General features: G+C 42.8%; 52 protein-coding genes, 1 rRNA gene and 1 riboswitch (1 of these 54 running past the window's edge). Of the genes, 16 read left to right on the top strand and 37 right to left on the bottom strand.

Annotated elements, in window-relative coordinates; all coding sequences use genetic code 11:
• The 4 genes from BLR65_RS18160 to BLR65_RS18170 all read right to left on the bottom strand — a co-directional run.
• A 16S ribosomal RNA gene (locus tag BLR65_RS18160) occupies positions 1 to 265 on the bottom strand; the annotation flags it as partial.
• Between the two features lie 587 nt (positions 266 to 852).
• Positions 853 to 1,008, bottom strand: coding sequence for a hypothetical protein (locus tag BLR65_RS29890; protein WP_169716981.1), 156 nt, complete (start codon positions 1,006 to 1,008; stop codon positions 853 to 855).
• A 121-nt stretch (positions 1,009 to 1,129) separates the two neighbouring features.
• Positions 1,130 to 2,083 carry a tRNA modification radical SAM protein MnmL/YtqA gene (gene mnmL, locus BLR65_RS18165; RefSeq protein ID WP_093795661.1) on the bottom strand — a complete coding sequence of 318 codons (954 nt, stop codon included), beginning with the start codon at positions 2,081 to 2,083 and terminating at the stop codon, positions 1,130 to 1,132.
• Positions 2,061 to 3,830: a B12-binding domain-containing radical SAM protein gene (locus BLR65_RS18170; RefSeq protein ID WP_093795597.1), complete on the bottom strand. Its 1,770-nt coding sequence runs from the start codon at positions 3,828 to 3,830 to the stop codon at positions 2,061 to 2,063. The genes mnmL and BLR65_RS18170 overlap by 23 nt, the downstream gene beginning before the upstream one ends.
• A 168-nt stretch (positions 3,831 to 3,998) precedes the next feature.
• On the opposite strand from BLR65_RS18170, the gene BLR65_RS18175 reads away from it, so the two are divergent.
• The 6 genes from BLR65_RS18175 (at position 3,999) to ligD (BLR65_RS18200) (ending at position 10,167) form a co-directional block, all read left to right on the top strand.
• On the top strand, positions 3,999 to 4,793 hold the full coding sequence (locus tag BLR65_RS18175) for an N-acetylmuramoyl-L-alanine amidase family protein (RefSeq protein WP_245692897.1): 795 nt from the start codon (positions 3,999 to 4,001) through the stop codon (positions 4,791 to 4,793).
• 101 nt (positions 4,794 to 4,894) lie between these two features.
• A complete protein-coding gene (pepF, locus tag BLR65_RS18180) occupies positions 4,895 to 6,706 on the top strand; it encodes an oligoendopeptidase F (protein WP_093795599.1) in 1,812 nt (603 codons plus the stop codon).
• Positions 6,707 to 6,838: 132 nt separating this feature from the next.
• Complete coding sequence (locus tag BLR65_RS18185; RefSeq protein ID WP_093795600.1) at positions 6,839 to 7,126, top strand: zinc-ribbon domain containing protein; 288 nt, start codon at positions 6,839 to 6,841, stop codon at positions 7,124 to 7,126.
• A 266-nt stretch (positions 7,127 to 7,392) separates the two neighbouring features.
• Positions 7,393 to 8,379 (top strand): non-homologous end-joining DNA ligase, encoded by a 987-nt coding sequence (ligD, locus tag BLR65_RS18190; protein WP_093795601.1) that lies wholly within the window; start codon positions 7,393 to 7,395, stop codon positions 8,377 to 8,379.
• A gap of 20 nt (positions 8,380 to 8,399) precedes the next feature.
• Entirely contained in the window at positions 8,400 to 9,251 is an 852-nt protein-coding gene (ku, locus tag BLR65_RS18195; RefSeq protein WP_093795602.1) for a non-homologous end joining protein Ku, read from the top strand.
• Positions 9,244 to 10,167, top strand: a complete 924-nt coding sequence (ligD, locus tag BLR65_RS18200) for a non-homologous end-joining DNA ligase (RefSeq protein WP_093795603.1) — start codon at positions 9,244 to 9,246, stop codon at positions 10,165 to 10,167. Before ku ends, ligD (BLR65_RS18200) begins: the two co-directional genes overlap by 8 nt.
• A gap of 72 nt (positions 10,168 to 10,239) precedes the next feature.
• Here ligD (BLR65_RS18200) and pckA read toward each other — a convergent pair whose 3' ends face one another.
• From pckA to BLR65_RS18230, 6 genes are all read right to left on the bottom strand, one after another.
• Entirely contained in the window at positions 10,240 to 11,775 is a 1,536-nt protein-coding gene (gene pckA / locus BLR65_RS18205) for a phosphoenolpyruvate carboxykinase (ATP) (protein WP_093795604.1), read from the bottom strand.
• Between the two features lie 13 nt (positions 11,776 to 11,788).
• The gene (thrC, locus tag BLR65_RS18210; RefSeq protein ID WP_093795605.1) at positions 11,789 to 13,291 is read right to left on the bottom strand and encodes a threonine synthase; all 1,503 of its coding nucleotides are present in this window, start codon (positions 13,289 to 13,291) and stop codon (positions 11,789 to 11,791) included.
• 33 nt (positions 13,292 to 13,324) lie between these two features.
• On the bottom strand, positions 13,325 to 14,002 hold the full coding sequence (locus BLR65_RS18215; RefSeq protein WP_093795606.1) for a B3/B4 domain-containing protein: 678 nt from the start codon (positions 14,000 to 14,002) through the stop codon (positions 13,325 to 13,327).
• Between the two features lie 32 nt (positions 14,003 to 14,034).
• A complete protein-coding gene (ybaK, locus tag BLR65_RS18220) occupies positions 14,035 to 14,514 on the bottom strand; it encodes a Cys-tRNA(Pro) deacylase (protein WP_093795607.1) in 480 nt (159 codons plus the stop codon).
• 78 nt (positions 14,515 to 14,592) lie between these two features.
• The gene (locus BLR65_RS18225) at positions 14,593 to 15,666 is read right to left on the bottom strand and encodes a DUF362 domain-containing protein (protein ID WP_093795608.1); all 1,074 of its coding nucleotides are present in this window, start codon (positions 15,664 to 15,666) and stop codon (positions 14,593 to 14,595) included.
• 155 nt (positions 15,667 to 15,821) lie between these two features.
• Positions 15,822 to 16,082: a CPF_0552 family protein gene (locus tag BLR65_RS18230; RefSeq protein ID WP_093795609.1), complete on the bottom strand. Its 261-nt coding sequence runs from the start codon at positions 16,080 to 16,082 to the stop codon at positions 15,822 to 15,824.
• A 234-nt stretch (positions 16,083 to 16,316) separates the two neighbouring features.
• On the opposite strand from BLR65_RS18230, the gene BLR65_RS18235 reads away from it, so the two are divergent.
• The gene (locus tag BLR65_RS18235; protein WP_093795610.1) at positions 16,317 to 17,390 is read left to right on the top strand and encodes an HD-GYP domain-containing protein; all 1,074 of its coding nucleotides are present in this window, start codon (positions 16,317 to 16,319) and stop codon (positions 17,388 to 17,390) included.
• Positions 17,391 to 17,566: 176 nt separating this feature from the next.
• A complete protein-coding gene (gene nadE, locus BLR65_RS18240; protein WP_093795611.1) occupies positions 17,567 to 19,456 on the top strand; it encodes an NAD(+) synthase in 1,890 nt (629 codons plus the stop codon).
• Between the two features lie 101 nt (positions 19,457 to 19,557).
• Here the strand turns inward: nadE and BLR65_RS18245 are convergent, their stop codons facing one another.
• The gene (locus BLR65_RS18245) at positions 19,558 to 19,917 is read right to left on the bottom strand and encodes a hypothetical protein (RefSeq protein ID WP_093795612.1); all 360 of its coding nucleotides are present in this window, start codon (positions 19,915 to 19,917) and stop codon (positions 19,558 to 19,560) included.
• A gap of 18 nt (positions 19,918 to 19,935) precedes the next feature.
• A complete protein-coding gene (locus BLR65_RS18250; protein ID WP_143122611.1) occupies positions 19,936 to 21,483 on the bottom strand; it encodes a hypothetical protein in 1,548 nt (515 codons plus the stop codon).
• A gap of 180 nt (positions 21,484 to 21,663) precedes the next feature.
• Here BLR65_RS18250 and BLR65_RS18255 point away from each other — a divergent pair, with 180 nt between their 5' ends.
• The 3 genes from BLR65_RS18255 to BLR65_RS18265 all read left to right on the top strand — a co-directional run bounded on the left by BLR65_RS18255 (position 21,664) and on the right by BLR65_RS18265 (position 24,550).
• Positions 21,664 to 23,364, top strand: coding sequence for a sensor histidine kinase (locus BLR65_RS18255; protein WP_093795614.1), 1,701 nt, complete (start codon positions 21,664 to 21,666; stop codon positions 23,362 to 23,364).
• Complete coding sequence (locus tag BLR65_RS18260) at positions 23,351 to 24,124, top strand: LytR/AlgR family response regulator transcription factor (RefSeq protein WP_093795615.1); 774 nt, start codon at positions 23,351 to 23,353, stop codon at positions 24,122 to 24,124. Before BLR65_RS18255 ends, BLR65_RS18260 begins: the two co-directional genes overlap by 14 nt.
• Before the next feature lie 228 nt (positions 24,125 to 24,352).
• Positions 24,353 to 24,550, top strand: coding sequence for a hypothetical protein (locus BLR65_RS18265; protein WP_245692899.1), 198 nt, complete (start codon positions 24,353 to 24,355; stop codon positions 24,548 to 24,550).
• Positions 24,551 to 24,625: 75 nt separating this feature from the next.
• Here the strand turns inward: BLR65_RS18265 and BLR65_RS18270 are convergent, their stop codons facing one another.
• The 5 genes from BLR65_RS18270 to BLR65_RS18290 are packed head-to-tail and all read right to left on the bottom strand — an operon-like array spanning position 24,626 to position 29,117.
• The gene (locus BLR65_RS18270) at positions 24,626 to 25,750 is read right to left on the bottom strand and encodes an ABC transporter permease (RefSeq protein ID WP_093795617.1); all 1,125 of its coding nucleotides are present in this window, start codon (positions 25,748 to 25,750) and stop codon (positions 24,626 to 24,628) included.
• The gene (locus BLR65_RS18275) at positions 25,747 to 26,655 is read right to left on the bottom strand and encodes an ABC transporter ATP-binding protein (protein WP_093795618.1); all 909 of its coding nucleotides are present in this window, start codon (positions 26,653 to 26,655) and stop codon (positions 25,747 to 25,749) included. Before BLR65_RS18275 ends, BLR65_RS18270 begins: the two co-directional genes overlap by 4 nt.
• Positions 26,652 to 27,554, bottom strand: coding sequence for an ABC transporter ATP-binding protein (locus BLR65_RS18280; RefSeq protein ID WP_093795619.1), 903 nt, complete (start codon positions 27,552 to 27,554; stop codon positions 26,652 to 26,654). Before BLR65_RS18280 ends, BLR65_RS18275 begins: the two co-directional genes overlap by 4 nt.
• Entirely contained in the window at positions 27,551 to 28,528 is a 978-nt protein-coding gene (locus BLR65_RS18285) for an HlyD family secretion protein (RefSeq protein WP_245692901.1), read from the bottom strand. The genes BLR65_RS18280 and BLR65_RS18285 overlap by 4 nt, the downstream gene beginning before the upstream one ends.
• Positions 28,515 to 29,117 (bottom strand): TetR/AcrR family transcriptional regulator, encoded by a 603-nt coding sequence (locus BLR65_RS18290; protein WP_093795620.1) that lies wholly within the window; start codon positions 29,115 to 29,117, stop codon positions 28,515 to 28,517. The genes BLR65_RS18285 and BLR65_RS18290 overlap by 14 nt, the downstream gene beginning before the upstream one ends.
• Before the next feature lie 497 nt (positions 29,118 to 29,614).
• On the opposite strand from BLR65_RS18290, the gene BLR65_RS18295 reads away from it, so the two are divergent.
• Entirely contained in the window at positions 29,615 to 31,399 is a 1,785-nt protein-coding gene (locus BLR65_RS18295) for a sigma-54 interaction domain-containing protein (RefSeq protein WP_169716979.1), read from the top strand.
• 228 nt (positions 31,400 to 31,627) lie between these two features.
• On the opposite strand, the gene BLR65_RS18300 is transcribed toward BLR65_RS18295, so the two are convergent.
• The 8 genes from BLR65_RS18300 to BLR65_RS18330 all read right to left on the bottom strand — a co-directional run bounded on the left by BLR65_RS18300 (position 31,628) and on the right by BLR65_RS18330 (position 41,497).
• Complete coding sequence (locus BLR65_RS18300) at positions 31,628 to 33,601, bottom strand: methyl-accepting chemotaxis protein (protein WP_169716978.1); 1,974 nt, start codon at positions 33,599 to 33,601, stop codon at positions 31,628 to 31,630.
• Between the two features lie 213 nt (positions 33,602 to 33,814).
• Positions 33,815 to 35,200 (bottom strand): SLC13 family permease, encoded by a 1,386-nt coding sequence (locus BLR65_RS18305; RefSeq protein ID WP_169716977.1) that lies wholly within the window; start codon positions 35,198 to 35,200, stop codon positions 33,815 to 33,817.
• Between the two features lie 294 nt (positions 35,201 to 35,494).
• The gene (locus BLR65_RS18310; protein WP_093795624.1) at positions 35,495 to 35,824 is read right to left on the bottom strand and encodes a 4Fe-4S dicluster domain-containing protein; all 330 of its coding nucleotides are present in this window, start codon (positions 35,822 to 35,824) and stop codon (positions 35,495 to 35,497) included.
• Positions 35,824 to 38,145, bottom strand: coding sequence for a molybdopterin-containing oxidoreductase family protein (locus BLR65_RS18315; protein ID WP_093795625.1), 2,322 nt, complete (start codon positions 38,143 to 38,145; stop codon positions 35,824 to 35,826). Before BLR65_RS18315 ends, BLR65_RS18310 begins: the two co-directional genes overlap by 1 nt.
• 444 nt (positions 38,146 to 38,589) lie before the next feature.
• The gene (locus BLR65_RS29160; protein WP_143122612.1) at positions 38,590 to 38,817 is read right to left on the bottom strand and encodes a hypothetical protein; all 228 of its coding nucleotides are present in this window, start codon (positions 38,815 to 38,817) and stop codon (positions 38,590 to 38,592) included.
• Positions 38,787 to 39,155, bottom strand: a complete 369-nt coding sequence (locus tag BLR65_RS18320; RefSeq protein WP_093795626.1) for a DUF362 domain-containing protein — start codon at positions 39,153 to 39,155, stop codon at positions 38,787 to 38,789. Before BLR65_RS18320 ends, BLR65_RS29160 begins: the two co-directional genes overlap by 31 nt.
• Positions 39,156 to 39,165: 10 nt before the next feature.
• Complete coding sequence (locus BLR65_RS29895; RefSeq protein WP_093795627.1) at positions 39,166 to 39,402, bottom strand: hypothetical protein; 237 nt, start codon at positions 39,400 to 39,402, stop codon at positions 39,166 to 39,168.
• Positions 39,403 to 39,448: 46 nt separating this feature from the next.
• Positions 39,449 to 41,497, bottom strand: a complete 2,049-nt coding sequence (locus tag BLR65_RS18330; protein WP_093795628.1) for a sigma-54 interaction domain-containing protein — start codon at positions 41,495 to 41,497, stop codon at positions 39,449 to 39,451.
• Positions 41,498 to 42,191: 694 nt separating this feature from the next.
• Here BLR65_RS18330 and BLR65_RS18335 point away from each other — a divergent pair.
• Positions 42,192 to 43,508: an MFS transporter gene (locus BLR65_RS18335; RefSeq protein WP_093795629.1), complete on the top strand. Its 1,317-nt coding sequence runs from the start codon at positions 42,192 to 42,194 to the stop codon at positions 43,506 to 43,508.
• A gap of 177 nt (positions 43,509 to 43,685) precedes the next feature.
• Here BLR65_RS18335 and BLR65_RS18340 read toward each other — a convergent pair whose 3' ends face one another.
• Positions 43,686 to 44,396, bottom strand: a complete 711-nt coding sequence (locus BLR65_RS18340; RefSeq protein WP_093795630.1) for an ATP-binding protein — start codon at positions 44,394 to 44,396, stop codon at positions 43,686 to 43,688.
• Positions 44,397 to 44,578: 182 nt separating this feature from the next.
• Between BLR65_RS18340 and BLR65_RS18345 the strand changes: the two genes are divergently transcribed.
• Complete coding sequence (locus tag BLR65_RS18345) at positions 44,579 to 45,730, top strand: efflux RND transporter periplasmic adaptor subunit (RefSeq protein WP_093795631.1); 1,152 nt, start codon at positions 44,579 to 44,581, stop codon at positions 45,728 to 45,730.
• Positions 45,731 to 45,917: 187 nt separating this feature from the next.
• Here the strand turns inward: BLR65_RS18345 and hydG are convergent, their stop codons facing one another.
• Positions 45,918 to 47,336, bottom strand: a complete 1,419-nt coding sequence (hydG, locus tag BLR65_RS18350) for a [FeFe] hydrogenase H-cluster radical SAM maturase HydG (RefSeq protein ID WP_093795632.1) — start codon at positions 47,334 to 47,336, stop codon at positions 45,918 to 45,920.
• Between the two features lie 48 nt (positions 47,337 to 47,384).
• Positions 47,385 to 47,639, bottom strand: a complete 255-nt coding sequence (locus tag BLR65_RS18355) for a TM1266 family iron-only hydrogenase system putative regulator (protein ID WP_093795633.1) — start codon at positions 47,637 to 47,639, stop codon at positions 47,385 to 47,387.
• A 425-nt stretch (positions 47,640 to 48,064) separates the two neighbouring features.
• Here BLR65_RS18355 and BLR65_RS18360 point away from each other — a divergent pair, with 425 nt between their 5' ends.
• Complete coding sequence (locus tag BLR65_RS18360) at positions 48,065 to 49,876, top strand: carbon starvation CstA family protein (RefSeq protein ID WP_093795634.1); 1,812 nt, start codon at positions 48,065 to 48,067, stop codon at positions 49,874 to 49,876.
• 217 nt (positions 49,877 to 50,093) lie between these two features.
• Here BLR65_RS18360 and BLR65_RS18365 read toward each other — a convergent pair whose 3' ends face one another.
• Complete coding sequence (locus BLR65_RS18365; RefSeq protein WP_093795635.1) at positions 50,094 to 50,708, bottom strand: glucosaminidase domain-containing protein; 615 nt, start codon at positions 50,706 to 50,708, stop codon at positions 50,094 to 50,096.
• A gap of 152 nt (positions 50,709 to 50,860) precedes the next feature.
• Positions 50,861 to 51,223: a hypothetical protein gene (locus BLR65_RS18370; protein WP_093795636.1), complete on the bottom strand. Its 363-nt coding sequence runs from the start codon at positions 51,221 to 51,223 to the stop codon at positions 50,861 to 50,863.
• 155 nt (positions 51,224 to 51,378) lie between these two features.
• Positions 51,379 to 51,496, bottom strand: a riboswitch (molybdenum cofactor riboswitch).
• Positions 51,497 to 51,731: 235 nt separating this feature from the next.
• On the opposite strand from BLR65_RS18370, the gene BLR65_RS18375 reads away from it, so the two are divergent.
• Positions 51,732 to 52,430: a TraR/DksA C4-type zinc finger protein gene (locus tag BLR65_RS18375; RefSeq protein WP_093795637.1), complete on the top strand. Its 699-nt coding sequence runs from the start codon at positions 51,732 to 51,734 to the stop codon at positions 52,428 to 52,430.
• A 165-nt stretch (positions 52,431 to 52,595) separates the two neighbouring features.
• Here the strand turns inward: BLR65_RS18375 and BLR65_RS18380 are convergent, their stop codons facing one another.
• The 7 genes from BLR65_RS18380 to BLR65_RS18410 all read right to left on the bottom strand — a co-directional run.
• The gene (locus BLR65_RS18380; protein ID WP_093795638.1) at positions 52,596 to 53,162 is read right to left on the bottom strand and encodes a DUF2238 domain-containing protein; all 567 of its coding nucleotides are present in this window, start codon (positions 53,160 to 53,162) and stop codon (positions 52,596 to 52,598) included.
• Positions 53,163 to 53,346: 184 nt separating this feature from the next.
• Positions 53,347 to 55,209 (bottom strand): ASKHA domain-containing protein, encoded by a 1,863-nt coding sequence (locus BLR65_RS18385; protein ID WP_093795639.1) that lies wholly within the window; start codon positions 55,207 to 55,209, stop codon positions 53,347 to 53,349.
• A gap of 138 nt (positions 55,210 to 55,347) precedes the next feature.
• Positions 55,348 to 55,803 carry a hypothetical protein gene (locus BLR65_RS18390; RefSeq protein ID WP_093795640.1) on the bottom strand — a complete coding sequence of 152 codons (456 nt, stop codon included), beginning with the start codon at positions 55,801 to 55,803 and terminating at the stop codon, positions 55,348 to 55,350.
• Positions 55,796 to 56,389 (bottom strand): GTP-binding protein, encoded by a 594-nt coding sequence (locus BLR65_RS18395; RefSeq protein ID WP_093795641.1) that lies wholly within the window; start codon positions 56,387 to 56,389, stop codon positions 55,796 to 55,798. The genes BLR65_RS18390 and BLR65_RS18395 overlap by 8 nt, the downstream gene beginning before the upstream one ends.
• 177 nt (positions 56,390 to 56,566) lie before the next feature.
• A complete protein-coding gene (locus BLR65_RS18400; RefSeq protein ID WP_093795642.1) occupies positions 56,567 to 56,797 on the bottom strand; it encodes a hypothetical protein in 231 nt (76 codons plus the stop codon).
• A 71-nt stretch (positions 56,798 to 56,868) separates the two neighbouring features.
• Entirely contained in the window at positions 56,869 to 57,498 is a 630-nt protein-coding gene (locus BLR65_RS18405; RefSeq protein WP_093795643.1) for a cobalamin B12-binding domain-containing protein, read from the bottom strand.
• 66 nt (positions 57,499 to 57,564) lie between these two features.
• Positions 57,565 to 57,671 carry the end of a methyltetrahydrofolate cobalamin methyltransferase gene (locus BLR65_RS18410; protein WP_093795644.1) on the bottom strand. 697 nt of this gene lie beyond the right edge of the window, so 107 of the gene's 804 nt are visible here — the last part of the coding sequence; its start codon lies beyond the right edge, outside the window; the stop codon is at positions 57,565 to 57,567.

Here is a 57,671-nt window from a genome sequence, read left to right on the forward strand (position 1 = left end):
CGGTATTAGCACCACTTTCGCGGTGTTGTCCCCAGCTTAGAGGCAGGTTGTCTACGCGTTACTCACCCGTTCGCCACTGAATTCGCTAGTTCGAGGTTCGATTGCTCGAAGTTCGATTTTAATGTTAGCAATTGATCTATCAATTGCTTCATCATACTTCGATCCTCGAATTCTCGAACCTCGAACCCGCGAAATTCCGTTCGACTTGCATGTGTTAGGCACGCCGCCAGCGTTCGTCCTGAGCCAGGATCAAACTCTCCAATAAAGTGCATGCCGTCTATATAACATATAACTTTTTACCGCCACTTTCATAATAGAGTAAACAAGTCACTTTATCAGAAGAGACAGGCAAAAGTTCAAAGTCATAATTGACTACATATTATTGAAGCCATTTGTTGGCTCTCAAATCAAAAAATTATTTATTGACGTTGAATTATCACAAATGATAATTCAACCGCACATCTGGCTTTTGATGCATTACTTACATTGTTCAGTTTTCAGGGAACGCATCACCGCATTGCGGCAACAGCTTTTATATAATAGCATAGTGCCTTTTGTTGTGTCAATACCGGTTTTAGTGGTAATTTTTACTTTTCAAACCGCAATCAACTTTATATATATTATCACGCACACTACAGGGTGTCAATATTACTATTTGTCGAAATTTATCATGAAACTTCGTGATAAATGACTTGGTTATATTATCATATTGATTATTAGTGTCTATAGACATAAGAAAAGACTTGGTTTGTGCCAAGTCTTTCAGGACGCCGGCAGAAGCCGCCGTTCTTACTTATTAACAGAAAGGTTATACTTTCTGTTAATGTAAAAAACATCGTATATAAACGATGTTTAGCAATAGCATTCAATGTACTCTTCCGTCAATCTGTCAAGTTTTTGCTGCATTTCCCTGATTGTTCCTGCTGTAAAATTAAATTCCTGTAAATCATCACTATGGAGCAGAGATGAAAGTTTATCTATCTGCTTTAATAATTGAAGCTTTTTCATTAGTATTACTACACTCTCCCTTAATTTTTGAACTGAATATAATATTAACAACTCTTGTTATCGTTGTAAATAAGTTTAAATAATCACAGAAGAGTAAGTTTATTCTAATAAATCAGCATGTTTATAAAAATTTCTTTAAAGCTGCACCATTAAGATAATTACATTGCTTTCCCTGCCAAGTATCACGTGTCAGCATCTCTTCTTCAATTGCTTCACGAATCTTCCACCAGCCAGTTTGCCAATTAGTAAAGAGCGTATTGGTCTCCGGCGCTCGCCCAATAAGTCGTTGAATAACAATATCGGGGTGAAGATATTCAAGAAATGCCACTACTCTCTCAACATATTCTTCCTTACTAATCAGTGCAATCTCACCTTTTTGATACCAATCAGCCATTACCGTATTTTTGACAATATATAACGCATGCAGTTTAACTTGGTCAACCCCAATTGCTGAAAGGATCTTTGCACTTTCTATTGTATCACTCATATCATCCCAAGGAAGATTGAGGATTAGATGTGCACATACATCCATCGACCAACGTTTAACGCGCAGCGCAGCATCAATAAATTCGGCAAGAGTATGACCACGATTTATTTTTACGAGAGTATGATAATTTACCGTCTGCAACCCTAGTTCAATACTTATATCAATGTTATGCTTTTCCTTGATTGTCGCCAGCATCTCCAAATAGTTGTCATTAATGCAATCAGGCCTGGTTGCCAACGCAATAGCAACAATATCTTCCTGGCAGGCTTCCAGTACATGTTGTTTTAATTGTTCAACCGGCAAATACGTATTGCTAAAATTTTGGAAATAGGGGATGAATTTTTTAGCTTTATATTTAGGCGCAATATGGGCTTTGTTTGCAGCCAATTGATCACGGACAGTTAGTGAGGCTGGCAAATTTTCGTAGCCGGCACCAATTTCACCGCAAAATACACATCCTTGCCGGCCGCACTGCCCATCGCGGTTTGGACATGTTACCGGTAAACTCACGGGTAATTTGTATACTTTTTCGCCATACTTTTGGCGCAGATAGTCAGAATACCTGTTATATCTGGTTCCAGAAGTCATCATAATTGATCACCTGATAAGATGTTTTTAAATTTTGATAAGAGAAAAGTACCGCAACCTCGCGTTTGTCCAATTTTTCAGCACCTTGTAAATACGCGGGAATGTCCACACGAAATACTTCTATATGATAAGTTCTTTTTATATCCCGCCAGGAAGTAAAGGTAAAATCAGGCAAATATCGCCGAACACAATCACTATTTCGCCAAAAGGCAGTTTTATAGTCAGCCCATTTATCGTTTGCCGCCTGATTTACTTGGTTCCATGGTAAAAATTCAGGACGAACTGTTCCGTGCTCACTCATAAGTGCATCAAATTTCAAAAGTTCATCATAGGTCTGTCTGGCACTCGGATAAAACTCAGTACAAAATTCAGCCATATACCGATATAGATTCTTAGCGCTATGAGCAACAAGCTGATACCCATGCCGTTCCCAATAACCAGCCACTTGACTGTAAAAGGCAAACGCTCCGCCGCCGCTAAGCTGAATAAGCCAGGGCAAACTATAGCGAAAACGCCCGCTATTATATATCTGTTCAAAGACTTCCTCTAAAATCTTAAGATGTCTGATCACCGTATAATCCATATAGTTGTTTGCCAAAACTTCGTACGGGGCAGTAGCCATGGCTATATAACCATGGCTGGCGGCATTCTGCCTGATGCCTGAGCCTTTAAGCAATTTTAAAAATCCGATTTGCAGCATATCTGGCTGAAGGCCGTAAACATCGTTAAAGGATTGGGCAAAAGCTGTACTATTTTCATAGGGCAAACCCACAATTAAATCCAAATGCAAGTGAATGTTGCCATATCTCCTGATTTGACCAACATAATTTACGATTTTCGTCCAGTTGTTATGTCTTTTTATAGCCGCAAGAGTTTGTTCATTTGTCGATTGAATACCAATTTCAAATTGAAATCTCCCCGCCGGCACCTGCTCAAGAAACTCCACCACTTCCTGATCCCAAATGTCGGCTGCAATCTCAAAATGAAAATTAGTCCGGCATGTTTGCCGCGCCAAAAATTGCAATATAGGAAAATAATGCTCTTTACGGGCATTAAACGTGCGATCAACAAATTTAACCTGCTTTACGTTATGTTCAATAAAGAACCTTAGATCACGCAGTACCTTCTCCAAGCTAACATACCGCACACCGGCAGTTATGCTCGATAAACAGTACTGGCAGCCAAAAGGACAGCCGCGCGAGCTTTCATAATACAGTATTTTGTCTTTAAGATCCTCCATATCTGCGTGCATATAAGGAAAGGGAATGTCATCAAGTCTGGCAACTATTTGCGGTTTACCGGCAATAACGGTTCCCGCTTGCCGATAGGCTAAGCCAGGAAGGTTGCCCGTTCGCTGTCCTGCACGCAACGTTGCCAGCAGGGTATCCAAGGTTTCCTCACCTTCACCTAATACGATATAATCAATAGCCGTATACTTCCGTAATAGTTCTTCAGGTTGATAAGATACCTCCGGCCCCCCCAGAACGATAATCGTTTTCGGCTGTACTTTTTTTATGAGGTCGGCAAGCTGCAAAGTTGCCTCTATGTTCCAGATATAGCAAGCTAAGCCGATGACATCAGCCTGGTAGGAAAAAAGGTCGCTAACTATCGCCAGCAACCCATTATTGACCGTGTATTCGCGAACAACTATGTTCCGGCCCGGGGCTTGGCAAAAGGACGCTAAATAACGCAATGCCAATGATGAATGAATATATTTGGCATTCAATGTTGCCAGTGCAATGTTCATAATCATTCTCCCATCCACAATCTCCCTGCAAGTATAGTGGTTTCGGACTAACTTGTCAAATCTAGTGCCTTGACCGGATTAGATATAGTGCTATTCACCAATAAAATGAGCTCTGCATAAAATAAATTAAGGTAAACATTATCTTAAAGCTCACTATACTGCGTAAGGATGGTGAAAACGATGCGCATTATGCTTGACGGGCGCTATCTACCTGGTAATGCCCGCGTCAACCGTGATTTATTAATAACGCTTCGCAACATAGCGAAAGCATTAAAATTTGGAATTCGTTATGACGCCCAACGGGAACTTGTTCTAATAAACTCCAAAGATTCCTCCATACCGCCACTGCCAAGCGAACATCTTGCAGACGAAAGAACCGAAGATGAAAACGCCCGCCTTGCAGGCAAAGTTATTTGTCTTGACCCCGGACATGGCGGCAGTGACCCGGGTGCACTTGGGCCAACCGGTACAACGGAAAAAGACAATACCCTGGCGATTGCTTTATCACTGAAGGAAAAACTGGAAAAAAACGGTGCCACAGTGGTTATGACCAGGGATAGCGATAGCGAAGTAGTTTCCGCAGAAACCAGCGCTGCGGAAGATCTCAGCACACGGGTAGATATTGCCAATCAGTCGGAAGTAGATTTATTCATTAGCATCCATAATGATGCATTCTCCAGCCAGACAGCCGCCGGCACAACCACTTTCCACTACGGCGACAAAGATTCTATTAAATTAGCCAATCTTGTCCAACAGGGACTCTGTGAAAAACTCGGTACTAAAAATAGAGGGGCTCGCTTTGCCAGCCTGTATGTATTGCGGTATACGAATATGCCTTCTATTTTAATTGAAATCGCTTTTATCTCCAACATGGTAGAAGAAATGCTATTATCCAGTGTAGATGGCCGGGATAATGCAGCTGAAAGCATTTGTGACAGTATATTAAAATATTATAAAGTATAGGAATTATTTTATTTAGGGCATGCTATACCCAGGAAATACCACCCTATCTGACTAATATAATATATATTATATAATGTAAACTCTCAAAAGGAAGTGTTTTCATGCCAGAACCATCTACCACATTGCCCTCCCGTGACCAAATAAAACCTGAGTATAAATGGAAAATGGAAGATATCTATGCCACAGAAGATCTATGGCAAGCTGATTTTGACACTCTCAAGGGATATTTACCAAGAATTATGGAATATAGAGAAACCCTATCGCAATCAGCCGCCAGACTTGCTGACTGTTTAAAACTGCGGGATGAAATCAGTATTATGGCCGGCAAATTGTTTGCCTATGCACGCTTGCACCGTGATGAAAATACCGCCAATGCCAAATACCAATCACTTGTTGGCAAAGCCGAAGGATTGCTGGCGGACTTAGGTGCAGCCAGTTCATTTATTGAACCGGAAATACTCGCTCTGCCTGATGCCACATTAGCACAATTCCGCAACAATGAGCATTTGGCTGATTATACCTTCTACTTTGATAATCTGGCCCGTCAAAAACAACACGTACTATCCCCGGCAGAGGAAGAAATCCTAGCCAGAGCAGCCGAAGCAACCCAGGCAGCAGAAAATATTTTTAACATGCTGGCACATGCAGATATGACCTTCCCTGACATTACTGACGAAAACGGAAAAACGCTCACCCTGAGCGAAGGCCGTTACCGTTCCTTAATTATGTCGCCTGACCGCCGGGTTCGTAAAGATGCCTTTCTCGGGTTATTTGGCGCGTATAATGCCCTGCGTAATAGTTTTGCTGCCATACTGACAGGCAATGTAAAGAAAAACATTTTTTACGGTCGCACCCGTAGATTCACTTCCACTTTAGAATCTGCTTTGTCTGATGGCAATATTCCGGTAAACGTTTACAATAATCTGCTGACCACCGTCAACAACAACCTAGAACCCCTACACCGTTACGTTGCTCTCAAGAAAAAAGCGTTGAAACTAGACAATATCCATATGTATGATTTGTATACGCCGGTGGCTCCCAATACAAAATTTAATATACCTTACCCGGATGGCCTGCAGCTAGTCCGTGACGGGCTTGCCCCGCTAGGTCCCGAATATGCAGCAGTTTTAAATAAAGGACTGACCTCCGGCTGGATAGACGTCTATGAAAATAAAGGGAAACAAACCGGCGCTTACAGCTGGGGGGTGTATGATGTTCATCCTTTTGTTCTTTTAAATTATAATAAACGTCTGGAAGATGTCAGTACCCTCGCCCATGAAATGGGGCACGCTATCCATAGTTATTACAGTCAGGCTTCCCAACCCTATGCGACTGCTGAATATACGATATTTACAGCCGAAGTAGCCTCGACCACCAATGAAATTCTCCTCAATAACCACCTTTTAAAAACAACGGCCGACAAACTAAAAAAACTATATTTAGTAAACCAATACCTCGAAATGGTGCGTACCACTGTTTACCGGCAAACTCTGTTTGCTGAATTCGAGAAATCCATCTATGAAAAGGCGGAAGAAGGTGAAACTCTTACTGCAGACTTACTGGATGAAATGTGGCATGCGCTTAACGCCAAATATTATGGTTCTGAAATAGTAATTGATCCCGAAATTAACACAGAATGGGCGAGAATCCCGCATTTCTACTGGAATTTCTACGTTTACCAATATGTTACCGGTTATGCTGCAGCAACCACCCTGGCAGAAAAAATGCTTACAGAGGATGCCGCAGCCCAACAGCGGTATATTAACTTTCTTAAAAGCGGCGGCGCCGACTATCCTATTACTATTCTCAAAAACGCCGGTGTCGATATGTCTACCCCGCAGCCTGTTGAACTTACTCTGAATAAGTTTTCCAGCATGCTTGACGAGTTGGAAAATTTATTATCCAACTCTTGACAATTGGTCATATGGGGGTTATAGTGTTTATATGACAAAACATAATTGCTCTCGATGGCTAGCAACTTCATGTCTTGACCAACCGACAAGCAATTGTTTACGTCAAACACATATTACGGAGGTTGGTTAAACATGGAATTTCAAGACAAAGACCTTACCTGTAAAGAATGCGGTGCAACATTTACGTTTACCGCATCTGAACAAGCTTTTTATGCTGAGAAAGGTTTTCAAAATGATCCTTCTCGCTGCCCGGAATGCCGCTCAGCCAGAAAACGCCAAAACGGTGGCAATTCTCGTCCGCCACGCGAAATGTTTGATGCTGTCTGCAGCGCTTGTGGTTGTGAAACCCAGGTTCCTTTCCGTCCTACTGCCGGAAAACCTGTATACTGCCGCGAATGCTTTCAAGCAAATAGAAACTAGTTAATTCGCCAATTAGCAGGCCAGATTTATCTGGCCTGTTTTTTACATTACCAGAGAGGTTAGCCTTTCTGATAATAAGTAAGAACGACTAGGGCTTCTGCCGGCGTCCTGAGGGACTTGGCACAAGCCCAGTCTTTTTTTATGTCTGTAAATAAGATTGCTTTCCGCAGATTATTTATTTTTGTAATATATTTATCCTGCATGCAAAAACTATTACTAGCAAATGCGTTATCGCCCTGCCTATCCAAACATTAATTGAGGTTATTATGTCAAATATCAAACCCATGTTGGCTAAAACCGGGCAGTTGCCTGCCAGCCAAAGTGAATATAGTTTTGAGATTAAATGGGATGGGATTAGAGCTCTCTTTTATCTGCAAAAAGACGGCTACAAAGTAATGAGCCGTAATCTTAAAGATATCACTTTTCAATATCCTGAGCTTGCGAGTCTGGCAGCAACTGCCGGACGCTGCCAGAGCGAATTGATTCTCGATGGTGAAATTGTGGCTTTTGATAGCGCCGGACTTCCCTCCTTTTCCTTACTTCAACACCGGATGGGGGTAAAAGACAACGCGGTTATCGCTAAACTACAAGAAAAAGTACCCATAACCTATATAATTTTTGATATTTTATCTCTTGACAATTGCTCTCTCTTGAAAAAAAATTATCTTGAACGTCGCTTTCTATTGGAAAATCTCGCTTTACACGATATCCATTGGCAGACCCCGGCCTATAAAACGGGCGACGGTAAAGCAATTCTTACAGCCAGTCGCCAGCTAGGCTTAGAAGGGATTATCGCCAAGCGCCTGGACAGTCATTACGAAGCAGGTAAACGCAGCGGTGCCTGGCTCAAAATCAAAAACCAACGCCGCCAGGAACTCGTTATTGGCGGCTGGATCCCAGGGCAGGGTTCCCGTAAAGGAAAAATTGGTGCACTGCTGCTCGGCTACTACGATAAAGCCATCCGGGACGTTAAATCTAGTGGTAATTCCCAGCAGTTATTATATGCGGGCAAAGTTGGCACCGGCTTTACTCAGTCAACACTCTCATCACTTGCCAAACTATTGTCTCCGTTAGAAAAAACGAGCAGTCCATTTACCCCAGACCCGGGAATTAAGGGCGCACAATTTGTTGATCCGGTTTTAGTCGGTGAGTTCGAATTTACTGAATGGACGCCCAATCATACCCTCCGTCATCCATCTTTTAAAGGATTAAGAAATGATAAAGATCCCCGCCAGGTTATTCGTGAAGACTAAAGAACTGGAGGTAATCGCCTATGCCCCGTCCTATGTGGAGTGGTTCAATCAGTTTTGGTCTTGTCAACATTCCTGTAAAACTTTACAATGCCGTCAGAAAGAAATCCATTAACTTTAATCAACTGCGGAAGTCAGACGGTTGCCGTATCCGCCTAAAAAAAGTCTGCCCGGCCGACGGTGCAGAAGTTCCTGCTGAGAATATTGTAAAAGGATATCAAATTTCTCCTGACCAATACGTAATTGTCACCAGCGAGGAACTGGAAGCGGTTCAGCCCAAAAACGCCCGGACAATTGCCATTGAAGATTTTGTTCAATTAGACCAAATTGATCCGTTATATTATGATAATTGTTATTACCTCACCCCCGATAAAGGGGCAGGCAAAGCCTATTCTTTATTATTAACAGCTATGCGGCACAGCGGAAAGATCGCTATTGCCCGGGTCGTCATGCGTAACAAAGAATATCTCACCGCCATCCGTCCTGCCGGCAAAGCACTGGCCCTTTCGACCATGCACTTTGCCGATGAAATCATTGCCGTTGACGAACTGGAAGATTTGCCAATAGACATTCCCGAACCGGATAAACGGGAATTGGCTATGGCCGAACAATTAATCAATTCCCTTTCAACCGGCTTTGAACCGGAAAAATACTATGATCAATATTATCAACAGGTAATGGCCATGCTGGAGAAAAAGGCTGAGGGGCAAATCGTAGTAAGTCAGCCTGAAGTAAAAGAAAAAGGCAAAGTAATTGACTTAATGGCAGCTCTTGAAGCCAGCATTTCGGCCATAAAAAACAAACCCGAAAATGGCAGGGAAAAGCAGATTAAAAATTCTGCTAGTAAAACCAGAAAGAAAAAAGCCCATGCCTAATAATAACAAAACGAAAACAAGTATTGAGGTAGCCGGACGCACACTAAAAATCGGCAACCTTGATAAAATATTTTATTCTGCCACAGGTTTTACCAAAGGCCAGATGCTTGACTACTACATTCGTATAGCCCCTGTTCTTTTACCCCACCTTGCCAATCACCCGTTGACTATGAAGCGCTATCCGCATGGTGCGCAGGGCAAATTTTTCTATCAAAAAGAATGTCCCTCTCCCCGTCCGGACTGGGTCAAAACCATACCGGTATGGAGTAGAGGTAATAACCGCAACATTAATTTTTGCAATGCCATTGATCTGCCAACCTTGGTATGGGCTGTCAACCTGGCTGCACTTGAATTGCATACTTCCCTGTCAGTAGCTCCGGCAATAAGCCGTCCCTCGCTGCTGGTGTTTGATCTTGACCCCGGTCCGCCGGCCACTATTATTGAATGCGCTCAAGTCAGCTTACTGTTAAAAGAATATTTTGACAGGCATAATCTGCAAAGCTTCCCAAAAACATCAGGCTCAAAAGGTCTGCAGGTTTATCTTCCACTAAATACACCGGTAAATTATGACACAACTAAAAATTTTGCCAGAGCTTTAGCAACTCGCTTTCAACAAAAATACCCTGACCAGATTGTTGCCAATATGAAGAAAATACTACGCACGGGCAAAGTATTTATTGATTGGAGTCAAAATGACGAACATAAAACAACCGTCTGCGTTTATTCGCTGCGTGCCAGGGAGCATCCAACCGTATCAACTCCGGTAACCTGGCAGGAAGTTACCCAGGCTCATAAACAAAGAAACCCCGATTTACTCACCTTTGAAGCAGCTCAGGTACTGGAACGTGTATCTCAGACGGGTGATTTATTTTCTCCAGTGCTAACTCTTAGGCAAAAACTGCCTGCCATACACTAAAAAGAGAGCCCGCCGCAGCAATAGCAAGAAAAAGGCCGCAGTTCACACTTACGCGAACTACGACCTTTTTTATTAAGACTTAGGGCCGGCAGCAATAATTTCAGAAGAAACATTATGTTTAAACTTGCTAAAGTTTTGAGCAAACAGCCGGGCAAGTTCCCTTGCTTTTTGCTCGTAAGCTGATTTATCTATCCAGGTATTTCGGGGAATCAAAACTTCACCCGGCACGCCTGGGCAGCTTTCCGGTATATAAATATTAAAAATGGGGTCCAACTGGTAAGAGACATCCTTCAACAATCCCTCAATTGCCGCAGTCACCATAGCCCTGGTATAAGCTAGTTTCATCCTTTTGCCAATACCATAGGGACCACCTGACCAACCGGTATTAATTAAAAACACACTGGTTTGATGGCGCGTGAGTTTTTCACCCAAAAGCTTTGCATACATATTGGCTGAAAGCGGTAAAAACGGCGCTCCAAAACAAGCTGAAAAAGTAGCCTGGGGTTCAGTAATGCCGCGTTCTGTACCGGCAAGTTTACTGGTATAGCCTGATAAAAAATGATACATTGCTTGTTCGGCATTGAGCTTGGCAATTGGCGGCAATACGCCAAAAGCATCTGCTGTTAAGAAAATGATCGTTTGCGGATGACCGGCCACTCCGGGAATCAAAGCATTGGGGATATATTCCACCGGATATGCAACTCTGGTATTTTCGGTAAATGAACCATCATCAAAATCCGGTTGGCGGGTTGCCTTGTCAATGGCTACATTTTCCAGGACGGCGCCAAACCGAATCGCCTCCCAGATCTGAGGCTCAGTCTCACGCTTTAGACCAATACATTTGGCGTAGCAGCCACCCTCAATATTAAAAATTCCCCGTTCACTCCACCCATGTTCATCATCACCAATTAATTGCCGGTCAGGATCTGCCGACAAGGTAGTTTTGCCGGTACCGCTTAATCCGAAAAACAGGGCTGCATCGCCTTTCATGCCAACATTAGCGGAACAATGCATGGAAAGCACGTTGCGTTCCGGTAAAATATAATTCATGACTGTAAATATTGATTTTTTCATTTCTCCGGCATAATGGGTCCCCCCAATAAGCACCAATCGTTTGTCAAAATTTAGAACGATGAAGGCTTCGGAGGCAGTACCATCAACAGTAGGAGCAGCCTTAAAATCCGGTAGACAAATTACGTTAAAATCGGGAGTCATGTCAGACTGATCTATCTCACTGCCAATAAACAGTTGATGCACAAATAAATTTTGCCAGGCAAATTCATTAGTAAACCGGACATGAATACGATTTTCCGGATCTGCTCCTGCGAAACCGTCAAAAACAAAGATTTCCCTTTTCTGCATATAGGCCTGCATTCTATGGTATAACTGGTCAAATTTCTCTGGGGAAAAAGGCTTATTTTCTCCCCAGGCAATCTTCTCATGCACTGCGGGTGAATCAACAATAAACTTGTCATGTGGTGAACGGCCGGTATATTTACCGGTAGTAACCTGAAGCGCACCACTAGCGGTCAGCTGACCTTCCCCTCTTAGAATGGCGGTCTCTACCAATTGCGCCGGACTTAAACCACGATGCACACTCCCTGTCATATTCTCTACTCCCTTATTTTATCTGTAATGTCGTTTTTACTACCGTTGGCATATCTTGTTTTTGGCATACCATTGTATGACGGATAGCTTTATGTTCGAGCGCGGCCAGCGCCGGCGGCACAGGCTTGTTAATCAGTTGAGACAACTGTTGTAAAACCGCAAATCCAGACTGTTCCGCAAAACTACCAGCTCCGGCTAGTGCGCTTAGCACTGTCTCGTTAAATTTAAACGGACTGGCGGTTGAAACAATAATCGTCGGCGTTGTATCACCGGTTTGACCGCGATAAGCATCTGCAACCTGCCAGGCAACAGCCGTATGCGGATCAAGAGCATATCCGTACTTTTTAAATACCCGGCCAATGGTTACTGTTGTTTGCGCATCATCCACCCAGCCGGCGGGAAACACCTCTTTAAGCGCCGCTAAATGATTATCGCCAATTTTATACTCACCGGTCGTATTAAGTTCTTCCAGCCAACGGCCGACCTGCTTGGCATCCTGCTCAGTAACATGATACAACAGCCGTTCCAAATTACTTGAGATAAGTATATCCATTGAAGGTGAGTATGTCTTATAAAACCTGCGGTTACGATTGTACACACCGGTCATAAGAAAATCGGTCAAAACATTATTACTATTTGATGCACAAATCAGTTTCTTAATAGGTAATCCCATTTGTTTCGCATAGAAACCGGCTAAAATATTGCCAAAGTTACCTGTTGGAACAACAAAATTAACATTATCCCCCTGAGCAATCTGCTGACTGTTAACCAAATCGGCGTAAGCACTAAAATAATACACAATCTGCGGCACTAGCCGCCCCCAGTTAATTGAGTTGGCTGACGAAAGTTTAAAGCCATTGGCCGCAAGTTCAGAGTTAAAAGTACTATCGTTAAATATCCGCTTTACACCGGTCTGCGCATCATCAAAGTTGCCTTGCACCGCAAAAACCTTGAGGTTTTTCCCTTCCTGGGTAACCATTTGCAGACGTTGAATTCGGCTTACTCCTTCTTCAGGATAAAAAACCATAACCTTTGTCTGTTCGACATCCTTGAACCCTTCCAGAGCTGCTTTTCCCGTATCCCCCGAAGTCGCAACCAGAATAACAATTTCGGTCTGTTCGCCAATCTTTTTGAGTGCACAAGTTAAAAGCCTGGGCAGCAATTGCAGCGCCATATCTTTAAAAGCACTGGTTGGCCCATGCCATAATTCTAAGACAAAAACTCCTTTGTCAATCTTGACGACAGGAGCCACCGCCGGATCGCTAAATTTACCATTTCCGTAAGCACCGGCTACGCAGCTTTTGAGTTCATCTTTCATATAATCAGTTAAAAATAATTGCAAGATAGTAGTTGCCCGCTCTTGATAACTAAGCGAACTTAACCCGGCAATAAACTGTTCGTCTACACTGGGAATCGCTGCCGGTACAAACAAGCCGCCATCAGGAGCTATCCCCCGGGCAATGGCTTGGGCTGCCGTCAGCTTCTCTACCTGGCCGCGTGTACTAGTAAAATACATACCAAAAACTCCTCCCGCTAAGAGCAATACTGCTTATGATTCCTTGGCATTAACGATATGTTTCTCGGACACATATCCGCCGTTATAACAAACAAACATGGCAGCGGCAAAATCAAGCACCTCATTTAATTCCGCAGCACCGACACTCTCGTCGGCATAAATAACAGCCAACAAATTTCGTGTTGCCAGATTAACGGCCGTACGACGCGAATCGGCCGTAGGATTGCCGAAAACGCCAATATTATCCGCCAAAAAAGGCTTATTATCAGTAGAAACTTCTTTACCTGCTATATTCGTATAGTACCCTTCTGTTGCCCGGACATAGGCAACATCACCAACGATTTTGCCCAAATCATACAGGCCGAAGGGCAGCAGAAACTTAATTGAACAATAATTATTAACATCCACTGCACTGTTAACATAGTATAAGTATTTTTTCTGCAGCACACGCCGCACCAAAGCCTCAGATGCCGGCCGGTAACGGGCCGGATCAAAGTTAAGCTTTTTATACATATTTCGCACTGAAAGAATCCGGGGAAGCTTTGGCAAAATATCCATGTCATAGGCTTTAGCCACTTCAATTTGCAATTTATCAAATTCCTGGTTTAACGCAGGCGGCGTTCCCCGTACAATAACGTCATTAATAATTAAATATCCTAAGTGGCAATTAGGAACAACATGACTAATACTCTCATGTATAGTAAGTTTCATAATAAAAAAACTCCTCCCCGGACAAAAGCTGACTAATCCTGACTACCGCGGGCGATTGGGCAAACCTGAGCGTTTACCGCCTGCACCAAATGGTCAGGCGACAGGATAATCTGACACCCTCGCACACCGGCACTAATGGCAATGACCTGCCAGTTTGTTGCGCTTATATCTAAAAAAACAGGATAGCGCTTTTTCGGCCCTAATGGTGAAACACCGCCGCGTACATACCCGGTAAGCGGCTGCACCTCCTTAAGTGCCACCATTTCCACTTTTTTATTACCACTGGCGGCTGCTAAAGCTTTTAAATCAAGTTCATCAGCCCCTGGTATGCAGGCCATAATGACTCCTGTCTTATCGCCTCTGGCTACCAGAGTTTTAAAAACCTGCTTATCCGGCATTCCCACTTTATTTGCCACATTTTGCGCGCTTAAATCATTCTCATCAACTTTATATTCACGCAGTTCGTAATTAAATTTGAGACCATCTAAGATTCTGGCAGCATTTGTTTTCATCTTACTATAAACTTCTCCTCCGATTCCTCCATCACGGCAATTCATTTATCACATAATCATTATACCGCAAAATTATCATCATTCAATCGTAATAAGCTGATAATCAAGTGATCCCATCCCGATTTTTGCCGCATGTTCCACCTGGATCATCGCATCATGATGGGCATAGGACATTTCTGCCAACGTTCTGCCATGCGCTTTGGCGGTAAGATCAAGCGTGGCTTTATCAATGGCCACCGGATCGTCAGAAGCCAGCAGGCCAATATCCGGAATCAGTTTAGTCTGGTTAACCGCAAAACAATCGCAGTCTTTCGTCATGTCAATGAGCACATTAAAATAGAAGCTCTTACCCGCTTTACCGATAACACTCCCATAGGCATGTTCAGCCATACTCCGTTGGATATAGCCTGACTCGGCATTCCAGTCATATTTTACGGCATCGAACCGGCAAACAGCCAGGCACTCTCCGCAGCCAATACACTTTTCAGTAACAATATGCGCTTTGCCGTCTTGCTCAATAATAGCATTCTGCGGGCACCATTTGATACATTTCTGACAATACTGGCAGGATTTGCGATTAATTTCCGGCATCATCGCGGAGTGTTGACGCATTTTCCCCATACGACTGGACAATCCCATCCCAATATTTTTGATGCATGCTCCCAGACCAGTCGCAGGATGGCCTGTTGGATGAGAAACTACCAGCAATGCATCGGCGCTGACAATTTCTCTGGCAACCTTGACCGTCTTATGCAGTTCACCGTTGATTTCAACTTCAAACTCTGTATTTCCAGTTAAGCCGTCAGCCATAATGAAAGGAGCACCGACATTTTCGATGCCAAACCCGTGTTTATGGGCATGTAAGATATGCTTTACCGCATTCTCCCGTTCCCCTTTATAGAGCGTAGACGTCTCGGTTAGAAAAGGCTGACCGCCCAACTTTCTGGTCTTTTCCACCAGTTCCTTAACTATTTCCGGTTTAATATGCGTTGTATTTTGCTTCTCACCAACATGAATTTTTATCGCCACAAAATCGTTGCCGCCAATTACCTGCGCCGCACCGGAAGCATCAAAAATCTTTGCCATAGCGTTAGCCTGTGCAGCGGGCGGCAAAGCATCCTTAACGGGAATAAAGTAAACTTTGGCAATCAAAATTATCCCTCCGCAGTTAATTTTTATCGATATCTCTTGTATTTTTCCACAGTATATTATTGTTTCCTCAATTTGTCAATCAATTACACTTCGCGTATAGAAATTAACGCCGCCGGCAGATAAACAGTTACGAGCGCGGTAAGCCGCGCCCGTAGTCACCAGTCCAGTGTCATGTATTTTACTTTTACATTAGGTATTTGTTTCAATTCTTCTTCAATTTGCTTTGTTGGTACATTCTCACCACATAGCTGCAAAAGAATAATACCCGTATTGGTACAAGAGTCTACGGCCGCATCGTGAAGACCCAGTCGCACGCGGATGTAGCAGCCATATCGTGTCAGCACATCCTGAACTTTGACAGCTGTTTCCACCCTGTTATCCTGGATAATGGCCATAATTGTCGAGCAGTTGGTCATGTAAGCAACACCTCCGCCATATTATTCCTGTCAAAACGCGTAAACTGCTAGGCACAGCACAAGACATGGTTCTTTATACTATTTTGCCATAAATAGTATAAAATCCTTCTTACTATTATGGCAAAATTAGATAATTTTAACACAAAGTTTCCAATATTTAAAGGATTTATCCATATTATGTTGAACTAGTAATTGTTATAAATACTACTATCATTCTGATATTGTGAGGTTTTTATGAACGAGCCAGACGAAAATCGGAAAATAATCGAACAATCCATTGAATATCTTGTTCCCGGAATGGAATTAGCCCGTGATGTCTGTTCAAGTGATGGTAAAGTATTATTTAGTCAAAATAGCATTCTTGCCCAACATAACATTCAAAAACTAATCAGTTGGCAAATTCCTAAAGTGTTTGTCTACGCGGAAGTTACCACCGCCAATCCGATTATCGACCCCAAATTGCAAAAATTCCTTAATACGTATAACCAATCGGTCACAGTCGTACAAAAAGCTTTCGACGATATCCGCTCTACCCAGGAAATCCCTATCGACACCCTTGCGGCAACCGCTGACGATATTGCCGCCGGTGTTGCCGAGACAGGCAATATCATTGACCGTCTGTATAATTTACCACCCTGCGACGATTATACCATGTATCATAGCGTCAATGTAAGTGCTATTTCCGCCCTTATTGCTATTTGGCTTAAGTATCCGCCGGAGTCTGTCAATGCCATTTCTTTAGCCGGTTTGCTGCATGATGTCGGCAAATCCTGCTTACCGACGGAACTTTTAAATAAACCCAACAAACTTCCGCCAAATCAATATGAAGAATATATGAAGCACGTTACCCTGGGATATGATTTGGTTAGAAAAACTCCCAACATATCGCAAAGCATTGCCACAGCCGTTTTCCAGCATCATGAAAGGCGGGATGGCAGCGGTTATCCAGGCGGCCTTACGGACTTCCATATCCATCCTTATGCAAAAATCATCGCGGTAGCGGATTTATATGATGAAGGGATGACCATTAACTGTGAAAACCCGCAGTCTAAATTAAGTCCCTATTTGAGCCTGCAAAAGCTGCGTGAGAATGTCCACCGCTTAAATCCCAAGGTTTGCATTATTTTCACTGATAATATGGTTAATTTTTTATCCGGTAATCAGGTAGCGCTCACAGACGGACGCCAGGGCCGCGTGGTATTTATTAATAAAGATCAGCCTGCGCGTTCCATGGTCCAATTGGATAATGGAACCGTTCTTGATTTGTCTGAACAAACCGAAGTCAGTATCCATTACATAATACGTTAATCTCAAACCGCCTTTTTAGGCGGTTTATTATATATTGTGTACTTTACCTTTTCCTATACGCATTATAGTATCTAATTAAGATTAAAATAAGGTAATATTAATAATTTAAGAAGGACAAGCACTCACCGGCAGCGAACAAAACATTGCATGGATTTATACGTAGGGGTGAATGGTATTTGCTAAAAATTGCTTTAGGCCAGATGGAGGTCCTGCCAGGCAGGCCGGACATAAATACGGATAAAATGTTATCCATGATTCAACATGCCCGCAACGAGCGAGCTGACTTAATTATCTTTCCGGAAATGGCTATCCCCGGTTATTTATTGGGAGATACCTGGGAACAACCGTCTTTTTTGCGTGATTGTGAAGCTTTTGGCCAGCAGATAATTGCTGCTTCCCGCGATATTTGCGTCATTTTTGGGAACGTTGCCGTAGACTGGGATAGGCACGGTGATGACGGCCGGGTTCGTAAACATAATGCCTGCTTTGTTGCGCAAGCTGGACGGCTTATTGGCACGTGCATTAAAACCTTGCAGCCAAACTACCGGGAATTCGATGATACCCGCCACTTTTTTAGCCTGCGAAAATTAGCTTTGGAACGCAACCAGAATATCGACAGCTTGCTGACACCGGTAACGGTAACGATAAGAAATGACAAATACCGTTTGGGCTGTATTATTTGCGAGGATGGCTGGAATGATGATTACAATATTGATCCCATTGCCATACTTCGCACGCAAGGCCCTCTTGATTTAATTATTAATATTTCCAGTTCTCCCTTTACTTTAGGCAAAAACAATAAACGCAACCGGGTATTTTCCAAACAGGCACAGGAAACCGGCGTACCGCTTATCTATCTCAATACTACGGGAATCCAGAATAATGGTAAGACAGTTTATACCTTTGACGGCTTTAGTACCGTATATAACCGCCTGGGAGAGATTATCGCCTATTGCCCCCCGTTTACAGAAACACTGGATTACCTTGATCTTCCCGTTAAAGCTGCAGGACAGGATCTTGCGCCAACCAGCGTACCTGATGACTCTACTATTGACAGCATATACCTAACACTCAGCTATGGCATCAAAAAGTTTCTACAGTCAATTGGTATGAACAAAGTTGTTATTGGCCTTTCCGGCGGCATTGATTCGGCAGTCAGCGCCGCACTCTTTGCCAGCATCTTACATCCGGAAAATATTTTATTGGTCAACATGCCCAGCAAGTTCAACTCTCAAACCACCAGGGATTTAGCCGCACAGCTGGCACAAAATCTCGGCTGCCTTTATACAGTAATGCCTATTGAACAATCAGTCGAATATACTGCCTCTCAAATTGCCGGTACACCCATAACCAATCTTGCTAATGGCCGTCAGTGCAACTTATTGGTTTCTTCTTTTGTACTTGAAAACATCCAGGCCCGCGATCGTTCCTCCCGGCTGCTGGCAGGTATTGCGGCTGCCTTTGGCGGCGGCTTCACGTGCAATGCCAATAAAAGCGAACTCACTGTAGGCTACTCGACCCTCTATGGCGACCAGGCCGGTTTTTTGGCAGCCCTTGCTGATTTATGGAAATATCAGGTTTATCAATTGGCCAACTACCTAAATGACAAAGTCTATGGACGGGAAGTGATTCCCCAGGCAATCATAGATTTAATGCCGAGTGCTGAACTTTCCTATGATCAGTCGGTTGACCAGGGCAAGGGCGATCCGATTATCTATGCCTATCATGATTACCTGTTCCGGGCTTTTATGGAACATTGGAACCGGGCAACTCCTGAAGATATTTTAAACTGGTACAGTCAGGGAACTGCTGTTCTTGAACAAAAATTAGGCTGCCAGGACGGCCTTATCAACAAATTATTTTCCAGTCCGCGTGAGTTTATTGAAGATCTTGAACGCTGGTGGCGTCTTTACACCGGCATGGCGGTAGCTAAACGGATTCAAGCTCCCCCCGTATTGGCTGTCAGTCGCCGGGTCTATGGGTTTGATCACCGTGAAGCCCAAAATCGTGTGTATTTTACCCAGGAATATCTAAGAATAAAAGACCGGTTATTATCTACCATGTAAGGGATTGGAAGAATTAACTGATCTTGCTCTTTATAAACGCAACCAACTACAGTGTATTCAAAAAGCGCGGAACATTTTGTTTCCGCGCTTTTCTTAATAAACTATTTTCTTAACATCCGCAATAACCAAATACCTATAACCGCAGCGCCAACAACCAATAAAATAAACATGAGTAAAGGAAGAAAAAAGAATAGTAATACAGCTAAAGCGGCAGCTACCATTAATTTACCGGTCCAGCCGTAACATCCAAAAGAAAGGTTGATTCGCTTGATCCGCGGCGCGCCAGTGAATTCATAGTTGCCGTACTGCCGGCGGTTATCATTAATGGTATCGTCCTCAATGGTTATGCCATTAAAATTATCACGTTCCTGATGACTTAGTACGGTTACTTCCAATTTTTGGCCACAGTGAGGACAGTCCACGCCTGGTTGTGCTTGCTCACCACAATTAGGGCATTGCATAGTTTCCCCTCCTGATGCTTATTGTAAATCATATAGCAACGAGACAATACCTTCTTCACTTAAGTATCTGGGATCATATTTTTCCAGCTTCAATGCCTCGAAAATCTTACTCCGATTGGCACTAATACTCGATTTGCCTACTGCCATTTCCTCGGCTAATGTATCCACCGGCAACTCGGACTCACCGTTATTAATCTGTGAATAAGCCTGAATAACAGCAGCCGCCCATACAGCCGGTTTGCGAATAGTAACGGTGGCAATTTTGGAGAAATCTCGCCAAAGTTTCTGTGCCAAAACAGCATCATGCCAGGAATAACCAAATTTAGGCATAAAGATTGCAATTGATTCTGTTACGGCTTTATTAACAGTTTTGTTATCATCTGTGGGTTGGGGAAAGTTGCGTTCAACCTGAGCATAGGAAGTCACATTGACCCTGGCCCAGGTAGCCAGCAAATCAATCGTATGTCTTACGGCATTAGCATGCCGCCCGACAAAATCATCCCAGGTAGCTCCGGTCTGCTGCAATTCCAGCATTGCTTTCTGCCGGTTTATCTCTTCCTTTATCCGCCGGCGTAAATTATTACTAATTTCAACGCTAGTGATAAAATTAATCATAACAAGTTCATGTTCTTCCTGCTGCAAAAAGACATGCCCATAAAACAACAATTTTTTGATAAGTTTATAATCGTAATTAGGATTAGGCAGGCGGAACTTTTCATCAGTCAGCAGATTGACACACTCAACCCAATCCTGGTTAATTACGCTTTCAACATAAAAGACGGTAAATTTTGCCCCCATAAGCTCATGCAATATCTTCCGTTCCTCATCGGTCAGCCGGTCTTTGTAATCGATACTAAACTGATTAATCGGCGTACGGTCATTTGTCAACAAGTGATAGTCAAATAAAAAATAATCCCAAAACTCCAACCAAAATTCATCGTCATTTTCATCTTCCGGCATTTGTCCAAGTGGTCCTAAATAGAGGACAAGCGCCCGGTCAAAATCCTCGATAAAATTTTCCTGTTGAAAATAGGAGCTAAATTTTAGCATTAACCGTTCTACCGCTTCTCCCACAATGCGGCCAATATCTTTTGGTAAGGTCAAAGAAGATTTTGTCTGTTGCTGGGTTTCCTCATCCCCTGATTCAATGAATCTTAGTCGCTTACTTCCAGTCATAAACTGTGCTGCCTGCTCAATTTCTGCGGTATCAAAAGTTATCTTTTTGGTAGTCAGGTAGTCGTAAAATTCCCGTAATATGGCAAAAAAATGACTTACCGTCTTGACGTTAGGCTTAAATTCTTCTATTTGAACAATCATCCATTCAACGGCTAAACTATATTCAGCCGCCGTCATCTCATCAATTGCCACATCGCCAGAATAGGCTAAATAGGATACGAACATTTGAAGATTGCGCCACAAATCCCGTAAATTTTCATCATCGGCTCCCTGCCACGCCTTCTGCCGCAAAAATCCTTCCACCCATTCCCTTTTTATTGCAGAATTCCATTCCAGTTCTTCGTCAAAAAAGATCTGGACTTCATCGTAAACATTTTTTATATTGGTCATGGTAAACATTTAACTCCTTTAAGCACTTTAACGAACCTTATTATACCACGATTACCCCCTCTAAACCAATAGTGTTACGGTGACTGTTTACGATATGCCAGAATATACTTACTTTTTCCCTTGCCAAATGATTGTCAGTTATTAAAAAAAATGTTATTCTGAGAAAATGGAGGGACCAATATGTCAGAACAGTTGCTGATTGAATTGATCGAGAGGATGAGCGTGGCGGCCACGCTTGCCTTTGTATTGTCTCAAACCAATATATTCAGACGCCTGATTAACCGCCGCAACACCCCTAAGGATGCCGTTCTTCTTACCATCTTCTTTGGTCTTATCGGTATTACAGGCACCTATGCGGGTATTCCTGTCAACGATGCCATTGCTAATTCCCGGGTTGTCGGCGTTATGGCAGCCGGACTTATTGGCGGTCCTTTTATGGGATTATCAGCCGGTCTGATAGCCGGCGGCCACCGCTATCTGTTAGGTGGATTTACCGCCTTTTCGTGTGCGCTAGCCAACGTGTGCGAAGGCCTGTTAGCCGGCATAATCCAGAAACGCTATCCTGGCCGGCCTATTCCGTGGTGGCTCGCTCTTTTGGCGGGTGTTTTGGGAGAAACCATGCAAATGGGCATCATTTTATTAACGGCACGACCCTACTACATGGCGGCCGAACTTGTCGGTGAAATTGCCGTGCCGATGATTGTTGCCAATTCCCTGGGGTTAGCCGTATTTATGCTGATGATTAAGACCGCTATGGTTTCTCAGGAGAGAATTGGTGCCGAACAATCCCATAAAGCGCTTGATATTGCCAATAAAACCTTACCTTATTTAAGACGCGGGCTAAATGCAGAGTCAGCTCACGCGACGGCTCATATCATTTTGGCCACTGCCGGCTATGATGCTGTTGCCATTACTGATACCGAGCGAATATTGGCTTTTATTGGGGCGGAGAGTTCCCATCATGCCCCTCCCGCTAATATCACGCTGACAACGGCCACCCGTCAAGTTCTCGCCACCGGACATATGCAACTTGCTCAGGACAAGACCGGTATTGGCTGTTCCCATACCGGTTGTCAGTTATTAAGCGCTATTATTGTCCCGCTAAAATGTGCCGATAGAGTGATCGGTGCATTAAAACTCTACTATACCCGCAAAAATGCCATCGGCCAGTCGGATCTTGTTTTCGCTACCGGCTTAGCTCACTTATTTTCTACGCAACTTGAACTTACTGAAATTGACCATCAGTCAAAAATGGCCGCCAAGGCCAGACTGAAAGCCCTGCACGCTCAGATCAATCCGCACTTTTTATTTAATACCTTAAACACGATAATTTCACTTGTCAGGACAAAGCCTGACCTGGCGCGGGATCTGCTCATTAAACTAAGCGCCATCTTCCGTTATACCTTGCATAAGACCGGACAAAACATTACTATTGACGAAGAATTAGCCCAAGTCCGAGCGTATCTTTCCATTGAGCAGGCCCGCCACGGCGAAAAACTTGTCATAAAAGAAACAATCGATCCCGGGCTTGGTCACTACCGGATTCCCTCACTTACCATCCAGCCGCTGGTTGAAAATGCTATCAAGCACGGCCTGCAGCCAAAACCTGCAGGCGGAACACTTACCCTTAAAGTTACCGATTGCGGACAAGCTATTGAAATTAACATTATAGATGACGGTATCGGCATGGATTTAGAGGCTCATAATCCGCTTGAGCACCCCAGCGGCGAAAGCATTGGCCTAATTAATGTACATGAACGACTCTATGGCCAGTACGGTGCCAGTTACGGCTTAACGCTTGCCAGTCAGCCTAATCAAGGTACCACAATTACACTGCGTTTTCCTAAAATTCTAACTGACGAGGTGGATGACTGTGCTTAAAGCCATTATTGTCGATGATGAACTGCCTGCCCGCGACGAACTAAAATTTTTATTGTCTCAGCTGTCAAGCATTAGCGTAATCGGCGAGGCGGATAACGGTCCAACAGCAGTCGGCCTCGCCGCCCAGCTTTGCCCTGACGTAGTTTTCCTGGACATTCAAATGCGCGGCATGAACGGAATTGAAACAGCGCTGGCGTTAAGAACCGCTTCACCGCAATCCCTTATTGTGTTTGCTACAGCCTATGATGAATATGCGATTAAAGCCTTTGAGATTGGCGCTGTCGACTATCTGTTAAAGCCTTTTGAAGGGGAGCGGGTAACTGCCACCGTACTGCGTTTGGAAAAATATCATCCTGAAGAATGGCAGCTGGCTGCCAACCGTCTGGACCAAACGTTAACTTCTGTCATTAAACAGCCGGTACACAAATTAGCCGTTGAAAAAAATGGAAAAATCGTATTAATTGATTATGATGATATCATCTATGTCCATACCCAAACCGGCTCAGTCAGTGTTGTAACCGAAAAGGGAGAATACACCTACACCGGCACACTGTCAGAACTACAGGAACGGTTGCGCGGGACGACTATTTTACGGGTACATCGAAGTTATCTCGTCCATATGGGCAAAGTCAAGGAGATAATTCCCTGGTTTAAAGGAACTTACTGGCTTAAGCTCCCGGTTCCCGGTACTAGCGACCTTGAAATTCCTGTCGGCAAGGGGCAAATTAAGAAACTTAAAGAATTATTAGGACTAAAATAAACTGTCCAAATTTAATACCTAACAGAAAATAATTCTTGACTGGAAGCATTCTATTTGCTATAGTATTAATGATTATTGTCATATGGGTATAGACCTCTATTTAGAAAAAGTAAATTTCGCCGAATCTTTCTTGTTCTAATTAGTAATTGGTAGTAGTCGAAGGTAATTGCGGCTGATTGCGTTCTCTGACGTAATAATTACCAATTTAGAATTAAGGAGGAATCGATAATGAAACAGATTACATCATTAATTAAACGCCTTTCATTTCTGGGTTATTGTACCTTTGAAATTAAAAGTATCATTAAAGAAGCTATTGGTATTGACATCATTAATGATTTAAGCGTTTCTCAGGAAATTGCCGTTATTCAGCAGCTTGAAATGTATGAACAATTAGGGCTGAATTATTTACAAACATATAGTAAATAAAAGTAATAAAGTGGAGACATGACTATGTCTTCACTTTATTTATTATATTATCTTTCTTATTGTTTCTTGAAATGATTAAGCGATTTTCTTTTGAAATTTTATAATACTGATCGACAAAGCTGCCAGGATATATACGACAAGAGCAAACACCTGCGACCACAGTAAGTTGAGGCCAATCCCTTTGAGAACAATACCACGTAGTATTTCCAAATAGAAAGTAAGCGGCAGTAACTGCCCCAAATAGTAGAAGATCTGTGGCATCGCTTCCCTGGGAAACATAAAACCGGATAACAGCACACTGGGCAAAAAGACAAAAAACGACATTTGCATCGCTTGCATTTGTGTCTTAGCGATCGTAGAGATGAGTACCCCTAAAGATAAAGAAGCAATAATAAATAGTGTCGTCAATCCATACAGCAGGCCAATACTTCCCCGCATCGGCACATCAAATACCAGTGCACCAACAATCAGGGCCAAAGTAGCCTGAACATAACCAACAAAAATATAAGGGATAATTTTCCCCAGCATTAATTCATGTGATTTCATTGGCGTCACAATCAACTGTTCCATTGTGCCCCGCTCCCGTTCCCGCACAATCGCCATAGAAGTAATCATTACCATGGTCATGGTCAGTACAACACCCAATATACCCGGCACCATATAAAACGCGGAGATAAAGTCAGGATTATACCAAGCGCGAATGCGAATATCTATGGGTGAAATCAACTGCTTTCCCAGCGATCCCTGCATCCGTTTTATTAGTATTTCCTGGGAACGGATCTGCCCAATTAATTGTGCCGACGAAATAGCTGAGGAAGCCGCCATAGAATCAGATGCGTCCACAATCACCTGCACGGCGGCGCTGCGCCCATGTTTCAGATTATCTGTGTAATCGGGTGGAATAATTACGCCGACCTTTGCCTTGCCACTCTCAACAGCCTCTGTCACTTCCTGATAATTTTTTGCCGCATAATTTATAGAAAAATATTCACTGGCTTGGAAGGCCGACAATAATTCGCGTCCTTCCTGCTGCAGCGACTGATCAAAGACAATGGTGGACAAATGCTTGACATCGGTATTAATGGCAAACCCAAACAATAGCAATTGTACAATTGGCAGACCTACCATCATAGCGAAGGTCAGTCGATCCCGCCGCATTTGGATAAACTCTTTAATCAGTAAGGCTCTCAGACGAATCATAAACCCCTCTCCTTCCGCTTAGCTTTAACATAATATACAAACACATCTTCCAGCGAGGGAGTGATTATTCGATACTCATAGGTTTGATAGTCTATTAACCGTTCCTCATGAATTAGCACATGGACGCTCGTTCCATAAGGATAGACATCCAAAACCTCCCGCTCAAACGCCATAAGATCATTAAGCAACCCCATGGGATCTTGTGTGGGAAGCTCCAGCAGCACTCCCGGCAAATCGCGTTTGAGGCTGGCTGGGGTATTATCGGCGATTAAGTTACCTTCATAAATAAACCCGATATAATCACAATGTTCAACCTCATCCATAAAATGAGTCGTAACCATAATGGTTGTACCTTTGTTTGCCAAATCATAGATAATGTCCCAAAACATACGGCGGGATTTGGGATCAACACCGCCGGTTGGTTCGTCCAAAAACAAAATGGATGGTTCATGCAAAATGGAACAGCCTAACGCCAATCGTTGTTTCCAGCCACCTGACAGATTGGCCGTCATTTCGTGCTGACGATCCTTCAGTCGAGCCATCTCCAGCATATTCTCGATCCGCTCCTGCCGCTGAACCGTCGTCAGACTGTACAAACCAGCGTAAAATTCAAGATTTTCCATCACCGTTAAATCATCATACAAACTAAATTTCTGCGACATATAACCAATTTTTTCTTTAATGGCTTCTCCCTGTTTGGTCAAATCCATCCCCAGAATATGGCCGCTTCCGCTTGAAGGCGCCAAAATTCCGCAAAGCATACGAATCGTTGTCGACTTTCCTGAGCCATTAGGTCCTAAAAATCCGTAAATGCTGCCTTGGGGAATTCTAAGATTCACTCGATTGACGGCAACAAAATCACCAAAAGTTCGAGTAAGTTCTTGGGTTTCAACAGCATATTTCATGCTTCTCCTCCCCCTGCCAGGTGAACAAAAATGTCCTCTAGCGTTGGTGGAATTTCCCGCAAGCCATATCCACTTATTCCGGCCGCCTTTAAGGCAGCTTCAATAGGCAGTTCGCCCTCTAAGTCAGGCGCCGTTACCAAATGATAATAACTGCCGAAAGCATTAATATCAAGTATAGGACACTTTGCCAGCAGCTTTTTTATTTGTTTACTCTCAGCTTTAAGCTCCAACAGGCGATAAGGATAAGCCGCCTTCAGGCGTTCAGGCGTATCACAGGCTACTACTTGACCTTGATTCATAAACGCTACCTGTGTACACAATTCTGCTTCGTCCATATAGGGAGTAGAAACAAAAATTGTCATTCCTTCTTTATTTAGGCGGTACAGCATCTGCCAGAACTCCCGGCGCGAAACAGGATCAACACCGGTTGTGGGTTCATCCAGGAAAAAAACTTTGGGCCGGTGCATAAGACCGGCAGCCAATGCCAGCTTTTGCTTCATGCCGCCGGAAAGGTTGTCGGTCAAACGGTCTTTGAACGGCAACAGATTGGTAAATGCCAATATTTCTGTGCCGAGCTCCTTGACCCGCCGTTCATCAGCCCCATACAGGGCGCCGATAACCCGGATATTTTCCATAACTGTAAGATCGCCATAAAGGCTGAACTTTTGCGGAACATAGCCGATTTGATCTTTAACCTGTTCAATCTGATCACTGCCTAACAAATTGATATGCCCTGCCGACAACTCCATTATCCCGACAATCATGCGAATTGTGGTAGTCTTACCGGCGCCGTCCGGCCCGACTAAACCAAAAATTTTACCGGCCTCAACCCGTAAATTGAGGTTATTTACGGCCGTTAATTTTCCAAATCGTTTCGTTACATTTGTCAAGGTGATCATTTAAGCACCACATCGGCAGGCATACCCGGCTTCAAAATTCCTTCTGAATTGTCAAGCTTTACCTTAACCGCAAATACCAGATTGGCCCGTTCACTCTGGGTAATACTTTGACGCGGCGTAAACTCGGCGTTTTGGTTAATTTCCTTAATTTCTCCCCGGAATATTCTGTCCGGAAAAGAATCCACTTTGACTTTAGCCTCTTGCCCTACAGAAATTAGTCCGAGTTGAGCTGACGAAATATAAATCTTGACCCAGCAATCACTCATATCGCCAACAGTTAAAATAGCCGCCCCGGGATTCACGTACTCGCCGTCTTCAAAATTTTTGGAAAGAATCAGTCCGCTAATCGGACTGATCACTTCCGTATCGGCTAACAATACTTTGCTGGCAGCCAACACAGCCTTGCTGCGCTCCAGTTCCTGGCGCTGAGCCTCAATAACTTCCGGGCGATTGCCTTCATTTCCAAGGCTTAACCGCTGATTGGCCGCTGCCATACTGCTATAGGCCACTTCCAGGCTAGAGCGGGCGGCATCCAGTTGCTGGGCAGAAATCGCACCTGCTGCATATAAATTTTGGTAACGCTGATAATCCTGCTTCGCCTTTTCATATACTGATTGCGCCGAATCAAGCGCAGCCTGCAACTCCTGCAATTCCTGACTGCGCGACCCTGCTTCCAGATCCCGCAGTTGAGCAGAGGCTTTGGCTAACACCGCTTCATCCCGAATAACCTGCGCTTCAAGGTCATTTCTGGTTATCTCGGCCACCTTTTGCCGGGCCTGGACAGTGTCCCCCACCTTTACCTTTAGTCCGGTCAGATAGCCGCTCACTTTAGGCATCACGTCCGCTCTCGTTACCTCAACAGTGCCGGTGGCCGTAATGCCGGTTTCCCCCGGTCGCAAATATTTATATCCTCCCACCGCCACTGCCAGTACAATAATCACAACACCAGCAATTATCTTTTTATTCATTGCCATAATTGGCCACCCCATTTAAAAATATCTCTACAGCTTTCATGACAAACTCTTTATCCTGTTCACTATCACCAGGTACAAAGCGCTGCGAAATAGGACGGGTAATAAAATAGAAATTCATCATACCGGCTAAAGCCAGCGCCGCCGTATTTACATCAATATTTTTGCGAAATTCGCCGCAGCGAATCCCTTCCCGCAACGTTTCAACCAAAAAATTATAGATCCGGTGAATATACTTTTGGATAAACGGTTCAAAGAAACGCGATGGGTTAATAATCTCGCCTATAAGAAATTTCGTAAGAAAAGGCACTGTTCCGTGCACTTTGGCGACACAGCGTGCATAGGTAAGAATTTTTTCAGTAGGTGAAATCTCTGTTCCCGAAACCGAGTCCAACAACGCATTGATTGGTGAAAACTGTTTTTCAAGAATGGCTGAATATAACCCTTCTTTGCTGCCAAAGTGGTAGGAAATTAGAGCGCTGTTCGCGCCTGCTTCCCTCGCGAGTTCACGGATAGAAACTCCTGACAAACCCTTTTCCGAAAACAATCTTTCCCCTGTCTCCATTAATTTTTCCCTCGTATCCTTTTCCACAGTACCCCTCCCGAAATTAAATTAATCGTTTGATTAAATAATAACGGAAACACCTCTAATTTGTCAATAATAGCCTGAATTATTTTTTAATTACCAGCCCATACGCAAATCGCAAAAAAGCTACCCTCAATTGTTTAAAATAAAAAATTTATTACACGTAAAGCAAAATAAGCTATAATATTAATAGTACGCAATTGCATTTTTAATTCGTTTAAAGGGGCTTTTGTCAAATGGATTATGGGTCATTGCATGAAATGCAAAAAAAACATTTCACATCACACACTCTATCGGAAATGTTATCTTTTTTTCATTATACGTCGAGTCAATACACAGAAATTCAAAATTACTATACAAATTTAATTAAATACAATCAACCTCCGTCTGAGAAATCAATTGTAAGAATACCTATAGTCAATTCCTGGATTCGCTCGAAAAATAATAATATCAAGCCTGATAGAGCACTGATTTTAAAACGAGTCAGCGACAGGCAAATTAAAATGCTGCTGAAAGATAATAAAATATTAATTGATTCGGCAATTCCTTTATTGACGAATTTATCTCATACGCTTCTAAATAAATCATCCGGATTATCTTTATATGATAAAAATGGTATTAATTTATTTGTGGCTAATAGTGCTTTAGATGGAATGGGCTTAGGCAATGATTTGTCCGAAGAATCCGTCGGCACTACTTCCCACTCGCTTTGCATTAATTTGGAAAAGCCTGTCTATGTTCTTTCACCGGAAAATTATCATCCGGATTTACGAAAGCCGAAAGTTACTTTTTCTGTCCCCATTTATGATCAAACCGATAGAATTATAGCCGCACTTACAATTCCATACTTTGGAGACCTTACATACACAGAAATAGAAAAGTCTCATTTTTTATGGATGCTCAATTTCCTGTTTATGCTGGAAAAAAACATCGAACAATCTATTGTATCACTGACTTATAAGCCCCAAATCCGGGTAGAAAATGTTTCGTTTGATACGGCGATGTCCTTAGTCGACGAATCTGTCATCGCTGTCGATTCGACAGGGAACATTTCCTACATAAATAACAACGGGGAAGCTTTATTGGGAACCCCCAAAGGCAACGTAATGGGAAAGCCCTATTCTGTTATTCTTGGCGTAATTCCGGAAATAGAAAGACTCCTCAAGAAAAAAATAAAGAATAACCATGTAATTGCGCAGTATACCTTTGTAAGTAATGATCAAAAATATCTCATTAAAATGAAATCCGCTTCCATGCCGCAAGATGAGCATTCTGTGTTACTCTGCATTTCTAATGTTACTGCCAACAGCAAAGCTCCAATAAGAGATGCAGCAGGCATAACCCATCCGGTAGATATAATTTTAGGCAACAGCGAGGAAATGTTAAAAGCTAAACAAATAACGAAAAAAGTAGCCAATACGATGAAAAGCATATTACTTATCGGCGAAAGCGGGACAGGTAAAGAACTATTTGCTCACGCAATTCATCAGGCATCACGACCGGAAGGGCCTTTTGTTGCTGTCAATTGTGCCGCTCTGCCAAAAGGTATTCTCGAAAGCGAACTTTTTGGCTATGAAGGCGGAGCTTTCACGGGCGCTGACAAAAACGGACGCGTAGGAAAGATTCAAATGGCACATGGCGGAACCCTATTTCTGGATGAAATAGGGGACATGCCGCTAGAATTGCAGGCCGTATTTCTTCGTGTTTTGGAAGATAAGCAGGTTATGCGTATTGGCGGAACGGAATCCAGCAAAGTTGATTTCCGTATCGTAGCGGCAACCAACCAAAATTTGCAGGAAATGATCGACAATAAGAGCTTCCGGGAAGATTTGTATTATCGTATTGCAACTTTCGAAATTTTGATTCCGCCGCTGCGGCAAAGGAAAAGCGACATTTTAAGACTGGCGCAACAGTTTATTGAAGATGAATGTTCAATGCAGACTGTGATACCGCAAATGGATGATGCAGTAAAACAAAAACTTTTGAAATATGAATGGCCTGGAAATGTACGGCAATTGAAAAATACCATTGATTATGCAGTCAGTATGTTAATCGGCGAAAAAATAACCTTAGACGATTTGCCCGAAAAAATAATAAGAAGTAAAAACCTGCCTCAGAAAGCCATTTCAGTTAAAACCATGGCGGAATTAGAAAGAGAAGCGATTGAAGATGCATTATTATCGGCAAACAATAGTGTCAAAGAGGCAGCCGACATTCTACAGATGAGTCGCACTACGTTATATAGAAGGATTAAGGAATATGGCATCTCCTGTATGGACTTAGACTAAATACTGCCTTTCAGGTTGTTTCTAAGCTTCTGCTACTTGTTTTTCTGCCAAAAAGTAAATAAATGAGTTGCTAATTATAAAACTTAATTCTATAATTAGCAACTCATTTTAATTTTTCAATATAATACTATATATTCCCCAACCCACCACCGCCTGCAAAACTGTAATGTGTTGTATATAGTATCCATAAAATTGATAACGAGGTTATTGGTAAAGCAGCGAGTTGGCTTACATCCTGAACTTATTGATTGTCGCCTGTAGTTCTTCTGCCAATTGTGCCAGGTGATGACTTGAAGATGCGATCTCCTCCATGGACGCCGATTGTTCCTCGGTTGCAGCAGAAATACTTTGTGTCTGACCGGCAATTTCACGGCAGATAATCTCAATTTCTTTCATTGATGCAAGAACCTGTGTACTGAAGCTGGCAAGTCGTTTCATTCCATCGGCGGCTTCCTGAGCGATGAACGCCATTTGTTTTATCTGTGTATCAATATCCATAAAGGACTTACCGGCCTGATTAACCACCTCGGAGCCAATCTTAACTTCCTGCGTGCCCGTATTCATCGCAGCTACCGCCCTATCTGTTTTACTCTGGATATTGCCAATGAGGGCTGCAATCTGCTTAGCCGCCTCCTGGGATTGCTCGGCCAATTTTCTAACTTCTTCAGCAACTACGGCAAACCCTCTTCCCTGTTCGCCTGCCCGTGCCGCCTCAATAGCGGCGTTTAATGCCAATAAATTGGTTTGTCCGGCTAAGCCGGAAATTGTTTCGACAATTTGTCCAATTTCTTGGGATTGTTGTCCAAGTTCAGAAACTACCTGTGCAGAATTATCTACCGTCTGCCTAATATTATTCATCTGCTGAATAGCGCTTTCCACTGCGCTATTTCCCGCTGCAGCCGCACTAACAGCTTTGGTGGCAATAGCAATGGAATTCTCCGTCTTAGCAGCCTCTTCCTGAGCACCAGACGTAATTTTTTCCACCATGCTTAATGCTTCCTCCACAGCTTTCACCTGACGCTCAACACTCTGAGCGGTATCAGTAATAGAGGAACTCACCTGGCCTGCAACCTGGGCTACCTGTTCGGAATTCGCAGTTAGCTCTTGCGAAGAGGCGGCAACCTGTTCAGAGGAACCATTAATATGCTGTACCAGACGTCGCAGATTAGCCGTCATTGTTTCAAAAGCACGGGCCACATGACCCATTTCATCCTGAGAATAAACGTTAATGTCGCTCAGCGTAAGATCCCCGTCAGCAATGCATCCGGCCGCACTCTCAAGCTTTTTCAACGGCTTAGCGAATTTGCTTGCTAACAGCAGCACAATAGCAGCAGCTATAATCAGCACAAGCAGACTGATACCAACTGATGTCCAGGTAAATGTGTTAAGTTTTGCTCTTACTTCATTCTCCGGCACATTTACACCTATCGACCAATTGCACCCCGCAATTGGCGCATAAGCAAGATATCTTTTACTTCCGAAATTTTCGTATCGTACAATGCCTTGTTCCCCTTTGATCATTTTTTCAGTAGCGGCCTTTAATGTTGGCGGTGCATTAGGATCAATAAGGCAGCTGATCGAATTGATCAATTCTTTATTGGGATGCATGATAATAGTTCCGTCACCCCGAATCATATAGGCATAGCCTGTTTCGCCTGACTTTACTTCAGAAACTAGTTTTTCCAGCTCCTCAATATGAATCAGAGCAGCAATCACGCCGATGATGCGGTTTTCAACCCGAATGGGAACCGAGATAACAGTAACTGACTTATTCGTTTCTTTAGACACAATAGGATCGGAAATATACGTTTCTCCCTTAATTGAGCGTTTAAAATACTCACGTTCTGCTAAATTTCTTGTGACTCCTTTATGGTCAAACGAATCGCCATTGCCAGCAATCCATATCAAACCTTCATAAATCTTAGCATCTTCCAGTTCAGAGGCTAGGTAAGGCATTATCGTGTCTTGCTTGCCGCTAGCAATAATAGGTGAGCGGGCAATTAATGCAATTTCATTCTTTTGGCTATTCAACCAGCCGCTGATTTGGAAGGCACTCCCTTGTGCTTTACTAGTAAGTTCTTGTTCTGTGTCCTGTACTATAATTTTTTGAGCCTGCCAATAATTCAATCCTGCCAGTAAACCTAATGCAAGTGCAACTAAGCTAAGAACAATTGCAGCAAATTTTATCTTGATACTCTTCATAAAAAAATTCACCCTCATACGCATTTTTTGTGCAATGTTTCTGACGAGTTGCCAATCATCCCTGTATTACCTGCAACTTTGCTTCCACATACCTATCGTATAAATTCTGTTTACTTTACTATGTAAAAAAACAAAAGGTTTAACCATGACATTGCCATTATTTTTTAATGAGCAATATCATAGTTAAAGTCGTCATACTCTAAGACTTTACAATTATAGGCCAATTAAAGAAACAATAAAGGGTACCACGACGGCTAAAGTCACAATCAACCCTATGGAAGGTAAAATCCCTGCTTTCAACGTGTCGGTCATTTTATAATAACCCTCATTATAAGTTAGCAGAAAAACCGGATTGATCGGCAATAGCCAGGTTGCCCCAAAACCGAATGCCAGCACAAATGCGATAATCACCGGCGAGAAGCCACCGGCATTGGCAACCGCTACCATCGGTGCAGTAAACATGGCAACTGCCGCCGGTCCAACCGGAAACACAGCATGCATACAAACAATAAGCAGTGAAAAGAATAGCAAAATAGGTAAAACGGCCATATTTTGCGTAGAGTGTATGAATAAATCAGCAATCCACTGGGCGGCTCCATGTTTTAAAACCGCAGCGGCAACAACATTTACACTACCAAATACAATGACAACGGCCCAGGGAACCCCCTTGCAGAACTCATCCCAGGTCATAAGTTCAATTTTAGGCAGAAACATGGCTACCAGTCCTACAATTGCCACGATAGTCGTATTCAGGGCCGGAATCCAGCTCCCGGCAATCCATAGCACAAACAAAGTGGTGATTGCAATAATAACCTTTTGTTCATAGGCATCAGACTGTCCCAGTTGACTTGCTTTACTTCGCACCTCTGCCAAAATTTCTTCGGTAATCGGCTCCGGCTTGAATATTTTAACAAGCGAAAACCAGGTTAAGGTTGTCATGATAAGGTACATCGGAACTCCTACATACATCCATTGTACAAAGGTTATCGCCGTACCTGTGGCTTGTTCAAAGAGACTCATGGCAAGAATATTGATATTGGTTCCCGCCGGTGTGCCAAAACCGCCGATCATTGCCGAGATAGGTATCCCGATCATTAAGCACTTGCCCAAATTGGAAGAACCCGGCTTGGCATTAACGGCTTTTAATATCGGGTAGGATAAGCCAAGAAACATTAAGGCATCAGGTGTATTTGACACAACCGTAGATAAAGTTGCCGTGCAAAACAAAAATCCAAACACCAATTTTTCAGGATTTGTTCCTGCCCAATTCATCATTCTAGCGACTATCTTTTCAGGAATTTTGGTTTTACGTAAAATTACTACAATGGAAAAAGAGGCAATGATAAAAAATACGGATATATTGCCAAAATTTTTAAACGCATTGGTCATATCCATGAGGTTAAATATCGGCACCAGTACCATCAACAGCAAGCCGGTGATTGCCGAAGGTAAAGTTTCACAAATCCATAAGGCAATGCCTGACGCCAATATACCCAAAGAAAGCAATCCTTGTTCTGAAAGCCCTGCCGGTGGGGACACAAGCTTCGCACCTATTAAAAATATAACCCCAAGGATAAGGCCAATAATTTTTTTTGTCAATGTAACACCCTCCCTACATATTTGAATGACAAAAAACAACCGCAAAATTTTCCGATGAAGTTTTCGAAATATACCAACATCCAAAAGCATGACATTGCCATCCTTGAAAATGACAATGCCATACTAAGCAAATTCAATTTAGCAATATTAATTCTTCGGTAATGGTTCTTTACATTTTTTGCAAACAGTACTTGTAGAAGGGTTTAAGGTTCCACATGAAGGACACTTTACCGGTTTTATTGCAGTTGGTGGACGAAAACACATACTAATTATTCCTCCCTTACGTTTAATTTTTTATTTTAATGAAAATAAAACCATTTTCTCGCGGTTGATTTTTTTTGCCAAATCAGTTACTTCACCGAATGACATACAACCGGCTTGACAGTGTTTTACACAACTCGGAACTTTGCCTTTTTCAACTCTATTTTGGCAATGATCACACAACGCCGTAGGTGTAGGTATAAAATCATATTGCCATTTCTGATTCTCGAGCTGAGTAGGACCAAGTGTTTTTATCTCAATTCCCAATGTTTTAGCATCATAGCCGTGCTCTTGTTGACACGCGACTTCACAAGTGTGGCAGCCACTGCAATATTGATAATCAATCAGTAAACCATGCGCCATTACTGATCGCTCCCTTCATATTTGGAAATTTTACATAACAATGATTTATAGGACGCGCCAATACCGGATTTCCCTGGTCTCATTGGAACCAGACAGTTAACATTGGACTCAAATACTCCGAATAAAGTACCATCTTCCGGATCTCTTTCCGGGAACCACCATGCATGGTCAGCCGATACCGTATCTTTACGGATGCTGATCGAAAGCTCTGCTTTTAATTTACACTTACCGAAGTTGTTTTCAACCTCTACCCAGTCATCATCCTTAATTCCATATTTGGCCGCAGTTTCCGGATGAATGATAATCATAGGCTCTGGATTTATCCGGCGCATAGATGGACTTTGCCGATGTTCTGAATGGAACAGCGCCCATCTTCTGGCACCGGTTGTTAAAACAAGTGGATATTCTTTAGCTAGTTCGGGAGTACTGACAGGGCTTTCCGGCGGTTCCGTATAAGAAGCCACTGAATCCAAATCAAACATTTCCATAAAATCACACTTGAATTCGTATTTTCCACTTGCTGTCTCAAATCCGGGCTCTCCGTCAGATCGTAGCAGACCTTTTTCATGTTTGTAATATTCAAACTCTGGATAAGCCCAAGTCCGTTTCCTCATATCTTCATACGTAATACCGGCATGCTCAAGGATTGTGTTATAGAACTCCTCGTCGTTATTCCATTCATTTCTATCCGGCCTAAAACGTTTACCGATTTCATAAATTATTTGTTGGTCGGATTTACATTCACCAACTGGCTCAACAGCTTTAACAATCGCCCCAAGATAATAAGGCTGATGTCCTGTTAATCCGATTCTCTCGGCAAAACCTGCGGCTGGCAACACCACATCGGCAGCAGCAAGTGCAGTCGGCGTCATAAACATATCTACAACAACATTGAATTCCATCTTCAGTAAGGCTTCCAGAATTCGTTTCGGATCTGCCCCCATGCAGGTAATCGGGTTATTCGTCTGCATCCAGGTAGCTTTGATCGGATAGGGCTCACCGGTAAGCATTGCTTTTAGTAACATATCCTGACTAATACAATTCATTGCTTGTAAGACAGGATAATCTGAATTCATTCTCTTTTGCGCTTGTTCTTCCGAAAGCATGGGTTTTTCTCCACCCCAGCGTCCCGACCAGGTTTGAGCTACGCCGAAGCAAGGACGAGCTGCAACCATAGAACCTGGCTTTTCAATATTACCTGTGAGAGCAAGCAAATCCATACATGCCATACCGGTTATAAAGCCTTCAGAGGTATGATCCATGGCGACGCCCCACTGCAGTGCTGTAGATCTTGCTTTTGCAAACGCACGTGCAGCCTCCCGTATTATGGAAGCGTCGATGCCACATATCTCAGCCGCCTTTTCCGGAGTATATTCTTTACAATGTTCAGCATACTCCTCAAAGCCATAAGTCCACTTTTCTACGAATTCTCTGTCATACAAGCCTTCCTCACAGATAACATTAGCAAATGCTAGCGCTAACGCGGCATCCGTTCCCGGTCTGACCTGCAAGAAGTACTCTGAACGTGATGCCAGCCATGTCATTTTAGGGTCAATTGTAATTAATTTACTGCCTCTTTTCATACATTCAACAATCCAGTGTCCTAACAAACCATCTGAATTCGACACAACCGGATTATTGCCCCAAATCAAAATATATTCGGGTATTTCATACCCCGGATGATCATAGCGGTCAGGGAAAAATTGAGAATAGTCCGCAACAACCAAAACACCCAGTTTTAATGCAGTACTGAAAACTCTCGGAACATAACAGGCATTACCGCTAAGAAACCCCATGCCATAATTGGGACTTCCCATGGATTGGGCGACTCTACCGCCATAGCCATTAATATCCCGGCCGGTTCCCTGCATGACATAAATGCTCTCCGGGCCATATTTTTCAAAAACCCCTTTTAATTTTTCCTCAATAAAATCATAGGCTTCATCCCAGGTAAGTCTTTCCCATTTATTTTCACCGCGCTTGCCAACACGTTTCATGGGATATTTGAGGCGATCCGGATGGTAAAGCATCTCTTTAACAGCTAGGCATCTAGGACAAAGCCGTCCTTGATTATAGGGATTTTCCGGATCTCCTTCAATCTTTTCTAATACACCGTCTTTAACATACATTAAAACCCCGCAGTTGTCGTGGCAGCCCGGACCTGTACGGGCATTGCCGCGAAAAACAGTATATCCGTCTTCTTCCCAGGTCCATTTGCGATCCCTCGGGTCGTCCTGGGTTTTAAATTCGTTAACCTCTACTATGGCATTGCCATATTTAATTGCGGCACTGCCTTCCGTGTTTAAGTTTTTCTCTTCCATTTTTTCCTCCTTGAATATCTATTTCGGATTCTCAATGCAGTCCTAACAATCCACCTCCTACGTTGAATCAGTAGTACGCAAAATTCATGCCATATTTACTTCGCACTTTACTAGTCCATCAGGATATGACGCTAAAATTAAACTTCAGATTATCCCTCTAAATCTAGCAAATTTAGTCATTTTTTTAATTAATAATGCAGGGAGAAATTTTTTTAATTTATCATTCGCCTATTGTTTCACTGTCATCATTTTCCGGATCAAATAGGTAGTCAAGCGCAAATTTTTTCAGATTGAACTAGCCGGCATCGTTTCTGTTTCAGATTGGTCTAAAAATTTAATCCTTTTATCTTGCAAGACATACCTTGGAATAAAAAAATTCTATAACTAGAAGCACGCCCATTGTCAACGACAGCAGATATTGTCTAACATTGTGTGTCCTTTTCATTAGTCAGTTACCTCAATTAACTCATACTCCATTGATCCCATGCCTATTTGGGCTGCGTGTTCAATTTGAATACAGGCATTTCTTTGTGGAAAAGCCAAGTGGCCTAATGTTTGTCCATAGGCAGCTCTTGTTAAATCCTGTGTTGCCTGGTCAATGGCTACCGGATCATTGGATGTCAGGATTCCAAGATCGGGTATTAGTTTCGCGTCCGGCTTCTTACAAGGCAATCGCAATTTTGCGTCATATTGATTAACACATTAAAATAAAAGCACTTTCCCGGCTTATCAATCACGGCACCGCAGGCGTGTTCAGCCATACTTTTCTGAAGATAGCCCTCATCTGCATTAAAATTGTATTTTACTGCATCGAACCGGCAGGTTGCGATACACTCGCCGCAGCCAATACATTTGTCGGCGACAATATACGCTTTGCCATTGTCCTGGATAATAGCATCAGCGGGACACCATTTCATACATTTTTTACAATAAGTACATTGTGAACTGTCAATGATGGGTAATACAGCCGAATGCTGGCGCCTCTTTCCTTTGCGGCTTGCCAGCCCCATACCGAGATTTTTAATGCATGCGCCGAGCCCTGTAGAGATTATGCCGTTCTCCTTTATATAATGTTGATGTTTCTGTTAAAAACGGAACAGCGTCTTCATGATTCACTCTTTTTACCAGTTCACGGATTAATTCCGGTCTAATGCGAGTATTATTGATTCCTTCGCCCTGGCTTACATTATCTGTATTGCACAATTCATGCCAATAATAAAAAAGACTTGGGTCACGGCAGGTCTTCCGACCAACCATAACCAAGTCTTTTTCGCTTTAGCCTCGCGTATTTTACAGTTTTTTATCAGTGTTCAACATGAATGCCGTATGCTTTAATTTTTCGATACAGAGTTGTACGGCCTAACCCCAGTATTATTGCCGTTTCTCCTAAACTATTCCCCGTATAGGCCAAGGCTTCTTCTATGGCCTCTTTTTCTAATTCGGTTAATGATCTTATTGTTTTTTGCTGATTTTTTTCCGCAATATCCAGTAGTTCCTCTGGCAAATCGCGTAAACGGATAGTTCCCTTTTCCCGCATATTAACCGCAAAACACATAGCATTCTTCAATTGCCGGATATTTCCCGGCCAATCATATTGCATAAGGCGTTTACAAACCGCCGCCTCCATTTCAGGTACCGGTCGGTTAAGGTCACTGCTTTGCTTGTGAATAAACAGGCGGGCCAATTCTAAAATATCCTTGCCTCTGCTTCGTAACGGCGGTATAGAAAGTTTAAAGGTCGCCAGGCGAAAATACAGGTCCTCCCGAAACTCCTTTTGTTGCACCGCCTGGTAGAGATTCTTATTTGTTGCGGCAATAACACGAAAATCAACTTTTATATAGGTTTCGCCGCCAATGCGCATAACACGTTTATCTTCCAGTACCCGTAATAACACAGCCTGTACCTCAAGCGGCATATCCCCAATTTCATCCAAAAATAAAGTTCCACCGTTGGCCATTTCTAACTTCCCGACTTTTCCTTTGCGCGCCGCTCCGGTAAAACTTCCTCCTTCATAGCCAAACAGTTCGCTTTCTATCAGGCTCTTAGGAATAGAAGCACAATTAATGGCAACAAAAGGACTTTGCGGGCGACAGGCATTATGAATGGCATGGGCAAACAGTTCCTTTCCCGTGCCGCTCTCGCCAATTAACAATATACTGCCGCCGGTACCGGCGATTTTTTGTGCCACTTGCTTTGCTCTGACCATGGCAATACTTTTTCCGTAAATATCATTAAACGTGTAGATGGCTTTAAATCGTTCTTTTTTTTCTGTACTGCCGGCGGCTTTTATTTCCTTTAAATGAATAACTGCGCCTTCCATGCAGTCTTGGCTATCCATGATCGACTTTACTTCGCATAAACAGTGTTTAAATTTCTTGCCGGTAATGATGTCTGCTGCAAAAGTGGCTTCCGTTATTTTTCCCTGTAATACATTGTCAATCATCGGTGAATTGCCAATAATATCAGAATAAGGTTTCCCTAAGATCTTGTTTTGGCCTATCCCCAGAATTTTTTCCCCGCCACTGCTTACATAAATAACCCTTCCCGAGCAGTTTACGCCAACCATCCCGTCTTCCAGCATGGACATCGCCGTAGACAAGAGACTAATATCAAAACTGTACATGTGTTTCTGACTAGCCATTTCCATAGCATTTTCAATTCTCTGAGCCATTGAAATTTGCCAGGCAATCCACCATACAAACAAAGTCTCTTCATCCTTACTTTGAGCAAGATCACGGTGATAAGAAAAGGTAAAGGAGGCGACAATGTTTTTTCTGGCGTCATGTATGGGAATTGCCGTTATAACTTTACTGCTTCTTTGCATAACTTCGTTATAATGTTCCGGTCCTATTAAATACATAGGCTTATCTAATTGTAGGCAGATAGCATGGGCAGATGTACCGACCGACTCTTCGGAAAGATTTAAGCCGGAACACTTTAACTGGTCAATATGGGAATTATATAAAAACAGCAGAATCCCGTTACGATCCGTCAACCCTACCCGGAAAGGTTTTGTCTTGTTTAAAAAGTGAACTTGCTTACTTAATAATGGCACTGCAACTTGCATAAGTTGTTCATTCTCTTTTAGCACTTTGTTAAATTGCGCTGAATCTAAGACTTTTCGCGTCAACGGCTGATTAGGAACTACACCATAATTTTTAGACCGGTGCCAGGAAGCCATAACTTCCGGACGAACAGCAGCAAAGGTTTCTGATTCTCCCGTATTTTTCAAAAAATTTTCTCTACACTTGCTGATTTTTTCCCATTGCTTGAATTGAGAACGAAAAAAGGCGGTAAGTTCTTTAATCTGTTTTTCCTCATTTTCTTCTAAAATAAACTGCCGGCCCTGCATTATCTAACCTCCTTTAGGCACTTCCAGCTAATAATGCTATGTAATGTGAAACAAAACTTTAAATATTTTGTATTATGTCATATTTAAAAATTCGACGCAAGAGATGATTTTCCTCATAGTTTAAAAATATAGAAAAAATTTTTTTAAAGTGGGTAATGAACTCAGACTACTTCTAAATTTTATCATTACATTAAAAATATTTATAAAAATTGTTCCATATCGATCGATTTAGCAATGTAACGATTATTTTTTTGTTTCATTTTGGAATATATTTTTCCGGTTATTATTTTATTAAACTCTAATTATTTGTTTTGCTATGCTCACTTCCAGGCCACCGGCACTAAGTATCCCTTTAGCATATTTTTACTATTCTCCTTTCGGTATTTTGTTCCGTTTTGAACCATTAGACACCGCCAACAAATTTTTGCATTGCATGGAATCTACAAATTCACTTATGCTATATTCTCGTCTGTAAAGCGCTAAGATCCAGTTCTGTTAGAATTTTGCCAATAGATAACATAGAGATCACAGGTGTAACAAAATAGCCTGGCACACAAATTGCATTGTTTTATCGATTGTCAGCCTGACTTCACTAACAAACAAGGAGGTTACCAAATTTTTGAGAATTATAAAGATGCTTACCAAATTTTTATGTAAATCTTAGACATATGCCTTTGGCAAGGGAGATTAGTTTATGAATACATTCGACGTTAAGAAGTTACTTGATGAGAGCTCTATACAGAAACATCATTGGCGATTATTTTTCTGTTGTTTAACAGCGCTTTCTTTTGATGGCTATGATCTTGTTGTATATGCTACAACAATCCCCCTGCTACTCGCCGAATGGAATATGAGCCCCGCTTATGCAGGACTCATTGGCAGTTATGCATTTGGTGCCGGTGTGTTTGGTGCTGTATTAGGTGGCGTTTTAGGAGATAAATGGGGAAGAAAAGCTACCATTATTACATCTGTGGTGATATTTACGGTAGGTACCTTTGCAACGGCATTGGCAAACAGCCCGCTGTTATTTGGTGTATTCCGCACAATTACCGGTTTGGGACTTGGCATGACATCGCCTAATGTCATGGCCTTAATTTCAGAATATTTTCCCAATAAATCAAAACAAGCAGCCGTTTCTGCGAGTGCCACCGGCATGCAAATAGGCGGAATCATGTCCGCCCTGGCCGGTATGTACTTACTGGCTCCTTTCGGCTGGAAGTCCGTTTTTTACTTTGGGTCAATCGTAATTTTTCTAGTGCCCCTTCTCTACTGGTACATGCCGGAAACGCCCTGGATACTGGTAGCTAAAAACAAAATTCCCCAGCTCAAACAAATATTGAACAAATTCAGGCCAGACATTACTGTACCTGATGATGCCCATTTTGAGTATCCTCATGCCAAAGAAAAGTCATCACTTACCAATGTTTTTGCCGAGAACAGGAGTTTAAGCACAGGTCTTTTTTGGTTAGTATATTTCATGAACATGTATATGATTTTTGGCACCAACACCTGGATACCAACATTGATGATGAATGCGGGCCATGAATTTGGATTGAGCTTATGGTTTTTTCTGTCCCTGTTCCTGGGTGCAGGTATAGGGAGCCTGGTTTGCGGATATTTGACCGAACATTTTGGAGCCAAACGAATTTTAGTGATTCTCTACTATGGCGCTTTTTTTTCCATCTCGCTATTAAGTGTCCCCATGAACATGTATTGGACGACAATTATTACCGCGCTTGTAGGTGCCTGTACTATGGGGGCTCAAAATGTCACCCACGGATATATTGCGCAATACTATCCACCTGCTGTACGGGCGACCATGATGGGATGGGGACTTGGCTTAGGCCGGTTTGGCGGTCTTCTTGGCCCTATCGTTGGCGGCATGTTGTTGTCCATGAAAGTCAGCCTGTTCCAGAATTTTCTTTGTTTTGCAATACCAGGCCTGATTGCCGGTACTTGTATTGCACTTATACAGGACAAATATAGTTACGCCAGCCGTCCCACGCCATAATCACTGAGCAGCCTCACATAGCAACATCAATAATACGTTACTACATTTAAAAACTTATAGTACAAAACTCCAAAAATATAAGAAGTTGTGTTGAATTTTGACGTCAACACAACTTCTTATGTTTTTCAAATAACTTACCAAGTCTAATCTATTTTCAGTCTCTTATTCAGATATAGCTTATTTTTGAATGTTACCCTCCGTACTGATGGTTACTACATTGCAGGGAATTGCTTTATGAGAATTAACCAACGCCGCTTGTACAGCGTTTACAATTCCCCCGCAACAGGGAACTTCCATTCTGATTACGGTAATGCTCTTTATGTCATGGAGCTGCAGGATGTCTGTTAATTTAGCGGCATAATCTGCTTTATCCAGCTTAGGGCAGCCAATAACTGTAATCCTGCCGCGCATAAATTCTGCATGCAGGTTCGCATAGGCATAGGCCGCACAATCGGCCGCAACAAGTAGATGGGCCTGATCAAAATAAGGAGCACCGGCCGGTACCAATTGCAACTGGCAGGGCCATTGCCGTAATTCCGATCTCAAATTTTCCTCTTTGCTGCTAGGATTAAATTCGGTTTTCTTCTTGATCTCCTTGGCCATGCTTCCGGGACAGCCGCAGGCCATTGGCTGAGAATCGCTCTGCACATTGAGTGCAATATGTTGTTGAACAGCGGCTTCATCAAAAGCAGGCGCTTCCCGTTCAATAATCGTAATAGCCCCTTGCGGGCAATCCGGCAAACAGGCTCCCAGGCCGTCACATAGGTGATCAGATACCAATTTTGCTTTGCCGTCAACTAATTGAAGAGCAGCTTCATGACATGCTCCGATACAAAGGCCGCAGCCATTACATTTTTCTTCGTTTATCTGTACAATTTTTCTTAACATATTATCTCCTCCATTTTTCGTTAACCAAACTATTGTCGCTACAAATAAGATAGCATAGTTTATACTACTTAGCCGTGATAAGAATCACATTTTCATAGCAAGTGGAGTTATCTCATGTCTTGACGAAAAAAGAAAAAAGTAGGACTATAGTATTATTACTATTTATCCGGAGATGATCACTTATGCAAAAGCTTCAGATACCGACAAAATTCAGGCCTGCCATACTATTAATTATTATGATCCTGGTAGTAGGCCTATTCATTGTTAGCCATAACGGTTTCGGGTTTGTACAAGGCTTCTCACCAAAGACGGTAAGCGTAACAACCGCCCCGGTCAGCATGATCAATAAACCGGTTGACATTATTGTTCCCGGCTCTGTCCAAAGCCGCCAGGCTGTTATTGTCAGTGCGGAAATTGCCGGCAAAATCAGTGAACTCAATATAGCAGAAGGACAGACGGTAAACGCCGGCCAACTGCTTGTTCACATCGAAGGTTCCGGAGGACAAACCATAGCAGAATCGCCGATCAGTCCCACTCTCGGCCAAAGCGGTGATTCGCAGCAGCAGGCCCAAGCTAACTATGACAAAATTTTAAAAGAATATGAACGTTACGAAAAATTGTACCAAGTCGGCGGTATTGCCCGCAAGCAATTTGAAAATGTGGCGGCGCGTTTGCAAGCGGCACGTCAAGCCCTCGATAGTGCTGCCGGAACCGAAGAAACTGCGTCGGCCGGTTCTGCCATAAGTACGCCGGCACGGCAACCAGGCTTTGCTAATATAACCGCCCCGATTAGCGGTAAAGTAACCGGGCTTGCTGCTGCCGCAGGGAATACAGTACAGGCCGGCCAGCGTTTAATGGTGCTGGATACCGGCGGTGAACTCCGTGTCGCCATCCATTTGGATCAGAAAGATTTATATCTAATTCAGACCGGAACCCAGGCGGAAATTGTAGGCGATGATTCTCCAAACCAACCCGTTATCGGCCAGGTAGAGGCCATTTATCCGGAAGTGGGAACCGGTACGCCAACGTTTCTTGCCCATATCAGGCTAGAAAATAATAATGGCCTTCTCAAACAAGACATTCCCGTAAAAGTTCATTTAAAAACCGGCCAGACAATACCGGCTTATGCAGTACCGACTGCGGCACTCTTTCAGGATCAAGCGGTTAACTATGTCTATTTGGCCGTTGATGGAAAAATTATGCGGCAGCAAGTAGACGTAGGCATAACGCTTGATAACCTAACAGAAATTACCTCTCCTTTGCCGGAACAAGCCGTTATTGTAACGAGTGGCATAAATAACGTAAAAGACGGTGATACGCTGTCTATCCAATAAATAAAAATTGTTAACCCTAGAAAAAAAACACCCCACCGCAAAAGGCAAGGTGCAAGAGGTCACGTCATAGGGATGCGTTCCTATGACATATGTATCTTATAATAAATTTATTTAAAAAGAATTAGAAAATGTAAAAATGACGCTCCTCATCCAGGCAGCGTCATTTTTATTAACTAAAGCCTTGCTGTTAAAAACGGAAATCCCGTTTCCCTTCTTTAAGTTCAGACAGATGCTCTATGGCAATTTTACGGACTTTTTCATTGGTAATGCGAGGGATTTCATTGGCAATTACCTTTTCGCCCTTAGCTTTGGTATCCGCCGAAGCATAATCCTCTAAATATTCCTTAAGGGTCATAAGCGCATTCGGCTGACAGCAGTTGGCTATTTGACCTGTTTTTACCAAGCTCATGAAACGGTCGCCGGTACGTCCTTCGCGATAGCAGGCAGTACAGAAGCTTGGAATATAACCTAATGCTAATAACCAATTTACAATTTCATCCAGCGTGCGTCGGTCATTTACATCAAACTGGGCTGAATTATCATCCTCAGCCTCCGGCTCAACATAACCACCGACACTGGTGCTGGAACCGCCGCTAATTTGAGAGATTCCCAATTCAAGCACACGCTGACGGGTTTTTTGTGATTCACGGGTAGATACGATCATGCCGGTGTAAGGAACCGCAATCCGCAGTACGGTTACAATTTTGGCAAAAATGTCATCCGAAATAGCATTGCTGAAGTTCTTGGGATCAATATCATCAGCCGGACGAATGCGCGGAACGCTAATGGTGTGCGGACCAACTCCCATAGCGGCTTCCAAATGTTCAGCATGCATCAGCAAGCCGACAAAATCATAACGATACATATTTAAGCCAAATAAAACACCCAAACCAACATCGTCAATGCCGCCTTCCATGGCACGGTCCATTGCTTCGGTATGATAAGCATAATCGCTCTTAGGACCGGTAGGATGCAGTTCTTCATAGGATTTTTTATTATAGGTTTCTTGGAATAAAATATAAGTACCAATTCCCGCTTCCTTCAATTTGCGATAGTTTTCCACTGTTGTTGCGGCAATATTAACGTTTACGCGGCGAATGGCGCCGTTTTTATGTTTGATGCTATATATGGTTTTAATACTTTCCAATACATATTCGATCGGATTGTTAACAGGATCCTCACCTGTTTCCAAAGCCAGCCGTTTATGCCCCATATCCTGCAAGGCAATGACCTCACGCACAATATCTTCCTGCGAAAGTTTTTTACGGGAAATGTGTTCATTGGTGCGATGATAGGGGCAGTATACGCAGCCGTTTATACAGTAATTGGAAAGATACAGCGGCGCAAACATGACAATGCGGTTGCCATAAAATTTTTGCTTAATTTCTTTGGCCAGGGACTTCATTTTATTGTTTTCTGCTTCTAAATCACACTCTAAAAGTACCGCTGCCTCACGATGCGTAAGGCCCTTGCAATCCTTGGCCCGTTCCAGAAGGCTGTCGATTAATTCACGGTTGCTTTTATTTTTCTGAGCATAGGCAAGTGTATCCAGAATTTCCTGATCATCAATAAATTCGGTGGCAATTTTTGACTTGCAATTATACATAATAAAACCTCTTTTCTTAAATTTTTTTACTAATGTAATTTACCATGCTTACTGACTAGGCAGCTTAGAATACACTGTTTTGGTGTTAACATGAGGAATCATGCCAAGCTTGCCGGAAAGAGCACTGATTATATCGTTAGGAGCATCAACTACAATACTGATTACGGAAACACTGCGTTTCGGATAAGGAATTCCCATCCGGCCGACGATATACTCCCCGTATTCGTGCAGAATATCATTAATTTTTTTTGCAGATTCTTTGTGTTCAACCACAATTCCAATTAACGCGATTCTTGTTTCCATAGAAAATTCCTTTCTAATCTAAATATAAAATCCTTGTACCCAAAAAGGCACAAGGATAGATATCAATAATCAGAAAAGCAAACTGCGTAACGTTACTTTTCTCCACTATTACTCTATTCTCTCGCCTTCTCATTGGGGGACAAACCCTCATGGTTTAGCACGATAACTTTTTCATTACAATACGCTATGGTTTACTCTAAGAAAAGAGATGTTGACTCTCTATCTTGTCAGCTCACCATTAAATCAGGTAAATTGTAACATATTTTCTGACAAAAAGCAATGCTCACTTTCTTCATTTCCATTTACCCTCTGTCTATTTACACCCATTGGTCAATTTATTCTGTTTACCGCTTTTCTATTTCCCTTACCAATAGGTTGCGTTATATTTATATTGTAAATAATTCTGAAAATAGGAGGGGTTCTTTGTGAACGGTATTTATCTTGTCATTATTGCCGCACTTTGGCTGATGTTTGCTTACCGTATTTATGGTTCCTTCATTGCAGCCAAAGTGCTCACTCTGGACGAAAACAGGACTACACCGGCAGTACGCCATAATGATGGCCGTGACTATGTTCCAACCAATAAATGGGTCACTTTTGGTCATCATTTTGCAGCAATCGCTGGTGCCGGTCCGCTGGTAGGTCCGGTCATTGCCGCTCAGTTCGGCTATCTGCCCGGTACATTATGGCTGCTGATCGGTGCTGTACTTGCCGGTGCTGTCCATGATATGGTCATTATGTTCGCATCAGTGCGTCATGACGGCTTGTCGGTAGCGGAAATCGCAAAACAGGAGGTTAGCAAGCTCTCCGGGTTCTGTACTTCTATCGCTGTACTGTTTTTGCTGATTATTACCCTTGCCGGTATGGCGGTTGTAGTAGCCAATGCCTTGTATAATAGTCCCTGGGGTGCCTTTACCGTGGGTGCTACCATTCCAATTGCTATTTTTATCGGTATTTACCTGCGTTGGCTGCGTCCTGGTAAAATTCAGGAAGCCACAGTTATCGGTGTAACACTGGTGCTGCTTGCTGTCTTTGTGGGTCCGTGGGTTCAACATTCCGCACTTGCTCCTTATTTTACATTTAGCATTAAGCAGCTATCGATAATGTTGGCAATTTATGGATTTTTCGCCGCCGCATTACCGGTATGGTTACTGCTGGCGCCACGTGATTACCTTAGCACTTATATGAAAATCGGTACCATCGCCGCCTTAACATTAGGTATCATCTTAGTTAGACCAGACATTCACATGCCTGCATTCAGTCAGTTTGTCAATGGCGGCGGCCCGGTTATCGGCGGTCCCGCATGGCCCTTTGTATTTATTACCATTGCCTGCGGCGCATTATCCGGGTTCCATTCTCTGATCAGCACAGGGACAACCCCCAAAATGCTGACAAACGAAAAAGAAATTCTTCCTATCGGTTTTGGTGCCATGCTGGTCGAAAGCTTTATTGCCTTAATGGCCTTGATTGCTGCTACCAGCCTGCAGCCTGCCGACTATTTTGCCATCAATGCCGCTCCGGCCGCATTTGCCAAATTAGGCCTACAGGTTCAAGAATTACCGGCCCTGGCGCATATGGTTGGCGAAGATATTGCCGGCAGACCAGGCGGTGCTGTTTCTCTTGCTGTTGGCATGGCCCATATTTTCTCGAAACTACCCGGTATGGAAGCTTTAATGTCCTTCTGGTATCACTTCTGCATTATGTTTGAGGCCCTGTTCATCCTGACACTGATTGACGCCGGCACCCGCGTTGGCCGTTATCTCCTCCAGGAAATGGGCGGCAAAATTTATAAACCGCTGCAAAACCCCAACTGGTGGCCTGGAATTATCTTTACCAGCGCGCTGATCTGCTGCGCCTGGGGCTATCTGGTTCTGCAAGGCAATATTTCCACGATTTGGCCGCTATTTGGCGTTTCTAATCAGTTGTTAGGAACTTTAACCCTGGCCATTGGCACAACGGTACTGTTCCGTATGGGACGCGGCCGTTATGCCTGGGTTACGATTATACCAATGATTTTTTTGGCAACAGTTACCTTTACCGCCGATTATATGAATATCTTCAACACTTATTTACCGGCAAAAAATTATCTTTTAGCCGGTGTGAGTGGAATCATGTTTGTCTTAGTCATTCTTGTTCTGGTTGACTCCATTCAGCACTGGTTTAAGTTAGCACGGACTATTCCACCTGATAATGCTAACGAAAAACAGTTAAAAGCCGCTGAGGTAACCAACCAATAATAAAAAAGCAATAAAACAAAAAACTAAGAGGAACTATGCCATGGCATAGTTCCTCTTAGTTTTTTGACCACGCGCAAACTATATACAACGTGCTAAAAATTTTTGCAGGCTGGCAGTGTGTTGGCAAAAGCGGAAGTCAAACGCCAGTGGTGGAGCGTTGTCAATACATCACCAGCCTGCGCCTGCAAACTTCTTTAATGCGGAATATATAGCAATGTTACGTTTTTTCCGCCATGATTTGTTCATGGATCTGCAATATTCTTTGACCGTAAGATGTTCCCGGTATGGCCCACTTGCCATTAAGCCCAATCCAGGTTTTTGCTCCGCCAAAATTTTTACTGTTTTTTAAATAGTTATAGCGAGGGTCAACAATTTCTTTTTTCGGTAAATCCGTGGAAGTGTAACCTAAAAGGTGCTGTATCTGAGCTCTGACACCAAGCTGCGCTGAGCTAAACCATGCGCCGCGCCCCCCGTCACCAGTTGTACCTAAACCGCAAAAATTATTTTGCAGCGGAACTACATCGCCGCCGTATTTAAAATAACCGGTCTCATACAGCGCCTGAGCAAAGGCAACATCAGGCCTGATACCTTCAGCCATCCCCTCGATATAAAAATAATTGACCAATTCATCCGCCGGTACAGTAAGCGCCGGCAAAGAATTTTTACTTAACAGGTGCTGCAAACATTGTTGCTGAGTCGCTAACGGCGGCCCCATAATGGATAAATCAAATACGGTATTCGTATCAAGTTCATCACCAGCCAACGATAATTCCGCGTTTGCCACCGGGATAAGAGCAAGGATAAAAACAACAGCTAGAACCAAAATGCGCATTACTTTTCCCCCAAAAGAAAACCAAAACCCAATTGTTATGCCAATACAATAGTTATGACTAAACTATTCTTCTCTAATAAAATGCTGAATTCCTTTGCTTTGCTCCACTTATTTCCATAAAAAAATTCGTCTCTTCAGACGAATTTTTTATTTTACCGCGTTTTTATTGTGCTGTACTCGACAAATTGGTTGATAAATGAGTTTGAAATAGCCGGGCCATCAGCTTCATGCTTAGCTTCCTCTATAGCTTTTTTAACGGCTAACAGAGAATCGGTAATGATTTTAAGGTTATTGGCCAGAGATGAAAGAACAGCCACATAACTTTCAAAAGAGAGATTATTCTTTTTCAACTTAGTCTCTTGAATGCCTCTATAAATATCTACAAGGAGTTCACGCAGTGCGTGTTCTAAATATTGTAGGTCAGTTAGCGTGTAACAGCCGGGATCACTGTCGACATATAACATAATTTTTCCATTTTCTAAAATATCACTATTGGCATTGACTCGCGCAAACATAGGTTTTCCTCCCTCATCAATCAAATATAAGAACTATCCTGATTTTATGTAAATCCACAGGCCATCTGTTAAAATAAAACAAGCCTTCCCATTTTGGAAAGGCTTGCTAGCAGATTCAAGCAACATGGAGCATCACTAATAAGCGCATAGTATTGCGCTGCCTGAAAATTGCTCCTTTCCAAAAGGGAGACATAGCCGTTTCCAGCTATACCGATCGGCTGAACACCATACCATGCTGGGTTAGGCAATTCAGCTAGGGAGCCAGTATTTACTTTAACTACCCATTAATCATAACTAACATTAACAAATATAAACAAACTATTTCTTTCTGTATAATACTATTATATTTCCTTTAGTTAGATAAAGCAAGAGGATTCCGCTTTATTCTTAATCTTATAATTTAAAAATTTCATAAACTGGTACATATTGAATACTCCGTTAACGCATTTAATTAACCGTAGCAAGGATATGCTATATATAAATACCATCAAAGGGGGAACCAAACAAAATGGCAAGCAGACGGTATACACAATACCTTAAGCCCAATACACTGAAACACTTTGAACAAATACTGAAAGAAGAAAAGGACCGTTTAGTACAGGTTGTTAGCCGGCTTGAAGAAACAGGCATTGGTGATACGATGTCAGATTCAGTAAGTGAACTTTCCATGTATGATAACCACCCGGCGGATTTGGGAGATGTCGTGTTTGAACGCAGTAAGGATGTGGCCTTACGTGATAATGAACATGTACTTCTGGAACAAGTGGAAGCCGCTTTAACCAAAATACAGGAAGGCTCTTACGGTATCTGTGAGATTTGCGGTAAACCCATTGATAGGGAACGGCTTGAAGCAGTTCCCTGGGCTACACACTGCATTGACTGCCAAGCAGCCAACGATGTTACGGATACCACCCCGCGTCCGTTAGAAGAAGAAATATTGGAGCCTCCCTTTCACCGTACATTTTTGGATACAGCAAAATTCAATTTTGTCGGTTTTGATGGTGAAGACGCCTTACAGTCGGTACTAAAATGGGGCAGTTCAGACACACCCCAGGATATTCCGGGTTCTTATGATTACAAGGCTGTCTGGCCAAATAGCAACGAACACCAGGGAATAGTGGACAGGACAGATGCGATTCCCAATAATACTGCCAATACACAACCTCGGTCAGATCATAAACATCGCCAAAATAGAAAATCAAAATAATCCTTGTTGACAGGCTATATTGGCAGAAATGCTAAAAACTAGCGTATACAAAAATGTGGCCGACAGGCCCAACGGCAGCAGGAAGCATAATATGTCTAACTGGCAATTATGCTTTTTTTTTGCATCCATAAATTAAACTGCTCCTGCCAGCGGATTTAGCGATTACTAATTGTCTAAATTACCAAAGGCGGAATAAATTCCTGCGATTATTGCCCCGATAGTGTTACTGATCAAATCAAAGTCTGTATCTTCAAGACTGGGCTGGTTTAAAATTTGAGGATTCATAATTGTATCTGCCGCAAACTCAATGATTTCATTAAGACTCCCCACAGCCATCCCAATAGCCGCTACAAAAACAAATTTTATCCAGCGTGTTTCGATGGCTGTTTTCATAAAATTTGTTATGATATTGTAAAAAAATAGAGAAAACGCAAATATGCCAAAAATATGTTGTATTCTATCAAAAGCCGGCGACGTAACATAAAGGTTTAAATAGAAGCCGCAGAAGCTGTCGCTCATAATGGCTATAAGTACAGCTAACCGCAAATAATAATTACCTTTAAGTCTATAAATATATTCCAATACCAGATACGCGATCCAAAACAGCGTCGAACCAATAATATTATTAATAAAGTCATGATTACCCCGGCTAATAATTCCCAGCAGACTAAAGCCCTGAACAGCAATGAGAACAATGCATAAAACCACATTTGTTCGCAAATACGTATTCATTAAAATCATCTCCAATTATAATGGTCTTTTTAAGTATAGCCAATAGTTTTTTATAGAGTCTGTTTAGTATTTTCCGTTAATTAAAATAATATTAATACAAGGAATCAAAACCAATAACCGTGAAATAGCAGAAGAAGCAAGGCAATACCGCCTTGCTTCTTCTGCTATTTCACTAGGACAAAACCTATAGACATATACTAATATTCTCTGGGAAACTGAGATTTGATAAAAATCTATTCTGGAAGCCTGGCTGTGCTGCCAGTTCCAGATAATTGACTTTGGTGGCAATAGCAGCACACCGTTGCATTTTTTCTGTAGATATAAGTACCTGCACTGCGCCATTCCCGGCTGCATTACCGACTGAACAGACAGTTTCCCTTTTAAACCCGGGGAACATGCCAATCCTTATAGCACTGTCGATATCAATATAATTACCAAAAGCACCGGCTAAGCACACTTTTTCATATTGAGTCCCTGCCGGCATTTTTTCCATTAAAAATTGGATTCCCGTACATATTGATGATTTTACCAACTGAATCTGCCGGATGTCGGCTTGCGTAATGGAAATGTCGGCACCATTGGCAGAATTTTTTCCTTCTACCAGGATAAACTCCCATTGACCGTCCTGGTTTTTTAACCGATTTCTAAGCTTTTCCGGAAAATCAACCGCCGCTGCCTTCATAAACCGTCCATTTGTGTTTATTAACCCTGCTTTTAACAGCTCTGCCACGGCCTTTACAATACCGGATCCACAGATGCCGATTGCTTTACAGTTGCCGCTTACTTGAACCAAAACATTATCCTCGCTAATGACAACATCAGTAATAGCGCCGTCGGTAGCCCGCATGCCATCCCGGATATGGGCACCCTCGAAGGCCGGCCCGGCGGCAGTCGAGCAGGCATAAAGCCTATTTCCGTCCCCAATAACCATTTCACCATTAGTTCCTAAATCGACCAGCAGCAACGGCGACTGGGCAATATCTTGATCCACAGCGACAATGGCAGCTGTCGTATCTGAGCCGACAAAGCTCGCAATATTAGGCAGTACAAGGACTTTCCCCTGCGAATTTATTTCCAGTTCCATTTCCTGCGGACTGAGCGGCGATATGTATTTAAATAAAGCGGCATAAGGCTTGCGTACCAGTGTTGACGGTGAAATTTCCAATACCAAATGCGCCATCGTGGCATTGCCTGCAATGGTGACCGCATAAATCTGCTGCCGGGTTACCTCCGCCGCGCTACATAGCTCAGCAATAATTTGATTTAGGCAATGGCGAATAAGTTGCGATAATCTCTCTAACCCACCCTCAAGCTCATGGGTAGCTTGAATGCGCGAAATCACGTCAGCACCCATGGAAGCCTGCGGATTGTTTTTTGAACATACGGAAACTACCTTGTTGGTAGTAAGATCCACCAGCATACCGACAACTGTAGTTGTACCTATATCAAAGGCTGCCCCATACAGCACACTTGACGTATCGCCAACCTCAAGCGCTATGGGCTTATTATTAAGCGCCACAATCGTGATAAACTCAGGTTTGGTTTCCACTACTTCACTTAGCTGTCGCAACATAACAGCATTATCAATAATACCTGCATTGTCAACACCACTCTCCGGCGAGGCGGTCAAGGCATGTTGTATCATTTCCTGTAATGAATAATGATTATCTACTGTTGGGTAAGTTGGTGCGAGAACCACCTTTCTTATTAATGGCAGCCCCTCAGCAACTGCAATTTCTGAGGTTTGTCCCTTTTGGCTTACTTGTGCCTGCTGCAAAAGAATTGTCAGATCTCCTTGCGGATAAACCTGGCAGGCTAGATAGGTATTATCCGGTGCCGGCTGAATTTCAACACCGTCTTTATTGACAACCTTGCCTTGAAGAACCCGTATTTTACATTTACCGCACGTGCCTCTGCCCCCGCAGTTAGCTTCAAGAAATATGCCGCCATCAATAAGCGCCTGCAAAATTGTTTTTTCCCGCTGGCAGAACAATTGTCTGTCTTCACCTTCCAGTAATAATTTATAGACTGAGGATGCTGCTTTCATCTAAAGCCCTCCCTGCAGATTAGTAAAAACCAAAAAGAAGAACCACGTTCCCCTGTAAGTAGTTCTTCCTTTGGCAGAATGTATGTAACGCGCCTAGCTAAAAACGGGAGGCAACGTAACAACCTATCTCTATCCAATTCACGCTTCACACTGACTGTCTTTGCGGAAGTTAACAAGTGAATGATTAACGAGTTCAGCAATAACCTTTTTGCTATACCCAAATACCAGTACGTTGATATCTAATTTAACCCGGCTGAACTTAGCAACTGTATCGGTTGTCCATTTGTCAGACAACTTTATATCCACTCGATCCATTCTTGTTAGCGATACAAACATGAACTCCTCATCCAGCTTGGCCAGTACCTTGATATGTCCCACAATAATTTCATTATGAGCCAAAGGTCTGCCAATCGCCTGTATTAACCGCGTTACCATTTTCTCTACAGTTGGCTTGGTTACAGGTTTCTCAAACTCAATGCAGTAGGTCTCGCTAAAAACTGTTGCGTCAGTCAGGTTTATGGGGGCATGATCGTGCTCATGGTTATGATTATGATTTTTTTTAGCAAGCTTGAACTTATGTGTAAGTTTATCCAAAATGAATAACCTCCTCAATGACAGCCGGAGGTAATTGATTGGCGGCACTGGCAACCTTAATCGGTACATTCTGGACTATCTGCCTAATATCCTCGACAATTTCCTGGCGATTGGCCTCTTCAATGTCCGCCTTGTTCACAATAACAAAGTCCGTTTTCTCTACCTGCCCGGTAACAAGGGGTCCTAATACCTCTTTTAACTCGGGCCACCGTCCCATGTCGACAATTGTTACGGTTTTAAAACCGGTATAAAAATTGCAATACTCGTGAATCAGCTTGGCAATATTACCGGGAATAGCCAAACCGGTCATTTCAATAATCAGCCAGTCCGGTTTTATGGTATCGTTGATTTCCCTAACAGAACTTACTAAATCGCTTGTAATCTGACAACATACACAACCGCCAAAAAGCGGCCGTACCTGTAATCCGCTGTCAGCAAACAATTTGTCATCAATGCCTGCTTCACCAATTTCATTTTCGATAAGAGCTACCGTTTCGTGCTTATTTTCGGTAATATACTTGGCAACTTGCAATATCGTGGTTGTCTTGCCTGAGCCTAAGAAACCGCCAAACAGTAATATCCGCATTCTTTTATTTCCCCCCTTTACCCATACACGCTAATTCATGGTCTGCTACTCTTCAGTGTACCATTTACCCGGCAAATAAAAAAACTTTTCAGGATTCTCAATCCTAGAAAAATCCGGATTGACAAACAACCCGGATTACTCCTAGGATAATAATCTTGCGTTTTCCTGTCAGCCAACTCATTTTGCCAAAGGCTGCGCACTATCACTTTCTAAAGGGGATTTACGTTCACAAAGCCAGCCAATTTCTTTCGCAATACTTAATATTCTATCAATAATTTGGCGTATATCTTCGTTCGCATATTGAGACTTTCCACTCTGACTATCAGGCAGGGCATCCTGCCTAGCAATCTCAGGCTTGGAGTTCTTGCTATCAACTGTAGCGTTCCTTTTTATAGATTCAAGCTCCATTGCAGTAAATACCCTCCTTTAACCAGATTTTTCAGTTAATTCAGCTTGACATGCGGCCTTGCAAAGAAGTATTAGTTAACCCCGGAAGCCTTTTTAGACATTTCAACAGCGTCATATGCGTTTTTGCAATATCCGTCAGCACTGCACCATTTAGCAACATTTTCATCAACAGGGCCACCACCAACAAGAACCGTTGCTTTCGTTCCGGTAGCTTTTACTGCCGCTACTGTTTCTTTCATTACGTCAAAAGCAGTCGTCAATAAACAGAACATGCCGACAACGTCAGGATTATGGTTTTTTACAGCCTCAATAAAAGTTTCAATCGGGGCATCAACACCGATATCCACTACCTTAAAGCCATTGCAGCTTAAAATCGTAGATACAATATTTTTACCAATGTCATGAATATCGTCTTTTACCGTACCTAAGATAACTGTCCCAATTGCTTTTTTATCGCCGCCAGCCGCAAGCGCCGAACCGAGAAGGGCAGCAGCATTAGAGAATACTTCAGCCGACATGATCAATTCGGATAAATAATAATCACCGGCTTCATACAGTTTACCTACGCCTTCCATACCTGCTTGCAGCTGTCCAAGAATTTCCACAGCTTGCACCCCAGCCGCAAGTTGTTCATTGACTCCCTGAATAACTAAATCTTCTTCTAACTCCGTAACCGCTTTTACCAAATCGACTTTTGCCATTTGAAATTCCCCCATATCATTTATTTTTTAAACTCACATAAGTTGCCTTCGGTTGTTTGCCAGGTATTACGCGTAGATTCCTTTCCGATGAGCCTTTAGATAATTTTTGCAATATCGGTCATTTCCCAATAAAGCTTGTCCGGCATAAACCACACCCATCATCGCTTTATCAG

The organism is Sporomusa acidovorans (assembly GCF_900101845.1).
Taxonomy (GTDB): Bacteria; Bacillota; Negativicutes; order Sporomusales; family Sporomusaceae; genus Sporomusa; species Sporomusa acidovorans.

Bases quoted from the DNA above. Each gene is read 5' to 3' on its own strand.
- BLR65_RS18340 (WP_093795630.1), bottom strand. From the start codon at position 44,396: ATGTTAAGAAAAATTGTACAGATAAACGAAGAAAAATGTAATGGCTGC.
- BLR65_RS29890 (WP_169716981.1), bottom strand. From the start codon at position 1,008: ATGAAAAAGCTTCAATTATTAAAGCAGATAGATAAACTTTCATCTCTG.
- BLR65_RS18270 (WP_093795617.1), bottom strand. From the start codon at position 25,750: ATGATTCGTCTGAGAGCCTTACTGATTAAAGAGTTTATCCAAATGCGG.
- BLR65_RS18280 (WP_093795619.1), bottom strand. From the start codon at position 27,554: ATGATCACCTTGACAAATGTAACGAAACGATTTGGAAAATTAACGGCC.
- BLR65_RS18345 (WP_093795631.1), top strand. From the start codon at position 44,579: ATGCAAAAGCTTCAGATACCGACAAAATTCAGGCCTGCCATACTATTA.
- BLR65_RS18260 (WP_093795615.1), top strand. From the start codon at position 23,351: ATGACTGTGCTTAAAGCCATTATTGTCGATGATGAACTGCCTGCCCGC.
- BLR65_RS18215 (WP_093795606.1), bottom strand. From the start codon at position 14,002: ATGAAACTTACTATACATGAGAGTATTAGTCATGTTGTTCCTAATTGC.
- ligD (WP_093795601.1), top strand. From the start codon at position 7,393: ATGTCAAATATCAAACCCATGTTGGCTAAAACCGGGCAGTTGCCTGCC.
- BLR65_RS18335 (WP_093795629.1), top strand. From the start codon at position 42,192: ATGAATACATTCGACGTTAAGAAGTTACTTGATGAGAGCTCTATACAG.
- BLR65_RS18380 (WP_093795638.1), bottom strand. From the start codon at position 53,162: ATGAATACGTATTTGCGAACAAATGTGGTTTTATGCATTGTTCTCATT.
- mnmL (WP_093795661.1), bottom strand. From the start codon at position 2,083: ATGACTTCTGGAACCAGATATAACAGGTATTCTGACTATCTGCGCCAA.
- BLR65_RS18285 (WP_245692901.1), bottom strand. From the start codon at position 28,528: ATGGCAATGAATAAAAAGATAATTGCTGGTGTTGTGATTATTGTACTG.
- hydG (WP_093795632.1), bottom strand. From the start codon at position 47,336: ATGTATAATTGCAAGTCAAAAATTGCCACCGAATTTATTGATGATCAG.
- BLR65_RS18375 (WP_093795637.1), top strand. From the start codon at position 51,732: ATGGCAAGCAGACGGTATACACAATACCTTAAGCCCAATACACTGAAA.
- BLR65_RS18370 (WP_093795636.1), bottom strand. From the start codon at position 51,223: ATGTTTGCGCGAGTCAATGCCAATAGTGATATTTTAGAAAATGGAAAA.
- ku (WP_093795602.1), top strand. From the start codon at position 8,400: ATGCCCCGTCCTATGTGGAGTGGTTCAATCAGTTTTGGTCTTGTCAAC.
- BLR65_RS18365 (WP_093795635.1), bottom strand. From the start codon at position 50,708: ATGCGCATTTTGGTTCTAGCTGTTGTTTTTATCCTTGCTCTTATCCCG.
- BLR65_RS18235 (WP_093795610.1), top strand. From the start codon at position 16,317: ATGAACGAGCCAGACGAAAATCGGAAAATAATCGAACAATCCATTGAA.
- pckA (WP_093795604.1), bottom strand. From the start codon at position 11,775: ATGACAGGGAGTGTGCATCGTGGTTTAAGTCCGGCGCAATTGGTAGAG.
- BLR65_RS18250 (WP_143122611.1), bottom strand. From the start codon at position 21,483: ATGACCAATATAAAAAATGTTTACGATGAAGTCCAGATCTTTTTTGAC.
- BLR65_RS18175 (WP_245692897.1), top strand. From the start codon at position 3,999: ATGGTGAAAACGATGCGCATTATGCTTGACGGGCGCTATCTACCTGGT.
- BLR65_RS18265 (WP_245692899.1), top strand. From the start codon at position 24,353: ATGAAACAGATTACATCATTAATTAAACGCCTTTCATTTCTGGGTTAT.
- thrC (WP_093795605.1), bottom strand. From the start codon at position 13,291: ATGTATTTTACTAGTACACGCGGCCAGGTAGAGAAGCTGACGGCAGCC.
- BLR65_RS18330 (WP_093795628.1), bottom strand. From the start codon at position 41,497: ATGCAGGGCCGGCAGTTTATTTTAGAAGAAAATGAGGAAAAACAGATT.
- pepF (WP_093795599.1), top strand. From the start codon at position 4,895: ATGCCAGAACCATCTACCACATTGCCCTCCCGTGACCAAATAAAACCT.
- BLR65_RS18170 (WP_093795597.1), bottom strand. From the start codon at position 3,830: ATGAACATTGCACTGGCAACATTGAATGCCAAATATATTCATTCATCA.
- BLR65_RS18310 (WP_093795624.1), bottom strand. From the start codon at position 35,824: ATGGCGCATGGTTTACTGATTGATTATCAATATTGCAGTGGCTGCCAC.
- BLR65_RS18385 (WP_093795639.1), bottom strand. From the start codon at position 55,209: ATGAAAGCAGCATCCTCAGTCTATAAATTATTACTGGAAGGTGAAGAC.
- BLR65_RS29895 (WP_093795627.1), bottom strand. From the start codon at position 39,402: ATGGTTGGTCGGAAGACCTGCCGTGACCCAAGTCTTTTTTATTATTGG.
- ybaK (WP_093795607.1), bottom strand. From the start codon at position 14,514: ATGAAAACAAATGCTGCCAGAATCTTAGATGGTCTCAAATTTAATTAC.
- BLR65_RS18315 (WP_093795625.1), bottom strand. From the start codon at position 38,145: ATGGAAGAGAAAAACTTAAACACGGAAGGCAGTGCCGCAATTAAATAT.
- BLR65_RS18230 (WP_093795609.1), bottom strand. From the start codon at position 16,082: ATGACCAACTGCTCGACAATTATGGCCATTATCCAGGATAACAGGGTG.
- BLR65_RS18275 (WP_093795618.1), bottom strand. From the start codon at position 26,655: ATGAAATATGCTGTTGAAACCCAAGAACTTACTCGAACTTTTGGTGAT.
- BLR65_RS18320 (WP_093795626.1), bottom strand. From the start codon at position 39,155: ATGGGGCTGGCAAGCCGCAAAGGAAAGAGGCGCCAGCATTCGGCTGTA.
- ligD (WP_093795603.1), top strand. From the start codon at position 9,244: ATGCCTAATAATAACAAAACGAAAACAAGTATTGAGGTAGCCGGACGC.
- BLR65_RS18255 (WP_093795614.1), top strand. From the start codon at position 21,664: ATGTCAGAACAGTTGCTGATTGAATTGATCGAGAGGATGAGCGTGGCG.
- BLR65_RS18300 (WP_169716978.1), bottom strand. From the start codon at position 33,601: ATGAAGAGTATCAAGATAAAATTTGCTGCAATTGTTCTTAGCTTAGTT.
- BLR65_RS18400 (WP_093795642.1), bottom strand. From the start codon at position 56,797: ATGGAGCTTGAATCTATAAAAAGGAACGCTACAGTTGATAGCAAGAAC.
- BLR65_RS18355 (WP_093795633.1), bottom strand. From the start codon at position 47,639: ATGGAAACAAGAATCGCGTTAATTGGAATTGTGGTTGAACACAAAGAA.
- BLR65_RS18395 (WP_093795641.1), bottom strand. From the start codon at position 56,389: ATGCGGATATTACTGTTTGGCGGTTTCTTAGGCTCAGGCAAGACAACC.
- BLR65_RS18295 (WP_169716979.1), top strand. From the start codon at position 29,615: ATGCTGCTGAAAGATAATAAAATATTAATTGATTCGGCAATTCCTTTA.
- BLR65_RS18405 (WP_093795643.1), bottom strand. From the start codon at position 57,498: ATGGCAAAAGTCGATTTGGTAAAAGCGGTTACGGAGTTAGAAGAAGAT.
- BLR65_RS18245 (WP_093795612.1), bottom strand. From the start codon at position 19,917: ATGCAATGCCCTAATTGTGGTGAGCAAGCACAACCAGGCGTGGACTGT.
- BLR65_RS18185 (WP_093795600.1), top strand. From the start codon at position 6,839: ATGGAATTTCAAGACAAAGACCTTACCTGTAAAGAATGCGGTGCAACA.